The 56,446-nt window shown below is 62.6% G+C and carries 51 protein-coding genes and 1 pseudogene (2 of these 52 only partly in view); 21 read left to right on the forward strand and 31 right to left on the reverse strand.

Features of this window, described 5'->3' with window-relative positions; genetic code table 11:
• From ACUN0E_RS14715 to prpR, 5 genes are all read right to left on the reverse strand, one after another.
• On the reverse strand, positions 1 to 989 hold the 5' portion of the coding sequence (locus ACUN0E_RS14715; protein ID WP_445567054.1) for an alkane 1-monooxygenase. 166 nt of this gene lie to the left of the window's left edge; the window shows 989 of its 1,155 coding nt (coding positions 1–989); it begins with the start codon at positions 987 to 989; the stop codon falls past the left edge of the window.
• 481 nt (positions 990 to 1,470) lie between these two features.
• Positions 1,471 to 2,058 (reverse strand): hypothetical protein, encoded by a 588-nt coding sequence (locus ACUN0E_RS14720; protein ID WP_445567055.1) that lies wholly within the window; start codon positions 2,056 to 2,058, stop codon positions 1,471 to 1,473.
• A gap of 283 nt (positions 2,059 to 2,341) precedes the next feature.
• Complete coding sequence (ahpF, locus tag ACUN0E_RS14725) at positions 2,342 to 3,934, reverse strand: alkyl hydroperoxide reductase subunit F (RefSeq protein ID WP_445567056.1); 1,593 nt, start codon at positions 3,932 to 3,934, stop codon at positions 2,342 to 2,344.
• Between the two features lie 150 nt (positions 3,935 to 4,084).
• A complete protein-coding gene (ahpC, locus tag ACUN0E_RS14730) occupies positions 4,085 to 4,648 on the reverse strand; it encodes an alkyl hydroperoxide reductase subunit C (RefSeq protein WP_408336483.1) in 564 nt (187 codons plus the stop codon).
• A 136-nt stretch (positions 4,649 to 4,784) separates the two neighbouring features.
• Positions 4,785 to 6,779 (reverse strand): propionate catabolism operon regulatory protein PrpR, encoded by a 1,995-nt coding sequence (prpR, locus tag ACUN0E_RS14735; RefSeq protein ID WP_445567057.1) that lies wholly within the window; start codon positions 6,777 to 6,779, stop codon positions 4,785 to 4,787.
• 171 nt (positions 6,780 to 6,950) lie between these two features.
• Here prpR and ACUN0E_RS14740 point away from each other — a divergent pair, with 171 nt between their 5' ends.
• From ACUN0E_RS14740 to ACUN0E_RS14750, 3 genes are all read left to right on the forward strand, one after another.
• Positions 6,951 to 7,832 carry an isocitrate lyase/PEP mutase family protein gene (locus ACUN0E_RS14740; protein WP_445567058.1) on the forward strand — a complete coding sequence of 294 codons (882 nt, stop codon included), beginning with the start codon at positions 6,951 to 6,953 and terminating at the stop codon, positions 7,830 to 7,832.
• A 349-nt stretch (positions 7,833 to 8,181) separates the two neighbouring features.
• The gene (locus ACUN0E_RS14745) at positions 8,182 to 9,618 is read left to right on the forward strand and encodes an MFS transporter (protein ID WP_445567059.1); all 1,437 of its coding nucleotides are present in this window, start codon (positions 8,182 to 8,184) and stop codon (positions 9,616 to 9,618) included.
• Between the two features lie 92 nt (positions 9,619 to 9,710).
• Complete coding sequence (locus ACUN0E_RS14750) at positions 9,711 to 10,145, forward strand: GNAT family N-acetyltransferase (RefSeq protein WP_445567060.1); 435 nt, start codon at positions 9,711 to 9,713, stop codon at positions 10,143 to 10,145.
• A gap of 15 nt (positions 10,146 to 10,160) precedes the next feature.
• Here the strand turns inward: ACUN0E_RS14750 and ACUN0E_RS14755 are convergent, their stop codons facing one another.
• Positions 10,161 to 11,030, reverse strand: a complete 870-nt coding sequence (locus tag ACUN0E_RS14755; RefSeq protein WP_445567061.1) for a 2OG-Fe(II) oxygenase — start codon at positions 11,028 to 11,030, stop codon at positions 10,161 to 10,163.
• Positions 11,031 to 11,398: 368 nt separating this feature from the next.
• Here ACUN0E_RS14755 and ACUN0E_RS14760 point away from each other — a divergent pair, with 368 nt between their 5' ends.
• Entirely contained in the window at positions 11,399 to 12,043 is a 645-nt protein-coding gene (locus tag ACUN0E_RS14760) for a cation diffusion facilitator family transporter (protein WP_445567062.1), read from the forward strand.
• Between the two features lie 8 nt (positions 12,044 to 12,051).
• Here the strand turns inward: ACUN0E_RS14760 and ACUN0E_RS14765 are convergent, their stop codons facing one another.
• The 3 genes from ACUN0E_RS14765 to ACUN0E_RS14775 all read right to left on the reverse strand — a co-directional run bounded on the left by ACUN0E_RS14765 (position 12,052) and on the right by ACUN0E_RS14775 (position 15,361).
• Positions 12,052 to 12,930: a 2OG-Fe(II) oxygenase gene (locus tag ACUN0E_RS14765; RefSeq protein ID WP_445567063.1), complete on the reverse strand. Its 879-nt coding sequence runs from the start codon at positions 12,928 to 12,930 to the stop codon at positions 12,052 to 12,054.
• Between the two features lie 87 nt (positions 12,931 to 13,017).
• Complete coding sequence (locus ACUN0E_RS14770; protein ID WP_445567064.1) at positions 13,018 to 13,497, reverse strand: nuclear transport factor 2 family protein; 480 nt, start codon at positions 13,495 to 13,497, stop codon at positions 13,018 to 13,020.
• A gap of 268 nt (positions 13,498 to 13,765) precedes the next feature.
• The gene (locus ACUN0E_RS14775) at positions 13,766 to 15,361 is read right to left on the reverse strand and encodes an MFS transporter (protein WP_445567065.1); all 1,596 of its coding nucleotides are present in this window, start codon (positions 15,359 to 15,361) and stop codon (positions 13,766 to 13,768) included.
• Between the two features lie 109 nt (positions 15,362 to 15,470).
• Here ACUN0E_RS14775 and ACUN0E_RS14780 point away from each other — a divergent pair, with 109 nt between their 5' ends.
• From ACUN0E_RS14780 to ACUN0E_RS14790, 3 genes are all read left to right on the forward strand, one after another.
• Positions 15,471 to 16,346 (forward strand): LysR family transcriptional regulator, encoded by an 876-nt coding sequence (locus ACUN0E_RS14780; RefSeq protein WP_445567066.1) that lies wholly within the window; start codon positions 15,471 to 15,473, stop codon positions 16,344 to 16,346.
• 134 nt (positions 16,347 to 16,480) lie between these two features.
• A complete protein-coding gene (locus ACUN0E_RS14785) occupies positions 16,481 to 17,080 on the forward strand; it encodes a hypothetical protein (protein WP_445567067.1) in 600 nt (199 codons plus the stop codon).
• A 140-nt stretch (positions 17,081 to 17,220) separates the two neighbouring features.
• Positions 17,221 to 18,570, forward strand: coding sequence for a DUF2325 domain-containing protein (locus tag ACUN0E_RS14790; RefSeq protein ID WP_445567068.1), 1,350 nt, complete (start codon positions 17,221 to 17,223; stop codon positions 18,568 to 18,570).
• Positions 18,571 to 18,611: 41 nt separating this feature from the next.
• Here the strand turns inward: ACUN0E_RS14790 and ACUN0E_RS14795 are convergent, their stop codons facing one another.
• The 3 genes from ACUN0E_RS14795 to ACUN0E_RS14805 are packed head-to-tail and all read right to left on the reverse strand — an operon-like array spanning position 18,612 to position 20,240.
• A complete protein-coding gene (locus tag ACUN0E_RS14795; RefSeq protein WP_408239852.1) occupies positions 18,612 to 19,022 on the reverse strand; it encodes a winged helix-turn-helix domain-containing protein in 411 nt (136 codons plus the stop codon).
• Positions 19,023 to 19,061: 39 nt separating this feature from the next.
• Positions 19,062 to 19,697 carry a nitrogen fixation protein NifQ gene (locus ACUN0E_RS14800; RefSeq protein WP_445567069.1) on the reverse strand — a complete coding sequence of 212 codons (636 nt, stop codon included), beginning with the start codon at positions 19,695 to 19,697 and terminating at the stop codon, positions 19,062 to 19,064.
• 54 nt (positions 19,698 to 19,751) lie between these two features.
• Positions 19,752 to 20,240, reverse strand: coding sequence for a molybdopterin-dependent oxidoreductase (locus ACUN0E_RS14805; protein ID WP_445567070.1), 489 nt, complete (start codon positions 20,238 to 20,240; stop codon positions 19,752 to 19,754).
• Between the two features lie 227 nt (positions 20,241 to 20,467).
• Between ACUN0E_RS14805 and ACUN0E_RS14810 the strand changes: the two genes are divergently transcribed.
• From ACUN0E_RS14810 to ACUN0E_RS14820, 3 genes are all read left to right on the forward strand, one after another.
• Positions 20,468 to 21,406: a hypothetical protein gene (locus ACUN0E_RS14810; RefSeq protein WP_445567071.1), complete on the forward strand. Its 939-nt coding sequence runs from the start codon at positions 20,468 to 20,470 to the stop codon at positions 21,404 to 21,406.
• Between the two features lie 83 nt (positions 21,407 to 21,489).
• A complete protein-coding gene (locus tag ACUN0E_RS14815) occupies positions 21,490 to 22,365 on the forward strand; it encodes an extracellular solute-binding protein (RefSeq protein WP_445567072.1) in 876 nt (291 codons plus the stop codon).
• Positions 22,366 to 22,381: 16 nt separating this feature from the next.
• Positions 22,382 to 24,220 (forward strand): ABC transporter ATP-binding protein/permease, encoded by a 1,839-nt coding sequence (locus ACUN0E_RS14820; protein WP_445567073.1) that lies wholly within the window; start codon positions 22,382 to 22,384, stop codon positions 24,218 to 24,220.
• Positions 24,221 to 24,295: 75 nt separating this feature from the next.
• Here ACUN0E_RS14820 and ACUN0E_RS14825 read toward each other — a convergent pair whose 3' ends face one another.
• Positions 24,296 to 25,738, reverse strand: a complete 1,443-nt coding sequence (locus tag ACUN0E_RS14825) for a nicotinate phosphoribosyltransferase (protein WP_445567074.1) — start codon at positions 25,736 to 25,738, stop codon at positions 24,296 to 24,298.
• 303 nt (positions 25,739 to 26,041) lie between these two features.
• Positions 26,042 to 26,329: a hypothetical protein gene (locus tag ACUN0E_RS14830; protein WP_408239830.1), complete on the reverse strand. Its 288-nt coding sequence runs from the start codon at positions 26,327 to 26,329 to the stop codon at positions 26,042 to 26,044.
• Between the two features lie 1,232 nt (positions 26,330 to 27,561).
• Here ACUN0E_RS14830 and ACUN0E_RS14835 point away from each other — a divergent pair.
• The 3 genes from ACUN0E_RS14835 (at position 27,562) to ACUN0E_RS14845 (ending at position 32,533) form a co-directional block, all read left to right on the forward strand.
• Complete coding sequence (locus tag ACUN0E_RS14835; RefSeq protein WP_408239827.1) at positions 27,562 to 29,001, forward strand: sigma 54-interacting transcriptional regulator; 1,440 nt, start codon at positions 27,562 to 27,564, stop codon at positions 28,999 to 29,001.
• 238 nt (positions 29,002 to 29,239) lie between these two features.
• On the forward strand, positions 29,240 to 29,590 hold the full coding sequence (locus ACUN0E_RS14840) for an NIPSNAP family protein (protein WP_408336434.1): 351 nt from the start codon (positions 29,240 to 29,242) through the stop codon (positions 29,588 to 29,590).
• A 303-nt stretch (positions 29,591 to 29,893) separates the two neighbouring features.
• Positions 29,894 to 32,533 carry a mechanosensitive ion channel family protein gene (locus ACUN0E_RS14845; RefSeq protein ID WP_445567075.1) on the forward strand — a complete coding sequence of 880 codons (2,640 nt, stop codon included), beginning with the start codon at positions 29,894 to 29,896 and terminating at the stop codon, positions 32,531 to 32,533.
• 16 nt (positions 32,534 to 32,549) lie between these two features.
• Here the strand turns inward: ACUN0E_RS14845 and ACUN0E_RS14850 are convergent.
• From ACUN0E_RS14850 to ACUN0E_RS14865, 4 genes and pseudogenes are all read right to left on the reverse strand, one after another.
• A pseudogene (locus ACUN0E_RS14850) lies at positions 32,550 to 32,648 on the reverse strand (alpha/beta fold hydrolase); the annotation flags it as partial.
• 66 nt (positions 32,649 to 32,714) lie between these two features.
• A complete protein-coding gene (locus ACUN0E_RS14855) occupies positions 32,715 to 34,991 on the reverse strand; it encodes an ATP-dependent DNA helicase (RefSeq protein WP_445567076.1) in 2,277 nt (758 codons plus the stop codon).
• Positions 34,988 to 36,952: a VRR-NUC domain-containing protein gene (locus ACUN0E_RS14860; protein ID WP_445567077.1), complete on the reverse strand. Its 1,965-nt coding sequence runs from the start codon at positions 36,950 to 36,952 to the stop codon at positions 34,988 to 34,990. The genes ACUN0E_RS14855 and ACUN0E_RS14860 overlap by 4 nt, the downstream gene beginning before the upstream one ends.
• Positions 36,953 to 36,975: 23 nt before the next feature.
• Positions 36,976 to 37,194, reverse strand: a complete 219-nt coding sequence (locus tag ACUN0E_RS14865; protein ID WP_445567078.1) for a hypothetical protein — start codon at positions 37,192 to 37,194, stop codon at positions 36,976 to 36,978.
• A 228-nt stretch (positions 37,195 to 37,422) separates the two neighbouring features.
• Between ACUN0E_RS14865 and tnpC the strand changes: the two genes are divergently transcribed.
• Positions 37,423 to 38,841 (forward strand): IS66 family transposase, encoded by a 1,419-nt coding sequence (tnpC, locus tag ACUN0E_RS14870; RefSeq protein ID WP_445567079.1) that lies wholly within the window; start codon positions 37,423 to 37,425, stop codon positions 38,839 to 38,841.
• Between the two features lie 135 nt (positions 38,842 to 38,976).
• Here tnpC and ACUN0E_RS14875 read toward each other — a convergent pair whose 3' ends face one another.
• From ACUN0E_RS14875 to ACUN0E_RS14895, 5 genes are all read right to left on the reverse strand, one after another.
• Positions 38,977 to 40,296 carry a c-type cytochrome gene (locus ACUN0E_RS14875; protein WP_445567080.1) on the reverse strand — a complete coding sequence of 440 codons (1,320 nt, stop codon included), beginning with the start codon at positions 40,294 to 40,296 and terminating at the stop codon, positions 38,977 to 38,979.
• Positions 40,297 to 40,298: 2 nt separating this feature from the next.
• Positions 40,299 to 42,071 carry a GMC family oxidoreductase gene (locus ACUN0E_RS14880; RefSeq protein ID WP_445567081.1) on the reverse strand — a complete coding sequence of 591 codons (1,773 nt, stop codon included), beginning with the start codon at positions 42,069 to 42,071 and terminating at the stop codon, positions 40,299 to 40,301.
• Between the two features lie 153 nt (positions 42,072 to 42,224).
• Positions 42,225 to 42,929, reverse strand: a complete 705-nt coding sequence (locus ACUN0E_RS14885) for a gluconate 2-dehydrogenase subunit 3 family protein (protein WP_445567082.1) — start codon at positions 42,927 to 42,929, stop codon at positions 42,225 to 42,227.
• Between the two features lie 311 nt (positions 42,930 to 43,240).
• On the reverse strand, positions 43,241 to 44,440 hold the full coding sequence (locus ACUN0E_RS14890; RefSeq protein ID WP_445567083.1) for a pyridoxal phosphate-dependent aminotransferase: 1,200 nt from the start codon (positions 44,438 to 44,440) through the stop codon (positions 43,241 to 43,243).
• A gap of 137 nt (positions 44,441 to 44,577) precedes the next feature.
• Entirely contained in the window at positions 44,578 to 46,053 is a 1,476-nt protein-coding gene (locus ACUN0E_RS14895; protein ID WP_445567084.1) for an RNA polymerase factor sigma-54, read from the reverse strand.
• A 356-nt stretch (positions 46,054 to 46,409) separates the two neighbouring features.
• Between ACUN0E_RS14895 and ACUN0E_RS14900 the strand changes: the two genes are divergently transcribed.
• Positions 46,410 to 46,748 (forward strand): BON domain-containing protein, encoded by a 339-nt coding sequence (locus tag ACUN0E_RS14900; RefSeq protein WP_408239788.1) that lies wholly within the window; start codon positions 46,410 to 46,412, stop codon positions 46,746 to 46,748.
• Between the two features lie 96 nt (positions 46,749 to 46,844).
• Here the strand turns inward: ACUN0E_RS14900 and ACUN0E_RS14905 are convergent, their stop codons facing one another.
• From ACUN0E_RS14905 to ACUN0E_RS14925, 5 genes are all read right to left on the reverse strand, one after another.
• Positions 46,845 to 47,297, reverse strand: a complete 453-nt coding sequence (locus ACUN0E_RS14905; protein ID WP_445567085.1) for a PA2169 family four-helix-bundle protein — start codon at positions 47,295 to 47,297, stop codon at positions 46,845 to 46,847.
• A gap of 303 nt (positions 47,298 to 47,600) precedes the next feature.
• Positions 47,601 to 48,182, reverse strand: a complete 582-nt coding sequence (locus ACUN0E_RS14910) for a hypothetical protein (protein WP_445567086.1) — start codon at positions 48,180 to 48,182, stop codon at positions 47,601 to 47,603.
• A gap of 96 nt (positions 48,183 to 48,278) precedes the next feature.
• Entirely contained in the window at positions 48,279 to 48,623 is a 345-nt protein-coding gene (locus ACUN0E_RS14915) for a DUF1488 family protein (RefSeq protein ID WP_408219670.1), read from the reverse strand.
• Positions 48,620 to 49,183 (reverse strand): DUF4142 domain-containing protein, encoded by a 564-nt coding sequence (locus ACUN0E_RS14920; protein ID WP_445567087.1) that lies wholly within the window; start codon positions 49,181 to 49,183, stop codon positions 48,620 to 48,622. Before ACUN0E_RS14920 ends, ACUN0E_RS14915 begins: the two co-directional genes overlap by 4 nt.
• 162 nt (positions 49,184 to 49,345) lie before the next feature.
• On the reverse strand, positions 49,346 to 49,687 hold the full coding sequence (locus ACUN0E_RS14925; protein WP_445567088.1) for a chemotaxis protein: 342 nt from the start codon (positions 49,685 to 49,687) through the stop codon (positions 49,346 to 49,348).
• Positions 49,688 to 49,849: 162 nt separating this feature from the next.
• Between ACUN0E_RS14925 and ACUN0E_RS14930 the strand changes: the two genes are divergently transcribed.
• Positions 49,850 to 50,950: a DNA topoisomerase IB gene (locus tag ACUN0E_RS14930; RefSeq protein ID WP_445567089.1), complete on the forward strand. Its 1,101-nt coding sequence runs from the start codon at positions 49,850 to 49,852 to the stop codon at positions 50,948 to 50,950.
• A gap of 100 nt (positions 50,951 to 51,050) precedes the next feature.
• Here the strand turns inward: ACUN0E_RS14930 and ACUN0E_RS14935 are convergent, their stop codons facing one another.
• Positions 51,051 to 51,320, reverse strand: a complete 270-nt coding sequence (locus tag ACUN0E_RS14935; protein ID WP_408519539.1) for a hypothetical protein — start codon at positions 51,318 to 51,320, stop codon at positions 51,051 to 51,053.
• 281 nt (positions 51,321 to 51,601) lie between these two features.
• Here ACUN0E_RS14935 and ACUN0E_RS14940 point away from each other — a divergent pair, with 281 nt between their 5' ends.
• The 4 genes from ACUN0E_RS14940 to ACUN0E_RS14955 all read left to right on the forward strand — a co-directional run bounded on the left by ACUN0E_RS14940 (position 51,602) and on the right by ACUN0E_RS14955 (position 54,601).
• Entirely contained in the window at positions 51,602 to 52,129 is a 528-nt protein-coding gene (locus tag ACUN0E_RS14940; RefSeq protein WP_445567090.1) for a PRC-barrel domain-containing protein, read from the forward strand.
• Positions 52,130 to 52,164: 35 nt separating this feature from the next.
• Positions 52,165 to 52,575, forward strand: a complete 411-nt coding sequence (locus tag ACUN0E_RS14945) for a DUF3175 domain-containing protein (protein ID WP_408239768.1) — start codon at positions 52,165 to 52,167, stop codon at positions 52,573 to 52,575.
• 94 nt (positions 52,576 to 52,669) lie between these two features.
• Positions 52,670 to 53,989, forward strand: a complete 1,320-nt coding sequence (locus ACUN0E_RS14950; protein ID WP_445567091.1) for a cation:proton antiporter — start codon at positions 52,670 to 52,672, stop codon at positions 53,987 to 53,989.
• Positions 53,990 to 54,031: 42 nt separating this feature from the next.
• Positions 54,032 to 54,601 (forward strand): FUSC family protein, encoded by a 570-nt coding sequence (locus ACUN0E_RS14955; protein WP_408336398.1) that lies wholly within the window; start codon positions 54,032 to 54,034, stop codon positions 54,599 to 54,601.
• On the opposite strand, the gene ACUN0E_RS14960 is transcribed toward ACUN0E_RS14955, so the two are convergent.
• A complete protein-coding gene (locus tag ACUN0E_RS14960; protein ID WP_445567092.1) occupies positions 54,598 to 55,539 on the reverse strand; it encodes an AraC family transcriptional regulator in 942 nt (313 codons plus the stop codon). The genes ACUN0E_RS14955 and ACUN0E_RS14960 overlap by 4 nt on opposite strands.
• A 117-nt stretch (positions 55,540 to 55,656) precedes the next feature.
• On the opposite strand from ACUN0E_RS14960, the gene ACUN0E_RS14965 reads away from it, so the two are divergent.
• Positions 55,657 to 56,013, forward strand: coding sequence for a carboxymuconolactone decarboxylase family protein (locus ACUN0E_RS14965; RefSeq protein ID WP_201072666.1), 357 nt, complete (start codon positions 55,657 to 55,659; stop codon positions 56,011 to 56,013).
• Positions 56,014 to 56,160: 147 nt separating this feature from the next.
• Here ACUN0E_RS14965 and ACUN0E_RS14970 read toward each other — a convergent pair whose 3' ends face one another.
• Positions 56,161 to 56,446, reverse strand: partial view of an aldo/keto reductase gene (locus ACUN0E_RS14970; RefSeq protein WP_445567093.1) — the 3' end only. 770 nt of this gene lie beyond the right edge of the window; only the last 286 of its 1,056 coding nucleotides appear in the window; its start codon lies beyond the right edge, outside the window — the gene reads right to left on this strand; it ends in the stop codon at positions 56,161 to 56,163.

Below are 56,446 nucleotides of genomic sequence, written 5' to 3' on the forward strand. Positions count from 1 at the left end.
GGCGCGCCGTCGAAATGACGCAGCGCCTGATAAGAACGCGTCGGATTCGCATGATGATCGGCGTGACGCTGCAACTGGTACAGAAACAGATTCGTCACGATGCGGTTGCTGTTCCATGAGTGCTGCGGCTGACAGCGCTCATAACGGCCGCTCGCGAGTTGCTTGCGGCCAAGTCCGTAGTGCTCTAGATAATTGACCACTTCGAGCAGCGAGGCGCCGTACGCCGCCTGGATCAGCAGAAACGGAATCACCGTTTTGCCGAACAGCGCGATCATCGCGCCCCACAGCACGACGGTCATAGCCCACGAGTGCAGGACTTCATTGCGCCATGTCCAGGGCGATTTGCCAAGACGTTCGAGCCGATGCTTCTCGAGGCGCCACGCCGACGCGATGCTGCCGAACACTGTGCGCGGCAGAAAACGCCAGAACGATTCGCCGTAGCGCGCACTCGCCGGGTCAGGCGGTGTCGCTACGCGCACATGATGTCCACGATTGTGTTCGACGAAGAAATGACCGTAGGCGACCGGCGCCAGCGTGATCTTGGCGAGCCATCGTTCGAAACCATCTGTCTTGTGGCCGAGCTCGTGCGCGGTATTGATCGATACGCCGGTGGCCGCGCCCAGCGAGAGGGCAAAGCCGAGATAGTCGTACCACGTCAGCGAGTGCGTGCCGACGATCCACAGCGCGCCGATGAACGACACGTATTCGATGAAGGTGGCGAGATAGACCACGCGGCGGTAATAGCGCTCTCTTTCGAGCGTGGCGACGACGTCCTCGGGTGGATTGCTCGGGTCGTCGCCGATCAGATAGTCGAGCACGGGAATAATGCCGAACACGAAAATCGGCCCGAACCACCAGAAAATGTGCCAGCCGGTTTGCAAGGCCAGATTGGCCGCATTCAGCGGCAAGGTGATGGTGAGCGCACCGAGTAGCCACAAATAGCGTTTGCCGTCGACCCACCGAGCCGGGGCCGCTTGCGATGTTGCCATTGTCTCCCTCCTTGTTTTATGTCGCCTGGTATCGGCAAGCTGTGCGCTTGCGAGCCAGTACGCATGTCGGCGGGACCGTGCCCGACTCCCAGATTTATATGGCCTGACGGGCGTGATAGCCAAGGAATTGACCCAGGTGGGAGGCTCCAAACAAAGGGGCCGTTGATGTGGCATTCAGGGTGGGCTTCGAGCGGGTGAATGAAACGGGTGTTTGCGGCATGGTAAAACCCATCCGCCGGCTGCGCCCCGCCTGCCGCAGCGCGTCGCGCCGTCGTCCGTTGCCGCCGACCGCTTGACCGCGGCTAGCCAGATTCATATAATCAGGGCTCAAAACTACGTACGAGCGGGTGTGAAAAACGTAGCGCCACCCGGGTTGCCGGGTTCCACCTGGAGTGGAAATTTCACCGCAAGGTGAATAGAGAATCCCGCATGCGACGGCTGCCGAAAGGCAGCCGTTGGTTTTTGTGGCTCGCCATCTCGGCTAGGGACGAATCTTGCGCCCCTCATAGGTTGCCCGCAGCAGGGTTTTGAACGCGACCTTTTTCGCTTGCCGCTGACGTTTCGTCAGTGCTTTTTCGAGAAGATAGGCGGATTGAACTCGCAGAATTAGCCGCTGCCTTCTTGTCCTATCTTTTTCCACTTCAAAAAACACCGCGTATAACGACGTGGTGCCATCGGCATTCGTCTTATGCAGCGTCATAAAATTCGGCTGCTGTTCGTCAGCGACGACAATGGGACGCTCACCAAGCGTCATGACCAAATCCCGCAACAGGTGCTTCGACAGCTCATAGCGGCTCGAATCAAGAACTCGCTGCTCACGACCATCATCGTAGATCTCGGCGTTCGAAATTTCAGTGCGCGCTCGTCCGTCCCGAGCAAAGCTGCGGGAAAAACAATGGCACGAAAACATCACGAGCACGGTCACCACGCTACTTAGACCAAGGTCGCATTTAAAGGCGAATGAATCGAGATGGCTCAAGTCCCACGTTGCACCGTTGTGAACAACGGGTTGAAAGCAGTGAGTTGCAAATTCTGGCGATTCAAAAACTTGTACTTCAAACTTCGGCATAGGCAATCGACGACTTTGGATCGGTCAATATTCTACGTCTGTCGAAGTCGTTCGTTTTCCGAAATAACACTATCGAATGGCATAGGAATTGGGGCTTTTCTCACAACACTCTCAAAACCTCTGAGAATGGCAGTTCCCTCGGAGGTTTGTGTAAGATTTTCCTGACAGACCACCGTTCCTGCTTTCGCTCAGCCAAAACAAAGCCCGCTCAAAATCGGCCCTGGTCTCATCTCAAACAAAAACGGCGGCCCCAAGGCCGCCGTCCACTACTCACACAACCCCATCAAACTGTCGCTTCAGTTTCTGCTTCGGTAACCACTTCTTCGGGATCACTGCTGCGAATCAGGTGATCAAACGCGGAGAGCGATGCCTTCGCTCCCTCACCCACCGCAATCACGATCTGCTTGAACGGGACCGTGGTCACGTCGCCGGCAGCGAACACGCCCGGCACCGAGGTCGCGCCGCGTGCATCGACGACGATCTCGCCGTGCTTCGACAACTCGACCGTGCCCTTCAGCCATTCGGTGTTCGGCACAAGACCGATCTGCACAAACACGCCTTCGAGTTCGATGTTCTTCGTTTCGCCGGAACGCAGGTCCTTGTAGACCAGACCGCTGACCTTCTTGCCGTCGCCGGTGATTTCCGTAGTCTGTGCCTGGGTGACGATCGTCACGTTGGCGAGGCTGCGCAGCTTGCGTTGCAGCACTTCGTCAGCACGCAGTTGCGCACCGAATTCGAACAACGTCACTTCACGCACGATACCCGCGAGATCGATCGCCGCTTCGACGCCCGAGTTGCCGCCGCCGATCACCGCAACGCGCTTGCCCTTGAACAGCGGACCGTCGCAGTGCGGACAGTACGCCACGCCGTGGTTACGGTACTCGCGCTCGCCCGGCACGTTGATTTCGCGCCAACGGGCACCGGTCGCCAGAATGATCGTCTTCGCCTTCAGCACCGCGCCATTTGCCAGACGCACTTCGTTGATCCGGCCCGGGATCAGTGCTTCAGCGCGCTGCACGTCCATGATGTCGACTTCGTAGCTCTTCACGTGCTGTTCGAGCGCAGTGGCGAACTTCGGTCCTTCCGTTTCTGTCACGGAGACGAAGTTCTCGATCGCCAGCGTATCGAGCACCTGGCCGCCGAAGCGTTCCGCCACGACACCCGTTGCAATACCTTTGCGCGCCGAGTAAATCGCCGCAGCCGCGCCTGCAGGGCCGCCGCCGACGATCAGCGTATCGAACACCGGCTTCTTTTCCAGTTCCTTAGCCGCACGCGCGCCGGCGTTGGTATCGAGCTTCGCGAGGATTTCCTTCACGCCGCTGCGGCCCTGGCCGAACACTTCGCCATTCATGAACATGGTCGGTACCGCCATGATCTGGCGCGCTTCGACTTCGTTCTGAAACAGCGCACCGTCGATCGCCACGTGGCGGATGCGCGGGTTGATCAGCGCCATCACATTCAGCGCCTGCACGACTTCCGGGCAGTTCTGGCATGACAGCGAAAAATACGTTTCGAATTGATAGTCGCCGTCGAGACTGCGGATCTGTTCGATCACCGCATCGTCGAGTTTGACCGGATGGCCGCCGACCTGCAAAAGTGCGAGGACGAGCGACGTGAATTCATGCCCCATCGGAATACCGGCGAAACGGATGCCCGTTTCCTTACCCGGCTCGCCAATCGAAAACGACGGCTTGCGCGCTTCGTCGCCGCGACGCTCGATCACGGTAACGCGTTCCGACAACGTCGCGATATCGTTCAGCAATGCCAGCAGCTCTTGCGATTTCGCACTGTCGTCGAGTGATGCGACGATCTCGATAGGCCTGCTAACCTTTTCGAGGTAGGATTTCAACTGAGTCTTGAGATTGGCGTCCAGCATGGCTTTCGATTCCGTGACGAGGGTGTTGGGTCCCAGGTGCCGCACGCATCCGGATAGGACGCGCACAGCCCGGGGGCGTGCGAACCGCGGTAAGAAGCGGTCCGCACAGCGGTGCGCCGTAAGGCGCCTACTGCGAGGGTCTTTTAGACCTTAGATCTTGCCGATCAGGTCGAGCGACGGCGTCAGCGTTTCTGCGCCCGGCGTCCACTTGGCGGGGCAAACTTCACCCGGGTGAGCCGCGACGTATTGCGCAGCCTGCACCTTGCGCAGCAGTTCGCCGGCGTCACGGCCGATGCCGTTGTCGTGCACTTCGCACAGCTTGATCTCGCCTTCCGGGTTGATCACGAACGTGCCACGCAGCGCCAGGCCTTCTTCTTCGATCAGCACGTCGAAATTGCGCGAGATAGCCAGGGTCGGGTCGGCGATCATCGGGTACTTGATCTTCTGGATCGTGTCCGACGTGTCGTGCCATGCCTTGTGCGTGAAGTGCGTATCGGTCGACACGCTGTAGATTTCAACGCCGAGCTTCTGGAATTCGGCGTAACGATCGGCCAGGTCACCCAGTTCGGTCGGGCACACAAACGTGAAGTCAGCCGGGTAGAAAACGAAAACCGACCACTTGCCCTTCAGGCTTTCTTCAGTGACGGTCACGAAATCGCCGTTGTGATATGCCTGTGCTTTGAACGGTTTAACTTGGCTGTTGATGATCGACATTTACTGAGTCCTCTTTCGGAGTGGTTGGAAAGTGGAGTCAGTATGTCAGACGACGCTTAATAGGTAAAGCGGATTGTTTTAATGATAGCGATAGTTATACACTATTTACCGATCTACCGGCGGCTATTGCGCCGGATCAGTCCTTCATGAGCCGCCAAAGGGTGGTGCGGCCGATTCCCAGTGCCCGGCTTGCCGCGGCGCGGTTGCCGCCGGCGTGTTCGAGGGCGCGTATAACGTCCTCGCGGCTGGGTGACGCGCGGGCGGGAACATCGCCGTTGCCGGGGGGCACTGCGGCAGACGCTTTCAAGGCCGCCGCCTGCTGCATCCGGCCGAATTCCGGAAACACCGTCTGCAGATCCTGCCCGCTCTCTCCGGCCGAATCGCCCAGATAAATCGCAGCGCGTGCCAGTAGATTTTCCAGCTCCCGCACATTGCCGGGCCACGCATAGTGCTCGAACAAGGGCGTGAGGAAGGTCAGCACCCGCTCGGGCGCGCCGCCCGACAGCCCATATTGGAGCGCGCTGCGGCCTAACAGGTGCCGCGCCAGTTGCGCGATATCGCCACGTCTTTCGCACAGCGGCGGCAATTCTATCTGAAGCAGGTTGAGACGAAAATACAAATCCGCGCGAAACACGCCCTGCTCGACCAGCGCATGCAAATCGCGATGGGTGGCGGCGATCACCCGCACATCGACGGGCGTCGCGCGCCCGGAGCCGAGCTTCATGACTTCGCGCTCCTGCAACACCCGCAGCAGCCGGCTTTGCAACGCCGCTGGCATCTCGCCGATTTCGTCGAGAAAGATCGTCCCGGTGTGGGCGATTTCGAAGAGGCCCGGCTTGCCGCCGCGGCGCGCGCCGGTGAACGCGCCTTCCTCATGACCGAACAGTTCGCTTTCGATCAGTCCTTCGGGGAGCGCCGCGCAATTGAAGGCGACAAACGGATTGCCGCGCCGCCGGCTGGCATTGTGGATGCCTTGTGCGACCAGTTCCTTGCCGGTGCCGCTTGCGCCGCTCAACAGCACGGTGGCGTCGTGAGCCGCGCCTGCGCGTGCAAGCCGCCGCACCCGCTCGAGCGCCACCGAGTTGCCGACCAGATCCTCCAGATGGTGCCGCGCGACCAGATGTTTCGGCCGCTGGCTGGTACGCAGCGAGCGGTCGATCCGCTGCGCGACCCGCGCATCCTGCACGGTGAGCACCGAGCCCGAACGCAAGCCCTGCTCGACGATCGGCACACAGTTGACAATCAGCGCGCGGCCGCCGATCTGCTCGATACGCTCCTCGACCGGCATGTCATGCTCGAGCGTTTCGCGCAGCAACGGGCCGACGGCGCGCATCAATTGCGCCGGGACGTCCTGTTCGCGATCGAGCCCGAGCAGATCGAGCATCGCCGGATTGACTGCTTCGAGCTGACCGGCGTCGTCGAAGGCGGCCACGCCGTCGCGCAAATGGGCGACGATCGTGTTCAGGCGCACCCGCTTCGACTCCTTCTGGCGGCTCACGCGCGCCAGTTCGACCGAGCGTTCGAACGCCTCTTCGACCGCGCCCAGCGAGTACAGAAAAACGCTCTCCAGACCGCCCTCCTGGGCAAAATCGCAGGCCATGCCGGGGCCGATGATCACGCTGCAACCCTCTGCTGCGAGGCCCGCGACCGCGAGCCGCACTTCGTCGATCGAGCGGTAGGCGCGCTGTTTCAGGTCGACGTTCAGCCATGCGCTCAGGTCCGCGAGTTCGTGCGAGATGGTTTCGTGCAGGACCAGGCCAATCTGCGCGCCGGGCCAGGTCGTCGTGGCGCGGGTGATCGCGCTCAACACGTCGAAGCCGTTCACCTTGACCATCACCACCGGCACGCTCAGGTTGTCGCGCAAGTAGGCGCCGTTCGATCCGGCGGCCAGCACGACATCGACCGAACCCGCGTCCACATAGGCCTGCAAGGCCGTGACGGCGGCGCCGTAACCTTCCCGGACCGAAAAGAACCGGGCCCGCTCGGTGTAACGAGGCGCGACCGTCTCGCAAAGCGATTGCAGGCGGCTGATACTGACCAGTGCGACGCCAGGGCGGCCAGAATCAGGATTGGCAAGGGACGACAAGAAAGTGGACACTGCAACGCTCCGCTCGTGGCTGGAACGTTCCATGAAACGTTTCATGGAACATGCCGGCATTCTGCCATGAACCACGCTGTCACGCCCTTTCTGGCTAAGTTACTGATTGTTCGGCACAACTTCTGGGAACCGGCGAATGGCATGCTTCCTGCACTTTCAGTTCAGCGTTCTATCACCGACTTCCCCAACTGGAGACACATCATCATGAGCACTTCCGCTAACCGCCGCACCGCGTTCCGCGCCAAGGTCAATCAACGCCAGGGCCTGCTCGTGCCGGGCGCCTTCAATGCAATGAGCGCGCGCGTGATTGAAGACGCCGGCTTCGAGGCGATCTACATCACGGGCGCGGGCGTCACCAACATGTCGCTCGGGCTGCCCGATCTCGGCTTCATCGGCCTCGCCGAAGTCGCCGAGCATTGCGCGCGGATTCGCGACGCGGTCGCGCTGCCGCTGATCGTCGACGCCGACACCGGCTTCGGCAACGCACTGAACGTGCGCCAGACCGTGCGCGTGCTCGAACGCAGCGGCGCCGACGTGATCCAGTTCGAAGACCAGGTCATGCCAAAGAAATGCGGCCACTTCGCCGGCAAGGAAGTGGTCAGCGCCAGTGAAATGGTCGGCAAGATCCGCGCGGCCGTCGACGCCCGCGAAGACGGCAACCTGCAGATCATGGCGCGCACCGATTCGGCTGCGGTTCACGGCATCGAGGACGCGATCGAACGCGGCCATCGCTTCATCGAGGCCGGCGCCGACATTCTGTTTATCGAAGCGACCGAATCGCTTGCCGACATAGAGCGTTTGCCGTCGCTGTTCGACAAGCCGCAATTGATCAACATCGTGATCGGCGGCAAGACGCCGGTGCAATCGCGTGAAGCGCTCGCCAAGCTCGGCTACGGCATCGTTCTGTACGCCAACGCGGCGCTGCAAGGCGCGGTGCTCGGCATGCAACGCGCGCTCGGCACGCTGAAAAGCAATGGCCGCCTCGACGAAGACGCCACCCTGGTCGCACCGTTCAGCGAACGCCAGCGCCTTGTGAACAAGCCGCTGTACGACAAACTCGATCGCGAATACGCAGCGAAGGACTGAGCGGCGGGACAAGCTGTGTTTCCGGTACGTCACCTGGCACCGGTGCCGCTGCGTGCCGGCATATGCGGTCGTGCGTAGCTGCGTGTGGCTGCGCCCGATTGCTGTTGCCGCCGTGCTTTGCGGCGTGCCGCCGTAGACCGCTGCATGCCGCCGTGCGTTGGCGCGCGCCGCTGCCTGCCGCGAATTGTTGCGTTACGATGCAGGGTTGGCGGCTGGAGGTGACAGCTTAAACACGCTTTCGAAAAGGTAGTCGCAAGAACATGAAGTCAAAACAATCGCGCGGGATATACCGGCACGCTCAAGGCGTCATTGAATTCACACGCAATGACAAGGTGGCGAGGACGGTGCAATGACCGCTGGCGCACGCAACTCGCATATCGGCTGGCTGCCGTATATCGTCGCAGCCACCTTTTTCATGGAGTATCTCGACACCACGGTGATCGCCACGGCCTTGCCGCAGATGGCGCACTCGTTCGGCGTCGGACCGAACAGTCTGAGCCTCGGCATGACGGCTTATATGCTGGCGCTGGCGATTTTCATCCCGGTGAGCGGCTGGGTCGCCGACCGCTGCGGCTCGCGCACCGTGTTCTTCAGCGCGATCGGTGTGTTCACGGTGGCTTCGGTGTTGTGCGGCCTGTCGCAGAACGTGACCGAATTTACGGCCGCGCGACTGCTGCAAGGCATGGGCGGCGCGATGATGGTGCCGGTGGGCCGGTTGATCGTGGTCCGCAACACGGAGAAGAGCCGCATGATGCAGGCGATCTCGACCATCACATGGCCGGCCATTGCCGCGCCGGTGGTCGGGCCGCCGGTGGGCGGCTTCATCACCACCTATGCGTCCTGGCGCTGGATCTTTCTGCTGAACGTGCCGTTCGGTCTGGCTGCGATGGCCGTTGCGCTCGCGCTGGTGCCGAACCTGCGCGGTACCGAACGCAAGCCGCTCGACGTCGTCGGCCTCCTGCTGAGCGCTACGACGTTGACGGCGATCCTGTACGGCGCGGAACTGGCGAGCCAGCCCGGTGAGAATCCCTGGGTGGCTGGTGCGTTCATCGCCGGCGGATTGCTGATGGGCGTAGTGGCGTTCCAGCATGCGAAGCGTCACCCGCATCCGCTGATCGACGTCTCCACGCTGAAAATCCCGACTTTTTCGGTGACGGTGGTAACCGGCTCGTTCACCCGCATCGGCATCGGCGCGGTGCCGTATCTGATGCCGCTGCTGTTCCAGGTCGGCTTCGGGTTATCGGCGTTCAAGTCGGGGCTTTTGTTACTGGCGAGCGCGCTGGGCAATCTCGGCATGAAGGCGCTGACCACACGCATCCTGCAACGCTACGGCTTCCGGATGGTGTCGATTGTCGACGTGGCGGTCGCCGGCGTATTCATCATTGCCTGCGGGCTGTTGACACCGAATGTACCGCTCGTGCTGGTTCTGTTCGTCGTGTTCATTTACGGCGTAGCGCGTTCGATGCAATTCTCGACGCTTGCCACCCTCGCCTACGCCGACGTCGCACAGCCGCAGATGAGCGCGGCGAGCACGCTATGGAGCGCTGCCGCCCAGATGACGATCGGTTTGGGCATTGCCTTTGGCGCCGTCTCGCTGCGCGCGGCAGCGGTCTTCAATGGCGAGACGACCGGGCGTGTTTTCACGCTGGACGATTTCCGCCTGGCGTTTCTGTTTGCCGGTGTGCTGACGCTGGTGTCCGTGATCGGCTACCTGGGTCTCGCGCACGACGCCGGACAGAGCATCGGCGGCGGTTCGCGCAGCGTCGAGGACCCAGCGAAGAGCTGAGCGCAAAGCGGGCGTGATGGAAGAGTTTGACGCCGGCGCCGAACCGGCGCCGCATCCCTTGATTGCCTGACCAGAACAGGTGGAGACACGCGGTGCAAGCCAACGAGCTGACGATTTCGAGCAACAAGACCGACCTCGACATAGAGATGATCTACGCGTTCCTGTCGCAGGAGACGGCATGGGCGAAGGGCATGCCACGCGAGACGTTCGACCGGGCGATAGCAGGGTCGCTATGTTTCGGCGCCTACATCGACGGCAAACAGATCGCATTTGCTCGCCTGATAACGGACCAGGCGACATTTGCCTACCTGTGCGATGTGTTCGTGCTGCCGGCGTATCGCGGCAAGAGATATGCGTCGGCGTTGATGGCACACGTATTCGCCAGCCCATTGCTGACCGGCTTGCGCAGAATCGTGCTGGTAACGACTGACGCCCACCACGTCTACAAACCGCACGGCTTCAAGGAACTGACGACGCCGGAGCGCTATATGGAACTGCACAACCCGGACGTTTACAAGACGGCTTGAGCGATGGCTTGAGCACTAAGCAAACACCCCTTCCCTGACCCACTTGGTCATAATCCATTTCTCGCCTTCCAGAACAGGCGCGCCGCCATGCAAGCTCAAAGGATCGAGTTGCCGCGCACCGTTCATATAGCGGAAATAGACAGCGCCACCCCGCTGAGGGGCAACAGACACGCCAGCGTCGGGGAAAAAAGTCTCCCCTCCGGTGGCCACGTCGTTGAGATACAGAACCAGCGTGGCGACCCGCTGCCCGCCGTGCGCTATATGCACGCCACTCCCCGTGTACGACGGCGGGAAATAATCGAAGTGCGCCCGATATTCGGCGCCAATCCCGTACCTCAGCACCTGTAAGCCTTCGCCATTCTCAACCGGCCAGTTCATCAAACTGGCAAAGCGCTTTTCGAGCCGTTCCAGGAAAGCGTCCGCACCGCGATGATACCAGGCGCCTTCGCTAGTGCGATTAGGAATCACGTCTCTCGAGCCGTTCTCAGGGTTGACGGTGGTGGACCGCTTAAGCAACGGCCTCGACCGTTCGATCATCTCGTCGCACTCTTCGTCTGACATCACGTCGGCGAATACGACGATCTGCGGCCGCTCGCAGCGCATCAGTACCTTGACGTCACGATCGCAGGCACGAATCACGTTGCCCGCGGCGACCGGCGCCGGATCGTAGCGGTATTGGCCCGCGGCCGCCTCGATACCGCATGGCGTGGCAGCGGCGGCCGCGCGTGCCGCCTCGGCAGCATCGAACGAAGCGTTCACCGTGGCTCGCGCGAGTTCCGATTCAAAGCCGGCACCCACCATCGCATCCACCAACGCCGCAGGGCTGAAGCCGCGGTCGATGTGACTGTTCAACCAGGTTTTCACGGCATCATTTACGACAGGCATACGTTTCATCCCACATCCGAAGTTCGCTCGCTCAGCACGCGCAGACCGGGCGTGCGGCCATTCGAGCGATGCTGACGAAAGCACAGGATGATAGGTGGCCATCCCGTCGCAATTCACGCGACGATTCGGAAACGGGCCTTGGTTGAAACGCATTCAGCGTCGGATGCGACGCATTGGCAGCTACGAAATTTCCGGCTCGCAGGCTCTTGAGCGGACCAGGTGCATCTGATTGCCGGCAGCCGTTACCGCACTGTCATCGGCGCGCCACGTTGGACGGGTACTTTCCTGCGACAACTCAACCCGTCCCGACCCAATGCCACAGCCTTCCGAGCGCGAAAGCCGCAGCTGCACCATCAAGGGCGGCCGCCTTGCTTAAAGCCGCCTCCGCCAGCGCGCTGCTCAACGCCTTCCTCATGGCGATGCAGATCGCCATCGGCTTAACCGCGCATTCGGACGGCCTGTTCGCGGACGGCGTTCACACCTTGAGTGACCTGGCGGCCGACAGCATCGTGCTTATCGTGCTGTTCCTCAGCACGAAACACCCGAACGCAACGCCGCCTGACGGGGACAGCAACGTCCCGCAAGCCGTGGCATCCCTCTTCATCGCCGCACTGTTAATCATCACAGCAGCCGAAATGCTCTGGCACAGCATCGCGCAAACCGCCACGTTGAGCGGCAACACGACGATGCAAGTCAGCGCACTCGCCGTCAGCGGATTCGTCACGATCACCAAGGAAACGCTGTTCCGCTATATGCACGCTGAAGGCCAGCGCACCGGCTCGGCGATTCTGCTGGCAAGTGCATGGCATGCACGCATGGATGCGGTGTCCGCGCTGGTCGCGACGCTGGGTTTGGCCGGCAGCATGGCGGGGATGCCGATGCTCGACCGCGTGGCAGGCGCGGCGATCGGCCTGATGATCATGCGCATGGGGGGTGTCAGCGCGCGCAGCGCATTGCAGCAACTGTCAGCCGGCACGGCAGGAAAAACCGCCGCAGGTCACACGGCCGAATAGCGTGCGTCTTAGCCGTAGGCCCGCTCGCGCATCCACTTCGTCATGATCCATTTTTCGCCGCCGAGCACCGGTGCGCCGCCGTGCAAGGTCAGCGGATCGAGTTGACGCTGGCCGTTCATATAGCGGAAATACACCGCACCACCTTGCCTCGCCGCGACTGACATGCCCGCTTCCGGGAAAATCGTTTCGCCGCCTTCGAGTACGTCGTTCAGATAGATCACCAGGGTCGCCACCCGTTGGCCGCCCTGGGCGGTATGCACCGCGCTGCCGGTCTGATCGGGCGGGAAGTAATCGAAATGCGGGCGATATTCGCCGGTCGTGCCGTAGTGCAGAATCTGCAACCCTTCGCCGTTTTCAACCGGCCAGTTCATCAGGCCAGAGATGCGGCGGTCCATCTGCTCGATGAACGCGTCTTCGCCGCGCTGGTACCAGATACCTTCGCTGGTGCGGTTGCGAATCACGTCTTCCTTGCCGGTGAGGGGATTGACCGTGGTGGAGCGTTTCAGCCGATGGCGCGAGCGTTCGATCATCTCGTTGCACTCGTCAGGCGAGAGCACATCCGCGAACACAATCACTTGCGGCCGCTCGCAACGCATCAGCACGCGGACGTCGCGATCGTAGGCACGGATCACATTGCCGCGGGCAACGGGCGGCTCGTCGTACTGGTATGTTTGCGGTGCGGTTTGTGCCAGCGCCGCCTCGGTCGCTGCAGGCGGCGAACCCGCTGCATCGGCCGGGTTCTTACCGAACGCCTTGTGCACTTCCGCGCGCGCGGTTTCTGTGGCGAAACCGGCTTGCACCATCGCGTCGATCATCGAATCGATGCTGCAACCGCGCGCTACGTTGCTGCTCAGCCATGCTTCCCATGACGCATCCACTACCGGCATACAGCTCCCCGCTTGTCCATGTCACGAAATACTGCATCAACTGGCCGGCTGATAGCAAGACTGGGTGTATTGCGCCGGGTTGTCCTGTCAGGCGCGGCGCTGCCTGCGTCGATAGAGGTCGAGCCCTTTTCTCGCCTGCGCCCTGATTGCGCGCTGCACGAAGGGTGTCCAGCCGAGCAGCGCGCCCTTGATCCCCAACGCCTGACGGGCCCAGCGCCAGAGGTCGAAGGTATCGCGATGTTCGGCGATGCGGCCTTCACGAAACACGAAACGCGCATCGATGCGGTTGACCACCGTACGGCCCGTCTGACTGAATGTGTAACGGGCCACCCAGTGGGCGCGGCCGTTCAGGTCGTCCGCTTCGACGCTGTCGAAGGTCAGAGAAAAGTCCTGCGCGCGCGCCACCAGCATGCGCCACATGTCGCGCGCCTCGTCGCCGTGCAACTCGCCAAATGCCGGATCGCTGAAGACCACATCGTCGGCATAGCAGGCGGCCATTGTGTCGGCGTCGCGCTGCTGGAACGCGGTGTAGAAATGCTCGATCAGTTCGGTGTTGGGATGGCTCATGTTCTTGTGCTGTGCGTTGCCTGGTCGTGGAAACGGCCTGGAAAGGAGCGTGCGCCGAAGTTTGATCGCACACGAAGCACGATATCGGAAAACGGGGCGGCCGGGGCGGTGAAGGCCGGACGGACGGCAAGGCCGCGGTCCGGGCGGCGGGCCCAGCCGAGTGGCAAGGCAACTGTCCGGGGCGACGAGGCGCAGCCGGGTGGCAACGTAACTGTCGGGACAGCAAGGCCCGGCCCAACGGCAAAGCCACTGTCGGGACGGCAGTCGCCTATCCGTTCGCCGCAACCCCGGACACGCCTACAGCGTCGCCCTTGCGACCCAGCAGCCAGATTCCCGCCGCAATCGTCACAGCAGCCGCGCCAGCCAGATAAAGCGCCGCGGCAAAGCCGCTGGCAAAACTCGCGTGCGCGGCCGACACCACCGTGACCCGCAGCGCGGGCGGCAGATGCGCGGTGGCCTGCGCCATATCGCCAGCCAGCAAGCGCGACATGAAACCCGCGTCGAGCGCGGCGCGGATATCAGGCGTCATTTGCATGCCGGCCACGAATGCAGCGTGGGTGCGGGCGGCGAGTACCGCGCCGAGCACGCCCACCGAGGTGACGATGGCCGTGAAGCGTGTCGTCGTGCTGATACCGGACGCCATACCGGTTCGGTTTGATGGCACGCACGCCATGATGGCCTTCTGCGTGTCGCCATTCATGATCCCCGCGCCCAACCCGGTCACGACCATGCCGAGCGCCACCAGCGCATAACACGCGTCGCCGGCGACCAACGCCGTCAGCAGATTGCCGGCCGCAATCAGCAACAAGCCTGTCGACAGCAACGCCATGCCCGACATCCGCCTCGCGAGCCCCGCGCCGACATAAGGCCCAACCACCATCGCCAGCGCGAACGGCAGCATGCCGACGCCCGCCGCCACCGCCGACAGACCGAACGCGTTCTGCAGATAGAGCGGCAAAAACGTCATCATCACCTGCGCGCAAGCGGCGTAGCCGAACATCGCGAGCACGGCGGCGACAAAGCGCGGCTGGCGGAACAGAGCAAGGTCGACCATCGCGTGTGCCCACGAGCGTTGCACCTGGACGAACGCGCCGAACAGCAGCGCGCATGCCGCGAGCCTCGCGCCGGTTGCCCAGCTCGCGAGGCCGTCGGTCGGCACCTCGATCAGCGCCCAGATGCCGAGCGCGAGCGCAAGGCCGAAGAGGATGCTGCCGGCGGCATCGAGCGGGCCAGGTTCGGGATTGCGCGACTCGCGAATCGCGCGTGACGCGTACCACGCGAGTACCGCACACACGGGCAGATTGAGCAGGAAGATCCAGCGCCAGCCGAGCCATTGGGTAATCACGCCGCCGACGAGTGGCGCGACTGTCGTCGCGAGGCCCATGCAGGTGCCCCACACGGCCCACGCGCGCACGCGCGCCGGACCTTCGTGAAAGGTATTCGCGATCACGGCGAGCGCCGCGGTGAGCAGCATGGCGGCGCCGACGCCTTTAACAGCGCGCGCCACATTCAGAATGGCCGCCGATGGCGCCGCCCCGCAACCCAGCGATGCCAGAAAGAACACCGCGAGGCCAAGCAGCAGCATCCGCTTGCGGCCGACGCGATCGGCGAGACCGCCCGCGGGCAGCAGACATGACGCGAAAGCGACCATATACGCACTGACCACCCATTCGACATCGGCGAAACTCGCGTGAAACGAGCGCGCAATCGACGGCAAAGAGACGGCCACGACGTTGGTATCGAGGACGATCAGCGCGCAGGTCGCCGACGCGGTGGCCAGCACGAACGCGGGGTTGACGGGTTTTGCACCTTTCGAGCCGGGCAACTGTGCGGGCAGCGTGGGACGCACGGACGTGGATGACATGCAGGCAGGTGGAATCGAATCGAAGTCACTCGATGGTAACGAAGCGCCTATTGCCTGTCATTGGCATAAAATCACAAAATAATTAGCTTCAGCGGAAATACCGAAAACCATGCGAAAGCTCGAACTTCGCCATATCCACGCATTCGTTTGCGTCGCGAAGCATCTGCACTTCTCCCGCGCCGCGGATGAATTAGGCATCGCGGCGCCAACGCTAACCAAGCTGATCCAGGAAGCGGAGCGGCTGCTCAGCGTGCGGCTGTTTCACCGCACCAAGCGGTCGGTCGCGTTGAGCGCGGCAGGGAGCGCCTACCTCGCCGAAGCGCACAGTGCGCTCGAGCACCTCGCGCGCGGCGAAGAGCGCGCGATTCTCGCCGAGCGCGGCGAGTTGGGAAAGATCGAAGTCGGCTACGTGGCTTCGGCCCTCTATGCAGGCGTATTACAGCGGGCGGTCGGCGGCTTTCGTGCTCAATATCCGGGCGTCGACATTTCGATTCGCGAGGTACCGATGGACAGCGCGGCCGAGATGCTGCGTGACGGTCTGCTCGATGCAGCCTACGTGCGCCCGCCCATGCCGCTTGTCGAAGGGATTCAGGCAACCACCGTGCACCGGGATACTTTTGTCCTTGCGCTGCCGGAAAGTTGCGCACTGGCTCGCTCGCCAGGCATCAAACCGTCGCAACTGCGCGACCAGTATTTCGTGCTGCCCGAACAGGAAGCCGGCACCTTCGAAGTCGCACGGCGGGGGCGTTTTTCGCCGCAGCTCGGGTCGCGTCCCGGCACGCTCGCGGCGGTGCTGGCCTGTGTATCGCTAGGCGGCAATGTGGCGGTCGTGCCGCATACGCTGGCCGATTGCATCGCCCTGCCGGGGGTTGTCTACCGAAGCATTGCCGGCAAACCCATTGCTTCGGAAATCGCCATTGCTTACCGGAAGTTCGAGCGGGCGCCCGCCGTGCAAGCGTTTCTCGAGTTCGCACGAAGCAGGTAAAGCAGGCCTCCGCTACCCTCGCGGCGGCTTTCGTTATATCCTGTCGAATATCACGGTATGCTCTCGTGGAGCGCGTCGGGCCACCCGCCGATCGCGCACGACGAAGCGAAACAAGCAAGCAGGAGCCAGTAGCGGTGCGTAGTCGACCCACATTGCGAGCCACATTGTCCGACCCGGCGGGACGCGCCCCGAAAGGGCTTTCGTCGACTATCGTTGCGGTGAAGTCGGTGTCCGAACGCGGCCGCGCCGAGCTGATCCGCGATGTCGTCGATGCCTACCGACGCCTTTACGGCAGCGTGCAGCGCTTTGTGCTGATGCTAACAGACGACCAGTTGAACTTCGCATCGGTGGGCACTTCGGGCTCACACTCACTGAATCAGTTGCTGTCGATCCTGGCCGAACAGGCCAAAGCGGCGGCTTTCGCCCGTCTGCGTGATCTGAAAGCTTCGATCGAGGAAGCGCGCTCGGCCGAGCAACTTCGCGACGCGATTTTCTCGGATGCGTTCAGCAACGACCTGGCCGCGTTACGCAAGGTGGTGGCGGAACTCGAACGGCTCGACACGGCATTTATCGGCCTGAGCGTCGGGCACGTTCTGGAGCAGCATGCGCGGGCAGCCGGCGATATAGCGCCTGCCGTCGTCTGGCACGCCACCGGTCGCACTATCGCTGCAGCACCCGCTGCCAGTCAGCGCAAATCACGCGCGGAGCCCGTTCTCGTCCGCCCAAACGACTGATCCGTCATTGCCGCACATGAACGTTTTATTCTGCTTATCGCTATATCCTTTCGAATATACCGCTGGTAGCGCGTGCGCGGCGAACGTGTCCAGCACGCACATTCAATCAGCCTGACGCCAGAACCGGATTCGAGGTCCTCATGCACACGCCGCCGTTTCGTCTCGCGCAGCCCCACCGCCTCAAACTGTCTGGCGACGAAGTCGCCGGCACCGGTTTGCGCGCAGCCGACCCCTGTTGCACGCCCGCCCAGGCGTCGTTCTCGAATACCAAACGGCGCGCGCGCCTCGCGGAGCTTGACGGCCAACTGCACTGTTCAATCATCGGCACCTGCCTCAGCACGCATGAACTGCGTAAGTTAGTGCCCAGATTCACTGGTCTCGATCGCCGGGACGCGAGCGATGTCGAGATTCATCACTCGGCCGTCGAACTCGCGATCGATGGCGGCGCGGGCGCCAAAGCCCTGCACAAATTGCTCGACGAGCACTATGCGATGGCGATCCGTCGCTTCGACAAAGCCGCCGACGACGTCGAGTTGCTCAAGCTCTGGGACGAAGCGGTGAAAAGTGGCGACATCCCGCCCGCTTACTGGGCCTTGATGACGCATCCGTACGCGACCTTGCACGTGCGCCAGAAAGCGTTTGGCGAATTGCACATGCTGTCGCATCTGGTCGGTGCGGCGAATCGCGCGGACATCCGCAGGCTGGTTGCGCTCGAAGCGGAAAACGCCGAGTTGAAAGAGAAAGTCGAGCGGCAGCAAACCCGCCTGCAGGAGCTCAGCACGCAGCGCGACACATCGATCGCCGCGCTCAACGAGCAGATCGCGCAGCTCGCCGCCGTGGCTACGCGCCAGACGCCAGCGAATCCCTCCGATCTCGAAGCCGAGGCAGCGAGGCTGCGTGATAAGCTGGCCGACACCGACCAGCGGGTGGCGCTGCATACGAGTCGCCGTGAGGCCGCGGAACAACGCGTACTGCAGGAACAAGGCGCGGCTCTCACGTTACGCAGGAGCCACGATCAGGCGCTGGCGCTTCTCAAGCTGGTGCAAGGCGAATGCGATGCGCTGGAACGCGCGACGGTGGATGCAGCGGACAGCCATGGCGCGGGCACGCGGCAAGCCAGCCTCGACGGGGTGCGCGGCAAACGGATTGTGTATGTGGGCGGGCGACCCGGCTCGAATGCCGCGCTCAAGCGACTGGTGGAAGCCGCCGGCGGAGATTTCGTGGTGCACGACGGCGGCGTGGAAGATCGCAAAGGTCTGCTTGTCGCTGCGTTGCCAGGCGCGGATATCGTCGTGTTTCCGGTCGACTGCGTCGATCACGATTCAATGAATACGCTCAAGCGGGTTTGCGAACGCCATCAGATCGACTACCACCCGTTGCGCACAGCGAGCGTGGCCAGCTTTGTCGAATTGATGGATCGCCTGCGCCCCGAGCATCTTGCCCAGTTGGGCAATCCGCCGCCGTCAGCGTTTTGCCTGCGCCACGGTTGAAACTTGAGACCTGAGCTCTGAACCGGACAAGCCTCAACCGCTCAGGAGCGAATCATCCTGGTCAGCTCGGCGAGCTGTTTCGCGCAGCTTCGTTGCGCCTCGACTTCGACATCGCGGTACAGACGAATGATGTTTTCGCCGACCGGCGTCAGCGTACAGCCGCCGCCGCTTTGGCCGCCTTGCTCCGAGTGCGTGGCGGGCGCTTTGAGCGAGCGGTTCAGCTCGTCGATCAGCAGCCAGGCGCGCCGGTACGACATGCCGAGGCTGCGCGCCGCAGCGGAGATCGAGCCGTATTCGCGCACGGCTTCGAGCAGTTCGACTTTGCCCGGCCCAAGCGCGACCGCGTCACCGCTACGGATGCGCATTCTGAAGCGCACTTCGGGGCGCGGTTTCGCGGATTTTGTCACGGGTGCTGGTTTGGTTTTCGCGGTATCAGCCATGCGCGAAAGCATACACGAACCGCCTCGCCCTGCCACCCTGGCTGAATGCCTTCAGCGGTGGTCCGGGAAGCAATGCCCGTAGTCTTCGCAGCCTAGGCAACCAGGAGCCGGGCCAGGCTGAAGTCCCAATGAAAGCGCGCGTTGCTGGGCGAGGAATTTCTTCCAGCGCAGATTGCCAACATTCAGCACGACGAGCGAGGGGAAGTACCGCGTCAGCATCCAGGTGACTTCTTCGCGACCCGCGAGGCCGAGGTCGCGCCACAGGTGATCCGGCCGCAAGCATGCGTGAGCGATGATCGAGGCGAGGCAGCGAGCGTCGTTCGCGTCGACAACCGTGCTGGAATACGTCAGCAGCAGCGCGCGTAAGGTTTCGACGAATTCCGCATGTTCGCCGGTGTCGACGGGCGGCAATGAAGACAATGGTGCGGGCACGGCCGCGTGCACAAAGTGCCGCTCCAGTAGCGCGCGCCATGCCTGCTGCGACAAACCAGACAGCGCAAGTTCGTGGCGCACGTCGCGCGCGGCAATCAGTTTGGCGAACAGTTGAGTATCGGGCGACGCGGCGTCTGTGGCCGCGGCCAGCCACTTTGCCATGCACTCGGCAACCTGCGCGTCGAGCGACGCAAACAACGGTTCGGGGCTGCGCGCGGCAACATCCGCAACAGGCGAAAGCGGTTCGTCAGGCATGGCGGCAACACGTTGATGAACAGCCAACCATGTTACGCCTGTCGCACGAATCGCTTACGCCAAAGGCTTCAGAACATGCGCCTCGATACGCGCGAGACGTTTGACGTGGCGTGGTGCGGGCAGGATGTCCGAACCGGAAAACAGAATCGGCGCACCGTCCTCGGCATCGAGCGCGCGGCCTCCGCATTCGTATGCGACCAGCACGTTCTCGCCGACCGGCGTGTTGAACAGCTCATGCCACGAGAACGTGACGACGTAGCCATCGTGCCCCACCGCCACGAATACCGTGCGCTTGAACTCACCCGGCACCTCGTTCGGCAGGCCCGCTTCCGAAATCAGGGTCGTCAAACGCACGCCGCGATACGGTTCGACGCTGCGGATAAAACGATTCGTCGTGTAGCAACGCAGATCAAACGGCGTGGCCAGCACGCTTTCGTAACCGTTGAGCCGCGCGAGGTCAAAAGACAGCGGGCGTTGGAACCGTCCGCTCAGGACGAGCGCGCCGACGACTGCAGGCGCGGCAATCACATTCACACTATCCATCTGCACTTATCTCCAGCATTGATGCATGAGCGGCTTGTTCACTCGCTATGTCCGTGTGTATATTACGCTGCGATGGCCGCCGCAGCACGAAAATGCATCGATACGCACTATATCGCCAGGCATATCGAACACTCCGCCGGCATCATCCACACCTATAAAAATTCACGGCCCGTGTCGACAGGCCGGCTTCGCGGCCGGCCTTCAATCCGGCCGGCTCAGGAGATCACATGCGCTTTTCACCCGCTCTCTCGCCCGCTTTGCTCCGCACCACCCGCCTCGCGCTCGTCAGTTGTGGTTTGATCGCCTTGCTGGCGGGTTGCGGTGGCGATGACGTCACGGCAGTGCCACAACGTATCGCCGTCAGCGCTTCGCCGAATGGCATTGCGGTGCGTGCGGCGGACGGCGCCGTCTTCATCACCGACGATCAAACCAACGGCGTGCTTTCCTCACCCGACGGTCACACCTTCTCGCATTACACCACCGTACCGGTCGTGGCCGGCCAGGCGAACAGCCTGAGCCAGTTGAGCTTCGCGGATGCCGGCACGCTGATGATCGAACGCTTCGGCTTCGGCACCGCGAGCGCGGTGTTCGGCATCACGGGCGTGGACGCGATTACGCCGCTGAGCGGCCCCGATCCGGCACGACGCCGCCTTGGGCTCATCTCGATCGGCTCGAATCGCTTGCTGTCCACGTGGTTTGTCAAAAGCGGCAGCACGCCGCCACAAGGCGGCCTCAGTCTCATTACCTACGATCCGAACGCCCATACGGCTGTCGAGCGCGATCTGTTGTCGGGTCTCGGCAAACCGGTCGGCGTTGCCGTGTCGGGCGACACCGTGTACGTCTCCGATCAGGCGAACAACACCATCGTCAAATCGAGTCTGAGCGCGCTGCTCGGTGGATCGCAGGCGGTAGCGCCGAGCGCGACGCTCGCGCAGATCAACAGCCCCGACCTCATGGCCGTCGACGCAAGCGGCACCCTCTATACCAAGTGCAACACCACCGGCCTCTGCCGGATCGCGCCGGACGGCACGATCAGTGTGCTTGCAAATGACTTTCAGGACGCTCGCGGCGTAGCTGTGGACGCGCGGCGGCACCAGTTGTACGCCATCGACCGCGCCGGCAGCACGAGCGGCACCAGCTACGTGCGGATTTTCCCGCTCAATTGACCACATCGCGCGCGCAGCGACGCACAACGCAATGCGATGACGTCGTAATATAGCGCTCTTAATAACGTATCGGGATTAATCGCATGATTCGCAAGCTCCTTGCCTCTTTCGTGGTCGTCGCCGGCGTGGTGACGGCCGCACCCGCCTTCGCGCAGGACAACACGGTCAACGTGCTGTACGCCGGCTCGCTCGTCAATCTGATGGAGCGCAGCGTGGGGCCGGCTTTTGAAAAGGCCACCGGCCAGCAGTTCCGCGGCTATGCGGCAGGCTCGAACAAGATCGCCAACGAGATCAAAGGCAAGCTGCGCCGCGGCGACGTGTTCATCAGTGCGAGTCCGAAGGTGAACACCAGCCTGATGGGCGAGGCGAACGGCGACCATGTCACGTGGTATGTGAGCTTCGCCGAATCGCCGTTGATGATCGGCTACAACCCGCAAAGCAAGTTCGCGGCGGACTTCAAAAACAAGCGCTGGGATCAGGTGCTGCAGGAGCCGGGCATCCGTATCGGCCGTACCGATCCGAAGCTCGATCCGAAGGGCGCATTCACCGTCGAGATGGTGACGAAGGCCGCGGCGCTCTACCATCAGCCGGACCTCGTCGAGAAGACGCTGGGCGACGCGGAAAATCCCGCCCAGGTTTTGCCTGAAGAAACGCTGGTGGGCCGCCTGCAATCCGGCCAGCTCGACGGCGGCTTTTTCTATTCGACCGAAACGTCCGACCTGAAGATTCCGGCGATCCGCCCGGCCCCCGAATTGCAGGCCAAGGCGAGCTACACGCTGACGATTCTCAACGATGCACCGAACCGTACGGGCGCGAGCAGCTTCGTCGACTTCCTGCTGAGCGCACAAGGGCGTGCGCTCCTCAAGCAACACGGCGTGGACGTGATCAAACCCACCGTGACCGGCAACGTGCAGGCGATGCCGCCTTCGGTACAAGCCGTGATCGACGCCGCGCAATAAGGTGGTGAAACAGGCGGTGAAACGGTCCACCGCGCGACCGCTGCTGTGGCTGGCGGCGCTGCTTGCCGTCTATCTGTGCGCCCCGTTTATCGCGAGCGTGCCGCAACTCGGCGCGGCCGACTGGCCGAATGTCGATTGGCGCGCGACGTGGTCGGCGGTCGGTGTGTCGGCAGCAAGCGCCAGCGTGGCCTCACTGGTGATTCTGCTGGGCGGCGTGCCGCTCGGCTATTTTCTGGCGCGCTCGAACTCGCGCAAGATGGCACTGCTCGGCTTCGTCGTGCAGTTGCCGCTTGCCTTGCCACCGCTCACGAGCGGCGTGTTGTTATTGTTTCTGCTCGGCCCGTATAGCTGGGTCGGCCGATTCACTAACGGGGCATTGACGGATTCGTTTGCCGGCATCGTGCTCGCGGAAGTTTTCGTGGCCTCGCCCTTCCTGATCATCGCCGCGAAATCGGCGTTCGCCGCCGTGGACCCCGTGCTCGACGACGTGGCCGCGACGCTCGGTCATCATGCGGGCAGCCGCTTTTTCCGCGTCATGCTGCCGGTTGCATGGCCGGCAATTCGCGCGGGACTCGCGCTCGCGTGGTTGCGTGCGTTCGGCGAATTCGGCGCGACCGTGATGGTGGCCTATCACCCGTATTCGCTGCCGGTGTACACGTACGTCGTCTTCGGCGGCCAGGGCTTACCGGCGATGATGCCCCTGCTTCTGCCCACGCTCGCGATTGCGATTGTGTGCGCAGCGCTGTCGATTTACAGCCTTCGGCAGAAAGCCTCGCTCGAACAAACCGAAAACGGCGACGACGCGCTGGAACCCGGCCCGGATCTAACGGCGAGCCGGGGCGAGATTTCCGATCTTCGTCTCGCCTTTCATTTGCAGCGCCGCCTGGGCGCGTTCGAACTCGATATAGCGTGGACGCCCGCGACGCGGCGGCTTGCGATCATCGGGCCATCGGGCTCCGGCAAATCGCTGGCATTGCGTCTGATCGCAGGGCTCGAATCCAACGCATCCTGTTCCGTTCGGCTTGGCGCCACCGACTTGAGCACACTGCCGCCCGAGCGCCGTCAGATCGGCTATATGCCGCAAGACTACGGCCTGTTTCCACACATGACGGTCGCGCAGCAACTCGCGTTTCCCGTCGACGCCGACACGGCCAGTGCACGTTACTGGCTCGATCATCTCGGCCTCGCGCAACTGGTTGCACGCTTGCCGCATCAATTGTCGTTCGGTCAGCGGCAACGCGTGGCCTTGGCGCGGGCGCTCACGCGTCATAGCGAATTGTTGCTGTTCGACGAACCGTTCGCGGCACTCGATACGCCGCGGCGACGTCGTTTGCAGCAGTCGCTGCGGGCACTGCAGCGCGAGATTGCGGCGGTGACGATTATCGTCACGCACGATCCCGACGAAGCGGCGCTGCTTGCCGACGAGGTGCTGGTTGTCGAACAAGGGCGCGTGCTGCAGGCCGGTTTCATCGATGCCGTGTTCGAACGGCCGGCTTCGATGCGGGTTGCCGAGTTGCTCGGCTTGCACAACGTCGGCGAAGGTTTGATGAGGGCGCCTGGGCGCGTTGAAATTGGCAACGGCCTGGCGATCGCAACGGGCGATAGCGGTTCTGCGATTCCCGTCGGGCAACGGGTGATGTGGCGCATTTCGTCTCACGCCGTGGTTATTTCACCTGATGGCGCGCATGCCGGCGTGGTCGACGCGGTCGAGTTACGGCGCGGTGAGCGGTATGTCCGTCTGAATATCGCGGGGGTGCGCTTCGATATCGCAAACGAAGATGCCCGGCTGCGGGAAGGAAGTGCCTGCCGGATCGATGTGGATGCCTTCGGCGTTTCGGTCTGGAACGTGAGCTAACACGTCTGTTTTGGTGCCAGCAGCAGCGGTGGTTCAACTGCCATGCCGCCGCCGCTGCCAGCACCGAACACCCGGCTAACGCTCACCCGCGTGAGCCCACTTCCTGACTTCAGAAAACGCAACATCGACCAGCAGTTTGCCGGAATCGAAAACAGTGATGAGCGCTTCGTCCCAATCCTCTTCGGCGGTACGGTCATCCCACACCACCGGCAGCGTCACCGTCCGATACTCGCCTGTGTGACGGTTAACCAGCAACGTCAGTCGCCCTTTCATCGACCGCTTGCCGGCATCCGTGACCGGATCCTTGTGTACGTCGTGCCAATCATCGCCAAGCCGGATGGCAGAGCACTTCATGGCAAACCGCTGCGTATCGCGGTTGATCTGCTGCAGCAACGCACCGCCCATGCCGAACACGATGTTGTCCGCTGCGAAGCCGGCCTCATCCATGCCCGCCAGGATCGCCTCGATCGAATCCGGATTCACGCCGTCGCCCTGAATCACGCGGACGTGATTGAGCACGCGCCGCCCCTTGCCGTTCACTGTCGAACCGAACGATGCCTCGAGCGCCCGCATGGTCTGCAGGACAATCGTCAGCGGATCCCCTGAATCAGGGCGGATCACCAGCGTGCCGCCGGAATCGAGCACCGCCTGCTTCAGCTCCGTGCCCCATACCTGGAGCGCGGCGAACAGGTCGTAGGAATCGGACACCACCGAAACGATCGCCCCCGGCTTGCCGAACTTCGCGATCATGTTGCGGAAGGCATCCGTTTCACGCTCGCGCCCCCATGACGTGATCGTGCTGTGTTCAGCTGCCGGCACCGAAAACGCGGCCATCGGTTCGTTGTAGAAATGATTCGCGGCAACGACGCCGAGCACCGTATCCGAACCCATGAAACTGACGAGATGCGCCGCGCCGCCAATCGCCGCCGACTCCGCACTCGACACGCCGCGCGCGCCGAAATCGTGCAGCTTGAACGGCAGTTGCGTGAGGTCGTCGCTGCTTTTCTGCAGATAGGCACGAATGGTCTTGCGCAGATGCCAGCTTTGCGTTGCGACCGTAATCGGATACCACACGCGTAGCAGCATGGTTTCCAGATACGAGGCCAGCCAGAACACCTGAGGATCGTCGCATTCGACGGTGACCAGAACGTTGCGCGTGGGCACCACCGAGCCTTCCGGCACGGCGCGAATCCGCACGGGCAGATAGCCGTTATGGTGCTCGACAATGTAGCGCCAGCCGGCTTCGTTGAATGGCTCGCCATGCGTCGTGAAGAACGCCTTTGCCTGCCCGATCATCTCCGCGGTGATGGGGCGGCACAGATACTCCTTGAGCAGCATCTGAAGTCCGAAGAACAGCGTGCGGTCATAGCGTCCGCCACGCGACTCGATGTATGAAAACATCGCCGTCGCTTCGGGTGGATATTGCAGGTAGTGCGATGCCTTATACGAATCCGTGTTGAGGATCGGATTGGACAGGATCGACGCCATGTCGTTGAACGGGTTTATATCGTTTTGCATGGATGATGCTGGGCTCGTGCGGCTCTCTTAAGGGTAATCGGGTGGGCTGGGGTCTTGCCGCCTGCGCCGCTGGCAAAACTACACCATACACCGGCAAAACATGCCCGGCATGACCCGAAACCGCACCTTACCCCGCCAGGCACGATACTGCTCGACACCGGACAGGTGTCGAGCCTCCCGCGCAATGCGCCCAACCTGCAACGCAAACGGGTATCCGCAAACAACCAGGTTCTGAATCCCGACGTTTACCGGCATTCGGCCGCGCTGCGAACAGGCCGCCGTGTCCCTCTCAACGGTCGACGTTCAGGAATATTCGTCAGGATCGGATGAGTAGATGTCCATACCACGATCGTGCTCCGGTTCAGGCGAAACCGGGATTTCAAACACGGCGTCGCGCAACACCTCGCGCTGAATCTCGGGCTGAGCCTTACGTTTCATCGCTTCGGCGATCACCAGCGTGAGCAGATCGGCTGACGGCGCAGCGAACAATGTACGCTGCCGTGCAAAGTGACGCCGATAGCAGAGACCGGCGCCGTGCGCCGTGGTGTCGTAGTCGAGCCGCGCTGCGGCCGGCTTGCTGATCGTTTTCATGACAACCCCCGAATGATCGGTCATTTCAAGGCCGTATCCAGGTAAGCCATGCCCGCGCTAATACACGGGCACAGCACCCGGTTCACCTCGTAGCGTGTGCCTCTCTATGGAGACTAAGGCCGTTTCCCCGCTTCTTCGCGCCGGCCGGTCCTGACCGTACGCTGCCCTTCCCTGTTCTGTGCGTCGCGCGCTCGCGAATTGCTCGAGTGCGGTACCTGTCGCTATTGGCCATCAATGACGGCCATCTACTTCGAGTCCGTTCAGTTCGACGGAAAAAGTGGCGTGGTCAGCGCTTCACGTTGTCCGGTGACGAATGACCGATACGTCGTATCGATCATTCACCCCGTTTTTTTTGACATCCGTTTTTCATTGGCCCCGCCGCACCCTCGTAAGACACATTGGCTTCCCCGGCCGCGCTTACGAAGACTATGTTTGCCACCGGGTTCCGGCTGCTGTTTCCCCGGCTTTCAGGAACCAGGCGGCAATGCATTCGCTTGTGAGTCTCCTATTGCAATGGCTGTGCCATGCGCCTTCAATCCCATGCCGCAGCGTGATTTTTGCCGCAAAACACCGCGCCGGACCCTGCCTGATGGCACACGTTGATTCGAATTCGAGACGCGGTTGGTTCACCTTCCAACGCGTCAAGGAAGGATCTACCTGCTTGCATACCCGGCTGCACCCTTCAGCGGGCCACGTCCGGCCGTGCTTTGCGGCATGCCCCGGTCAAATGTGCCGATGCGTCGGGCCACGAAACAGCGCTGGAGACCGGGTGCCAAAGATGTCGCAAGCTTGAGACACGTCGACTCGATGGCACGATATCCGTCGCACACCTACAGCAATGTGATTTGCGACGTTGTGTGGCACACCGCGCATAGCCGGGCTTGACCGGCTATTTTTGAACCGCAAGCCAACACGTGGTGACGCGAAAAACGTTTCTGAATCCATATTTGTTTGTATGGCGCTCGAAAGCACTTTCGCTTATGGTTAAGCCATGCGCCACGTAGAGCGCTGGTGTCAGGCCACCAAGGCAAGAAACGGTTTTTATGATGCGGGGATGAAATAGTCCGGCGGTTTCAGCGTTGAGCGCTGTTCTGCCGCCGGTCCGATGTGTAATACCTCGCGGCTCACGCCGCCACTCCATGCCCCCGCCACTGCAGTTACCGTGAGTTTGTCCTTACCGGTTTGTCCAGTTCGAAAAGCAGTTCTGAGAGCAGCAACGATCCGGGGGTTACATGAATACGACTTGCACGCCTGTCGACACCGAACGCACGGTTCTGTACGTATCGAACTCGCCCGATCAGGATCTCGCCAGCTTTCTCGCAGCATCGGGCTGGCAAGCGGTGCACGCCCGAAGCACGGCAATTGCCGAACGCATGATCGAGCGTGACAATATCAAGGTCGGCCTCGTCGAATTGCCCGGTGACTGCACGTCCCAACATCTGTCCGTCCTCGCCTCCTGCATGCGGCGCGTCGAAACCAATTGGGTCGCGCAGATCGCGCCAGGCCAGGCGGAAAACGAACTGGTCAGCCGTTTTATCCTCGACTATTGCTTCGATTTCGTTACCCGGCCGTGGCTGAACGAGCGGCTCGTGTTCGCGCTCGGCCACGCGCACGGGCTGTCGAGCCTGCGGCACGCGCCGGTCGCCCCGGCGCCGTCGCTCGGCCGGCACGGTATGGTCGGGCAATGCGAGGCGATGCAGCAGTTGTACCGTCGCATCGACAAATGCAGCGTGACCGATGCCCCCGTGTTCGTCGCCGGCGAATCGGGCACCGGCAAGGAACTGACCGCCCGTGCGATTCACGAGCGCTCGCCGCGCGCAGGCCTGGCGTTCGTCGCGATCAATTGCGCGGCTATTCCACCCAGCCTGCTGCAAGCCGAATTGTTCGGCCACGAGCGCGGCGCCTTTACCGGCGCATTGCAGCGCAAGATCGGCCGGATCGAAAGCGCGAACGAGGGCACCCTGTTCCTGGATGAAATCGGCGATATGCCGCATGAATGCCAGGCGGTCCTGTTGCGCTTTCTGCAGGAAGGCACCATTGAACGGCTCGGTGGCAATGGGTCGATCAAGGTCGACGCACGGGTGATTTCGGCGACCCACGTCGACCTGGACAAAGCCGTCGAAGATGGCCGCTTCCGCTCCGACCTGTATCACCGCCTGTGCGTGCTGCGGCTCGTCGAGCCGCCGTTGCGCGAGCGCGGCGGCGACATCAAGCTGCTCGCCAACTACGCGCTCAGCATGTACCGGCAGGACGGTGCGCGTAAATTGCGCGGGCTGTCGAGCGATGCGATCGTCGCCATGTCGAACTATCCGTGGCCGGGCAACGTGCGCGAGCTGATCAACTGCGTACGCCGTGCCGTGGTCATGAGCGAAGGTCGTTTTATCACGGCAAGCGACCTCGGCTTGCCGGAAACCGACAACGGGCCGGCCGTGACCCTGGCGGAGATCCGCAGCAAGGCCGAGAAGGACGCGATCGAACACGCGTTGCAGCGGCACGGCTACAAATTGTCCGAGGCCGCGGCCGAACTCGGCATTTCGCGGGCAACGCTGTATCGCCTGATGCATACGAACCGGCTGCATCAGGAGCCGGCGGCCGGGCGCGCCTCGAACACGAACGGCGGCGGCGCAGATGCGGACGACGAGGCGGAGCGGCACGCGCCATCGCTGGTTTGATCGCCCAAGCCACCTAGGCGGGTAAACCTCCGCGAAGCCGCACCGATTGCCGCGCTCCGGAGGGCCGGCCGTCGTAACCGCTGATCGAATCCCTTTGACGATCCGCTCGCAATGCTCGCCATGGCGCAGTCACGCTGTCTCATCCATAGTTCATCAAGCACTGAAACGTCGCGATCAACCTGCCGCCATACTGGTGCTCAGGTCCTCGGACCATCCTTATCCGACTGGGAGCTCGCACATGACGATTACCTGCTTTATCCGTTACCAGATCGACCCCTTCCAACGCGAGGCCTTTGACGACTACGCCCGCAACTGGGGCCGCATTATTCCCCGCTGCGGCGGTCATCTGATTGGCTACTTTCTGCCCCACGAAGGGACCAACGACATCGCGTGGGGCTTGATCGCGTTCGACAGCCTCGCCGCGTATGAAACATACCGGGCACGGCTGCGAACCGATCCCGAAGCGCGGGAAAATTTCAGTTTCGCGCAGACCAGGCGCTTCATTCTGCGCGAGGAGCGGACCTTCACCGAGGTCGTCGAAGGCACATTTGGATTGCCCGCGATGGGCGGGATGGAAGCGACGGAATAGGCATCATCGGACTGGGTGTCCTGGTGGCCGGCGTCCCCGCACTTTCGCTTTTGACGACGCAGCCCCTGTGGCTGCGCCGGCGTCGCGGCTGAAGTACGACGGGGCGGTGCCGCCTGTCAGGCGAGCTTTCTGCTGCCTGACGTTACAATTCAAACCGGCTGGCCAAACCCTCGCGCGACCACCGCAAGCCGCCGCCGATGGAACTTGTACGACCCAACCCGTGTCGGTTCAGGGTCACGTCGCCGAAGCGATCCACGCGTCCCGGCACCGTCGTCCGCACCTGGTACCCCCGCCTTACACCCTATGCGCAAAATATTTCACGCCTGGTTTGTCATTTTTCTCCTGCTAGGCGCCTCGCCGGCCTTTGCCGCCGCGGCGCAACCCGCCGCGGCATCCGGCGCCGCGCTCACCCTGACGCCCGAGCAGGCCCGCCAGGCCCTCAGCGTCCTCAATGATCCCAAGCGCCGCGCGCAAGTCAGCGACACGCTCCAGGCGATTGCCACAGCGGGCGCACTCAGCGCACCGCCTGTCCCGGCGGCTGCAGCCGCTTCGGCGCCCTCCGCGGCCAGCAGCGCCGCCGCGCTCGTTCCGGCGGCGTTCAAGTCCAATGGCCTCGCCTCGCAACTGGCGCGTCAGGGCGCGCATTGGGCCGTGCACCTTGGCTCGTCATTGCGCAGTTCGGCCGCCGCGCTGCTCGACGTAGCGTCGGTGCGCGCCTGGTGGCATTGGCAATCGACCAACCCGCAAGCGCGCAGCGTGCTCGGCCAGGTCGTCTGGTCGCTGCTGGCGGCGCTGCTGCCCGCGCTGGGGCTCGAATGGCTCGCGCGCCGTCTGTTGCGCCGCGCGTACACGGCCCTCGCCGCGCGCCGCGAACGTGGCGATGAAGACAGCGCGCCGCGAGCCGACCTGCCCGTCGACGTCCTGCCGCAACAGGCCGATGCGCCGAATGCCGCACCGCCGCTGCCCGTTGCTCCCGATGCGTCGGTGCAGACAGCGAAGCCGCCTGGCACCTCATCGCCCACGCCCGCCACCGGCCAGGCCACCGAAGCCAAGGGCAAGCAGAAAGCCGTGCATCACTGGACGCTCCTGCAGCGTCTGCCGCGCGCGCTGCTAACGATGGTGCTGCGCCTGTTGCCGCTCGTCGTGTTCGTCGGCGCGGCGAGCGCGCTGATGTCGATCTTCACTGAAGATGGCACGCCGCAGGACCGTGCGCTCGATTCACTGATCGATATCTACGTGCTGTGCCGCGTGATCGTGATCGTCAGCGGCTTCTTTCTGCAGCCCACCGCACCGCGCCTGCGCCTGCTGCGCATGAGCGATGCATGGGCCGTTTTCGTGCAGCGCTGGATTGTGCGGATCGTCGCCGTGGTCGGCGCCGGCTCGGCGATCGCGGAAATCGCGCAGTCGCTCGGTTTGAACGACGCGGCGCATCTCGCGCTGATGAAGGTGGTCGCGCTCGCGGGCCACATCATGATCTCGATCCTGATCCTGCGATGCGCGAAACCGGTCGGCGAATTGATCCGCACGCGCTTCGCCGCGCGCGAGTCGCTGCAAATGTTCGGCAATGCACTCGCCGACGCATGGGCATGGTTCGCGGCGTTCATCGTGATGGCGCTATGGTTCATCTGGGCACTCGACGTGCAGAACGGCTATCACACCCTGCTGCATCTCGGCGGCATTACGCTGGCGATCCTGGTGGGCGCGCGGGTCGTCTCGATCGTGATTTTCGGTGCGCTGGCGCGGCTTTTCCACGTACAGGGCGACGCGGAGAAGTCGCTCGTGCACCAGCATGCCTACCGCTACTACCCGCTGCTGCGGCGGGTCATCTCGTGGATCATCGGCATTGTCACCGCTCTGGCGCTGCTGCAGGTATGGGGCGTCGACGTGGGCGAGTTGTTCAGGGCCGGTTCGATCGGCCATCGGCTGGCTTCGGCGATGATCACGATCGGCGTCGCTGCCGTGATCGCGCTGCTGGTGTGGGAAAGCGTCAACGTGGCGGTCGAACGGCGGCTGGACCGCTGGACCACCAGCGGCGACCTGGTGCGCGCCGCACGTCTGCGTACCCTCCTGCCGATGCTGCGCAGCGCGCTCTTCTGCGTAATTGCACTGGTGGTGGTGCTTACCGGCCTGAGCGAACTCGGCGTGAACATCGGGCCGCTGCTGGCGGGCGCGAGTATCTTCGGCGTGGCGCTCGGCTTCGGCTCGCAAAAGCTCGTGCAGGATTTCATCACCGGCATGTTCCTGTTGATGGAAAACGCCATGCAGGTCGGCGACTGGGTCACGCTCGCGGGCGTATCCGGCACGGTTGAATATCTGTCGATCCGCACCGTGCGCTTGCGCGGCAGCGACGGCTCGCTGTACACCGTGCCGTTCAGTTCGGTCTCGACCGTGAACAACACCAATCGCGGACTCGGCAATGCGGCGGTGAAGGTGAATATCGTGTTCGGCGCGGATGTCGATCTGGCCATCGCCACGCTGAAGGAAATTGGCGCCGCGCTGCGCGAGGACGAGAAGTTCAAGGACGGCATTCTGTCCGACTTCAGCTTCTGGGGCGTGGATGGCGTGGATGGCTCGGCGGTGACGCTGGCCGGCCAGATCCAATGCCGCGACACCGCGCGCTGGGGGGTGCAGCGCGAATTCAACCGGCGCATCCTCAACCAGTTCAGCGCGCGCGGCATCGACATCGCGAACCCGCAGCGGCATGTGCTGACGTGGGACCCGGAGAGCGTACCGGCCAAAGTCGAATCGAACGGCACACCGAATGATGGCCCCGAGGCCACACCGGGAGACAACCCGCCTTCACCGCCGCCCGCCGATGCCTCGCTGAAGGCGGCCGCCGGCAAAGCCGACGCGCCGGTTGAAGATCAACTGCCCGTCGACTCCAAGCCGACCGGTGGCCCAGGAACGCCAGCAAATCCTGGTTCAACTTCTCCGCATGAGTGAGGTACAGGCCGTGGCCGGCGCCTTCGTAGACGTTCAATGAAGCGCCTTCGATCAGCGCCGCAGTCGGGCGCCCAGTGAGCTCGAGTGGTGCAGAGACGTCGCGGTCGCCCTGCACGATCAGCGACGGCGCCCGGACGCGGGCCAGCTCCGCGCCGCTTACCTCACCTGTTTATTGCCTCTGTTATTGCACCTGCCACCAGCGCGGCAACAACCGCTGCACTTCCGGGCGCCGGTAGCGGTCGTCGATCAGATGCACCACACCCTGGTCCTGCTCCGTGCGAATGACCCGTCCCGCAGCCTGCACGACCTTCTGCAAGCCCGGATACAGATACATGTAGTCGTAGCCGCTGCCGAACTTCGCGTCCATGGTGCGGCGCATCTGCTCGTTGACGTCGTTCATCTGCGGCAGGCCGAGCGTCGCGATGAAGGCGCCGATCAGTTGCTGACCGACCAGATCGATGCCCTCGGAGAACGCGCCGCCTAACACCGCGAAACCCACGCCCTGGTTCATGGTGCGAAAGCGTGCGAGGAACGCATCCCGCGCCGCCTCGTCCATGCCCTGTTCCTGCACCCACACCGGCAGCGCCGGATGACGCTCTCGGATCAACGTCACGACCTGCTGCAGATACTCGAAGCTGCTCAGGAACCCGAGATAATTGCCCGGCTGCGCGGCGTACTGCCTCGCGATCAGATCGGCGATGGGCACGAGCGAACGTTCGCGGTCACGCCAGCGCGTCGATACATTGCCCGCCACACGCACCTGCAACTGCTCGGCGCGGAACGGCCCTTCGACATCGAGCCAGGTCGTCTGCTCGGGCAGACCCAGCGTGTCGCGATAGAAATGATGCGGATTGAGCGTGCCGGAAAACATCACCGTGGTGCGCGCGGCAGCGTAGCGGCCCGCGAGGAACGGCGCCGGAATCACATTGCGCACGCACAGCGTGGCGTTGCGCTTGTCGCGCGGCGCGTAACGGTCTGCGCTGAGCGTGATGTCGAAAATCGAATGCTCGCCGAATTGCTCCGCCAGCGCGACAAAATGCATGGCGTCGAAGAAAAACCGCAGCGACGCTTCGTCGATTGAAAGCGGTGCTTCGGCGAGTTGATCCGTCACCGCGCCGATCAGATTCTGTGCGGCCGAAAGCAGTTTGCCGGGCACGTCGGCATAGACCTGATACGAGTCGGTCTGTGCGCGCTTGACGGCGTTCCACTCGCGTTGAAGCCGTTCAAGCGGCTTCTTCAACGTCGCCGGCGCGGTTTTTCGGGCGAGCCGGAACGTCGACTGATCGAGCGACGCGCTGTACATGCGCCGAGCCCGGTCGAGCAGGTTATGCGCCTCGTCAACCAGCACGCCGACGCGCCATTGATTGATCTGCGTGAGCGCGTACAGCATCGCGCTGCTGTCGTAGTAGTAGTTGTAATCGCCAACCACCACGTCGGACCAGCGCACCAGTTCCTGCGCGAGGTAATACGGGCAGACGTCGTGTTCGAGGGCCGCTTCGCGCACCGACGCCCGGTCGAGCCTCGGCCCGGCCAACGCCGCGCTGCGGGCCGCGTCGAGCCGGTCGTAGAAACCGCGCGCGAGCGGACAGGACTCACCGTTGCAGGCCTTGTCGGGATGCTCGCAGGCCTTGTCGCGCGCGACCAGTTCCAGCGTTCTGAGCGGCAATCGCTCAACGGACGGCGCGGCGCTTTGATGAAGTGTTTCGATTGCATCGAGGGCAAGCGCGCGGCCCGGCGTTTTCGCGGTGAGGAAGAACACGCGATCGATCTGATCCGACGCGCACGCCTTGAGCAGCGGAAAAATCGTCGCCAGCGTCTTGCCAATTCCGGTGGGCGCCTGCGCCATCAACGGCTTGCCGTCACGCGCCGCGCGATACACCGACACGGCCAGTTCGCGCTGCCCACTGCGGAACTGGCCGTGCGGAAACTGCAAGGCGCTGAGCGCGGCATTGCGCGCGGCGCGATGTGCCTCTTCCTGCACGGCCCAATCGAGAAAGCACTCGCATTGCTCGACGAAGAAAATCTCCAGCTCACGCGCGGTGTGCGTCTCGGTCAACAACGTTTCCTTCTGCGTGCCGATATCGAAATACACCAACGCAACGGTCAATTCGGCGAGCCCGCGGGCGCGACACAGCAGATGGCCGTACACCAGCGCCTGCGCCCAATGCAGGGTGCGGTGATTGGCGGGCATCCGTTCGAGCGCGCCACGATGGGTTTTGACTTCTTCCAGCCGGTTCGCCGCCCGGTCGTAGCCATCGGCCCGGCCACGCACGGTCAAACCGCGATGCGTGCTGGTCAGCGTGATCTCAGTCTCGTAACCGCCCGTGCGCCGCCCGGCGACCGTCACGTGGCCGGCCATGCCCTCCAGCGAGGTGGGCGCGGGCGTAAAGCGCAGATCCAGATCGCCGCGCCGCGCGGTGAATTCACACATCGCCCGCACGGCGACCACGTAGGTCACGGGGTGGCCTCTTTTACAGCCGCTGCGGTGACTTTTTCGGCGGTCTCTTTCGGAGCCGTTGTCGTGTCCGCTGTCGTGCCCGCTTTCGCGACCGCTGCCATCACCTCAGTTTCGATTTCTGTTGCCACTTCGGACACGCAGGCATCTTCATCCGCCCATCGCACATCGAGCACACGCACCGGCATGCCGTGCTGCGCGCAGTATGCGAGCCAACGGATCTGGTTGTCCTGCAAACGGTCGCCGGGGCCTTTTACTTCGATCAATTCATAACGGCGCTCGGCCGGCCAGAAACGGATCAGATCCGGCAGGCCTGAACGGTTGCCGCGGATGTCGCGCAGCAGACGCTCGAACCAAAGTTTCAGATGCGCGGCAGGCAGGCAATCGAGTGCCAGGACGATGAGTTCCGGGGTCAGCACGCCCCAGAACACGAACGGCGATTGCAGACCGTCCTTGCTTTGCAAATGCCGCAGAATCGTCTCGCGATAGGCGCCGCTGTCGAGTTGCGCAAGACATGCGGCGAATTGTTCGGCACGCCGCGCATGAAAATCTGGCGCATGCAGATCGGCCGGCCCGCGCTGGAACGGATGGAAAAACGCGCCGGGCAGCGCCGCGAACACCGGCTCCCAGCACAGCAAGCCGAACAGCGAGTTGATCAGCGCGTTTTCGACGTAGTGAACCGGCGCTGAGTCGCAAGTCAAATGGTCGCGGGCGACGTATTCGACTGAGTGCGGCGCCTCAGGCCGCGGCAACACCAGTGTGCTGCGCGCGACCGGCCGTGCGGCGGGCACACGTGCCACCGGCTCGCCACGCTTGCGCTGCAAACGCGGCAACATGCGTGCAATTCGCTGCGCTTCTTCCTCACTTTCAGGCGTGGCAGCGGCTTGCGAAGCGAGGGCGAAAGCTTCGTCGAATCGTTCGCTGCGCTCCAGCACACGCAAGCGCCGATGGCGCGCGCCGGGCCACGCGCAACGCTCGTAGACGGCGAGCGCAGCCGGCCAGTTCTGTTGACGCTCGCCATGCTGACCAATACGAAACAGCAGTTTCGCGCGACGCGTTTCGAGCCAGGGGTTCGAGATTTCGATCGCAGCGATCACGGCGACGAGCGCTTCGATCGCCTCAGCTTCCGCTTCTGTGTCTCCTGTGGGCAACCCGTCGAGCGCGTCGCGGCACGCATGCAACGCAAGGTAGACATCGACGTCCACGCGCTGCTGAAACGCGCGCGACGACGGAGCGAATGCGACCTTCTCGTACTGGAACACGCCGAGATCGGCAAGCACGAACTCTGACCAGTCCTGCTGCAGATTGCCGAAGAACATCAGCCGCAGACGCTCGCAAAGCGGCGCAATGGCGACGTGAAAGACGCGGTCGGTGGTTTGGCTGTGCCATGTGGACAACGGATGCGCAAGGGGACCTTGTTCGTCACCCTCACCCTCACCCTCACCCTCACCCTCACCCTCACCCTCACCCTCACCCTCACCTTCCCGTTCACCTTCCCGTTCACGTTCACGTTCACGTTCACGTTCACGTTCGTAAAACGGCCGCAGCGTTTCCAGCAGATCCGGTTTGCGCAAGCTTTTCGCGCCGGGGATCAAAGCGACGGCGTCCGCAAAAATCAGCAGCAACTCGGAACGCGTGGTGAGCGTGAACAGATCGTCAAGCGTCAGAGCCGGCTCGGCATCGACCCAGCCGAGTGCCGCAAGAGGCGCAACTGCCACAAAGGGGCAACCGATCTCGTCATAAGAAAGACGGCTGGCACGGAACAGCGTGCCCTTGCGCATCAGCATGCGAACCAGCAAGGCGCGCGACGGCTGCGGCAAAGCGGCGAAATCGCGCAGGAAGCCGTGCTCGTGCGCGTCCAGCAGATCGTCGTAACGCTCGGCGAGCCACGCCAGCGCACGCTCGAAGTTCAGCAGGTAATAGGGAGCATCAGAGCGGAGGTCTGACGGAGCATCTGTCGCCACGGGTTATCACGAAACCTGTATGTTTATACAGTGATGATATCAAAGTTCGTGGCTAAGTCGGCCGGCGATGTGGCGGTTGCCGTGCTGGCGGAGGCAGCGGATGAGTCATCCAGTTCGGCCGCCGCGCACATCTGGCTGAACGTGGCGACGATGGCGAGGAGCAAGGCCATCGCCAACATAGCGGCCGCCATGGATCCTGCCACCAGTGATTGGCGCAACGAGAGGTAGAAGCGAAGGCCCATGTGCGTGGTTCCCGGCTGCGAGTCGATTTACGTCGATATCCGATTGTCCAGATTAAGACGAACTCGGCGAACGATTCTTGACGCAAGCATCGACTACGTCAACCGAAAACTGGCTGCAACGCGCGCCTCTCCCACGCCGCATCGTTTCATTGGGGGAAACGAAAACAAACCGAAATGGTAACTATTCAGCGGTTGTAAACTGGAACCAGGCCATGCATAGTGAAGGACATGACGAAGATGCCCGACATCAAGGATCTGACGCCTGAACAGAAGGACGCACTGATCGTCGATCTTGTGAGGCGTCTGAACGAGCTTGAGGCGAAGCTTGAGAAGGACAGTCATAACTCCAGCAAGCCACCATCAAGCGACGGCCCGAAGCGCAAACCGAAGTCGTTGCGCGGCGTAAGCGGTGCACGCCCGGGAGCGCAGCCCGGTCATAAAGGCAAGACGCTAAAACGCGTGGCGCAACCCGATTACATTGAGATTCACCCGGTGGCGCGGGTGTGCGATGCATGCGGGGCACGGCTTGATTCCACACGGATCACCGTGGTGACTGAAGGACGTCAGGTGATCGATTTGCCGCCCACGCGTTTTGAGGTGACCGAACATCGCGTGCAGATCGCACAGTGTCGCTGCGGCAAACGTCATTCGGGCGTGTTTCCCGAAGGCGTAAGCCAGGCGGTGCAGTACGGTGCCCAGGTGCGCGCCGCGGCAGTCTATCTGACGCAGTACCAGCAACTGCCAGTGGGACGCACCGCTCAGGCGCTGACGGATCTGTTCGGTCTGCGTGTGAGTACCGGCACCGTGCAGCACAGCATTGATCAGGCAGCACATCTGCTGGCGCCCGCAGTTGAACAGATCAGCCAGGCACTGCATAAGCAGCCGGTCGTGCATTTCGATGAGAGCAGCATGCGCGTGGGACGTACGCCCCACTGGCTGCATACCGCGTCAACGCGCACGCTGAGCTGGTACGGTGCGCACCACAAGCGCGGTCGCGAGGCACTCGACAGTTTCGGCATTCTGCCTGGCTTCACGGGCATCGCGGTACATGACGGCTGGCGACCGTATGCCTACTATGACTGCGACCATGCGCTATGCAATGCCCACCATCTGCGCGAGTTGGTGTTTGTGCTGGAGTCCACCGGGCAGGCGTGGGCCCAGCAGATGATTGATCTGCTGTGTCAGGCCAAACGCGAGAGTGAGCTCAGTCTGGCCTGCGGCAACACGGCACTGAGTCGATCGCGCCAGCGCTATTACGCCAGGCGAAGTCGGGCGCTGATTGCTCTGGGAGACAGGCTTAATCCCCAGCAGGCGCGCGAGTCCAGGCGCAAGGAGCGGCGCGGCAAGATCAGGCAGAGCTTTGCCTACAATCTGCTGCGCCGCCTGCACACACAGACGCGCCAGGTATGGCGTTTTATTGCAGATCACCGTGTGCCGTTCGACAACAATCTGGCCGAGCGCGATATCCGCATGCCCAAACTCAAGCAGAAAATATCAGGGTGTTTCCGCTCTGTCTGCGGCATGGAGGCGTTCTGCACAATCCGCTCCTATCTCGCCACTTTGCGTAAGCAGAACCGCTCGCTGATCGATGCGCTGGCCTTGAGCTTTGCCGGTTTGGTCGTTTCGCCCCTGCCGGCCGCTGAATAGTTACCCGAAATGTTAAAGAAAGCCGGCGCCGGTCAAGGACCCATTTGAAGGCGCCGCATCACAACCTGAGCGCACGGTTTCGCGAAGTACGCTCCCAACCCTTACTACCTTGTCGTATAACCCGCGTTGGAAAAATTAGTGAGCCGACGCAGTAGCGGTCATCGTCACAACCGGCCGGGCACCGAGCGACGCTCGCGCCTTGCCGGCCTGTTCGGCCGTAACAGCGTCCGCCGCATTGCCCCAGCTATTGCGCACATAAGTCGCCACTGCCGCGACCTCGGCATCGGACAGCTTCCAGCTGAAGTTGGGCATCGCCGCCCCAGTCGGGTTGCTTTCGGTCACCGCCCCACGGCTGCCGATCAGGATCGTCCGCAACAGGTTCGCAGGGTTAGGCTGCTGTACGCCCGCGCTTGCACTCAGCGACGACACCATCGCCGGCACGCCCGTGCCGTTCGATCGATGGCAAGCCGCACAGTTGTTCAGGAACACTTGATGCCCCAGACGCATCGACTCACCGCCGGCGTCGAGCGCTGCAGGCGCAGCCTTATCCGAGCCCGGGAAGCTCTTCAGATACACGCCGATCGCCCGCAAATCCGCCTGCGTCAAATACTGCGTCGAATTGGTAACGGCCTCGGCCATCGGCCCCGACGCCACCGAGCGATCATTGCCGCCGTTCTTCAGATAGGCCGCGATATCGTCAACCGACCAGCCACCCAGCCCCATATGCGCATTGCTGGTGATCTCCGGGGCATACCAGCCTTGCAATTCACCGCCCTGCAACGCAGCACCGTCGCCGCCCAGGAAGTTCTTCGGCGTATGGCAGGACGCGCAATGCCCGAGCCCTTGCACCAGATACGCACCGCGATTCCACTCGACCGATTGCTTCGGATCGGCCTTGAACGGGGTTTTGTCGAAGAACAGCAGATTCCAGCCAAACATCAGCAAACGGATGTTGAACGGAAACGGCAACTGGTTGGCGTCGACCTTGTTGCTCACCGCGGGCACCGTGTCCAGATAGGCCTTGATGTCACGCAGATCCTGATCGCTCACCTTCGCGTACGCGGTGTATGGCATCGCCGGATAGAGATATTCGCCGTGCTTGCCGACACCCTGCTTCACCGCGCGGATGAACTCGGCCTCGCTCCAGTCGCCGATACCGGTTTGCTTGTCCGGCGTGATATTGCTGGCGACGATCTTGCCGAACGGTGTGTCGATCGCGAGGCCACCTGCGAACGGCTGGCCGCCCTGGGCTGTGTGACACGCAATACAGTCGCCGGTACGCGCCAGATAGCGGCCGCGCTCGACCGCCTCGGCAGCCGGGCCAGCGGCCGCCGCAACGCCATGCACCGCCTGCGCCGGCGCATCCTGGGCCGCCGCGCGATGCTGCACGCCGATCCACGCGGCCGCGCTCGCACAGGCAAGCGCCACGATCCCCAACAAAGATTTGGTGCGCATGCTCAGGTCCTCACCAGCGGGCCAGGTGACTTCAGGTACTGCGTTCTGATCGCCTCGGCGGCCCACAGCGTGAGCGCGGCGACGGTGCCGGTCGGGTTGTAGCCGCCGTTGTTGGCGAATGCCGATGCGCCGACCACGAAGGTGTTGTGCACGTCCCAGCTCTGCAAGTAGCGGTTCAACGCGCTCGTCTTCGGATCGTCGCCCATCACGGCGCCGCCGGTGGTGTGCGAGGACAGATTGTCCATCGGTGAAAACGGCTTCGCGGTGGGCTCGGAGCGCACCACGGTTTTCGCGCCCATCGCATGACCGATTTCCTCGGAGCGATCAGCCATGAATTTCGCCGAGCGCTTGTCGTTCTCGTTCCAGTCGAAGGTCACGCGCAGCAGCGGCCGGCCGAAGCGGTCCTTGTAGGTCGGATCGAGATCGAGGAAGACGTCGCGATGTGGGTAGCTGTTACCCATGCAATAAATCGAGTTGTAGTTCTGATAACTCTCTTTGTAGGCCTTCTTCCAGGCGCTGCCCCAGCGCGGCGTGCCGGGCGGCACGCCATTGGCGAGACCGATCGGGTGGCCGTTGGTGGAATGCACGAGCGCTACGCCACCGCCGATGAAATCGTGGTTGCTGTGATCGAAGTTGTCGCCGTTGAAGTCATCCACGGCTTGCGCGAGCGCGCCCGCGCCGATGAACGGATTCAGCCGCTGACCTTCGAAGAAAATCGATGCGCCCGCAATCGTCTGATACGCGTAATTGCGCCCCACCACCCCTTCGCCGCGCGCATGATCGTAGGGCTGGCCGATGCCCGAAAGCAGCATCAGGCGTACGTTGTCCATCTGATACGCGGCGATCACGACGATGTCCGCCGGCTGCTCCCACTCGTTGTTGTTCTCGTCGACGAAGGTCACACCCGTGGCGGTTTTCCTGTCGTCGGCCAGATTCACGCGCAGCACTTCCGCCTGCGGGATGACGCTGAAGTTCTTACGCTGCATCAGCGCCGGCATGATGCACGCCTGCGGACTGCTCTTCGACCAGTTGCCACAGCCGAAGAACTCGCAATATCCACAGTACGTGCACGGCGCCATATGCACGCCGAGCGGATTCACGTACGCACCCGAGGTGTTGCCCGCGGGCACCGCGAACGGATGCAGGCCGAGATCGCGGGTGGCCTTGTCGAACATCATGGCGACTTGCGTGCGTTCTAGCGGCGGCAGCGGATAGTCGCGCGAACGCGGACCCTCAAATGGATTGCCGCCCGGCTGGAGCTTGCCCTGAATGTTGCCCGCGCGGCCCGAGGTGCCGGCGAGCCGTTCGAACTTGTCGTAATACGCCTCCAGGTCGCCATAGGTCACCCCCCAGTCCTGCACGGTCAAACCGTCGAGCAGTTTGTTCGCGCCATAGCGTTCGATCGTATGGCTCTTCGTGATGAAGTCGGTGGGCAGAAAGCGCCACGTCATGCCGTTCCAGTGCGTGCCCGCGCCGCCCACGCCAATACCGAACTGGTAGGTGTTCCAGTCGCGCAGCGGCAGCGCGGTTTGCTCGACGGTATTGCGAAACGTGAGCGTTTCGATTGCCGGCGGCTGCATCAGCGAGCGGCGTGTCGCGAAACGCAGTTCATCGGTGTCGATGGTGGTCGGGAAGTCGCTCGACGTGTCGCGCCACGCGCCACGTTCGATCGCCACAACGTTCAGGCCCGCCTGGGTCAATTCGTTGGCCATCAGCGAACCTGACCAACCGAGTCCGACGATGACCGCGTCCACTTTGGCGCGTTTCTGTGCCATCCAGATTCTCCAGGTTTCAATGATCAATGCGCGGGCGCGCGGTCTTGCCGTTCGCGCTCGCAAGGCACGGCGTGCGCCGTGCTGTGGGAACCACGCCGCCTGTTTGCGACGCGCTTGAGTATTGCCTTCTCGTGGGCGTTCTTCTGCCGCGAATCAGCTCTTGCTGCCTATCAGGCTGATTGGAATCACCTTGAGGTCTTCACCGCGCCGGCCGATCACGTCGCGAAAGTCGTACTGCGCGCCGGGAAAGCCGAGCATTTTCCAGCCCGCCATCTCCTTGTTGCCGCCGTAGACCGGATCGGCAAAGAAGCCTTCGCGGACGTTCTGCAGCATCATGTTGAAGAAGGCTGCGCCGTCGACGTTGTCGAACTTGAGCTGGCCGGCTTCGATCTGCTGAAGCAACGTGTCCTGCTGTGCGGCGTCAAGCGCGTGAAACGGCTTGCCTTGCGCGCTCTGACAATGCTGCGCGAGCGAGTTCAGGCCGGCGCGATAGCGCTCGGCCGGGGTCCGGCTGAACTGCGGCCCTTGCTGCGGGGTGCCGGGCGTGACCGGGCCGCTGCGGTATTGCGTCGTCGCGCGACCGAAGTCGCCGCTCAATTGCCGGTCGATAAACACGGCGCAACCGGCTTCACGTCCACCGATGCTCAGTTCATCAGCGGGAATCAGACGATCGGCAATCGCCTCGACAGTTGACGCCTCTTCCGCGGTGAAGAAGGTCCAACCGCCTGCCACGACCGGCTGCGGCAAGACCGCGGGGTCTTTGCTCCATGGCATGCCGCCAAAAATCACCTTCACTTTCGCGACTGCCACACCGGCGACCAGCATCAGCACCGACGAAAGGAATTTCCGTCTCGACATATCGAACTCCTTGGACAAACTCCGTTACGAACAACGGCGCGCCGTATTTTAACTAAATAGTTAGTATACTGCGAGCCCACACGCATTCTCATACGTGAAATTCGCTCTTGCAATGGATGTGACAATGCCGCGGAAGCCGTGTGGCAAGGGCCTGACGGAGTCCGGATGTTCTGAGTAAATCAGACGCGCAGGTGAATTACAACCCTGATTTCAGGTGCCCATGCGTAATTGGACACCCGGGAGTGGGCACCTCGCGCCGGCTCGAAGCCGGGCGCGGGGAATGCGTAAAGGCTCTGTTTGAGGCCGAAGCGCTAGCCCGCCGGCAATGCCTGATCACGTACCGGCAATCCGCCGACGAACGCGGCAATCCGTTCGCACGCATCGATCAGGCTCGCTTCGTCGACCACGAAGCCCAGCCGCACGAAGCCATTCGCCGTCTCGCCGAATGCGCTGGCATCGAGCAGCGATACGCCTTGCGCGCGAAACAGCTGCCAGGTGAAATCAACGGTATCGAGGCCCGTTCCGCTGACGTCGACCATCATGAACATGCCGGCTTCCGGCAACAGGCAACGCAAACCCGGCACGCGGTGCAAGCGCTCGAACACGACGTCGCGGCGACGCCGGTATATCTCGCGCATCTCAGCGACGATCGGTGCCTTGTTCTGCAAGGCCGTTAATGCGGCCTGCTGGATGAAGCCCGGCAAGCCATAGAGCATGGCTAGCGCGAGCCGACCCATATGCTCAATGAGTAGGGCGGGTCCAATCGCCCAGCCCACACGCCAACCCGCCATTGCATGCGATTTCGACAGACTGCCGAGCGTCACCGTGCGCTCCGCCATGCCGGGCAACGTCGCGATGCTCACGTGCTCGCGCTCGAATGTGAGATCCGCATAGACCTCGTCGGACAGCACCCATAGGTCGTGCTCGTTGGCAAGCCGCGCGATGCGCTCGAGGTCCGCACGTGGCATCACCACACCGGTCGGATTGCAGGGTGTGGCAAAGAAAATAGCCTGGGTGCGCGGCGTGACAGCCGCTTCGAGCGCGTCGCAGTCGAGGTGAAACGCTCGTTCGGGATCGACCGGCACGGGCACGAGCGTGGCGCCCGCAGCGCGCACGCAGGCCTCGTACGTGAGATACATCGGCTCAGGGACGATCACTTCGTCGCCCGCTTCCAGCAAGCACAGCGACGTGGCGAACACGCCGTTCTGCGCACCCGCCGTCAGGATCACGTTAGCCGCGCTCGCGGCGCAGCCGGTGGTGCGCGTGTGCTCTTCGGCAATCGCCGCACGCAGCGGCTCACGCCCGGACACGGCGCTGTAATGCGTATCGCCGCTGCGCAACGCCTCGATGGCGCGCTCGACGATCGGCGTGGGCGTCCCGAAGTCCGGGTCGCCGACGCTCAGCACGATCACATCTTCGCCATTGGCGAGCGCCTGTTGCGCGACACGATGGATTTCCCACGCCGACGTGCGCTTGCCTTGCAAACGATCGACCAGATTCGAGTACTTCATTGACTCACCCCGTTTCGACTTGAGCCGCCAATGTAATGGGGCGCGCGCGAAACGTCCAGATACGAAAAAGGGTCATGCGAGCACCCGGTCTCGCATGACCCTTCGATAAAGCCTCGTTCAGAGCGCGGGAAGCACGCTTAAACCTGGCGACGCAGCTCCGCCGGCGGCACTTTCATCAGATGGCGGTATTTCGCTACCGTGCGCCGTGCCACGAGCACGCCCTGATCCGCGAGCATCTTCGCGAGCGTGACATCAGACAGCGGATCGCGTGTGTTCTCCGCGGCGATCATTTCCTTGAGCAGTGCGCGCACGGCCGCAGCCGAACAGGTGCCGCCGCTTTCCGTGCCGAGTTCACGCGGGAAGAAATGCTTGAATTCGAAGATGCCGCGCGGCGTAGCCATATATTTGTTGCCGGTGGCTCGCGAAATGGTCGACTCATGCAGACCGAGCTCTTCAGCCACATCGCGCAGCACCATCGGCTTGAGCGCGATTTCACCGTACTGGAAGAAGGCCTTCTGATGCGTGACGATGCATTCGGCCACGCGTTGAATCGTATCGAAGCGCTGCTGCGCATTGCGGATCAGCCAGCGCGCTTCCTGCAATTGTTGCGCGAGCGGCGAACGGCTTGTACCGGCGGACTGCGCGAACAACTCCGCATACATGCGATGGATGCGCGCGCGCGGCTGCACGGCCGGATTGATCGTCACGACCCATTTGTTGCGCGCCTGGCGCACGATCACGTCCGGCACCACGTAGTTGTCTTCGGTACGGCCGTAGCTGTTGCCCGGCTTCGGGTCGAGCTTGCGCACCAGCGCGCAGGCCACCCGCAGCTCCTCGGCGCTGCAGCCGATCTGCTTTTGCAGTTCGGCCTGTTCGCGGCGCGCGAGGCGTTCGAGATGATGGTCGACGATTTGCCGCGCCACCTCGCGTCCCGGCGTGTCAGCAGGCAAAACGTTGACTTGTAGCAACAGGCACTCGGACAGCGTGCGCGCACCGAGACCCGGACGATCGAGCGATTGCACGAGGCGCAGCGCCACCAGCAATTCTTCTTCGGTCAGCTCAGGTTCGAGGTCGACGCTATCTGCAAGCTCGGAGAGCTCCTGACGCAGATAGCCATCGTCATCGAGGGCCTCGACGATGAAGCGGGCCACTGCGCGGTCACGGTCATCGAGTCGATACAAGCGCAGCGAGTCATGCAACTGCTCGCGCAACGTGGGTTGGGAGCGCGCCCATTCAGCGGGATCGCTGCCATCGGAGTCGCCGTTCTGGCGCGTCGAACTGCGAGTGCTGTAATCGCCCGAGAAGTCGCCGGGAATGTCGTCCTGCTCCGCGCTCTCCGTCGTGCCGCTGGCTTCAACCGGCACCGGTTCAGCTTCGGCTGCGGCAACCGTGTCCGTGGCAGGCGCCGCACCGGCGTCATCGCCCGGTGAGGCGGTGGCGAGCGCGACGTCTTCCGTATCCGACGAGTCGTACTCGAGGAACGGATTGGTGTCGAGCGCGGTTCGCAACTCCTGCTGGAACTCCAGAGACGACAACTGCAACAGACGCACTGATTGCTGCAGACGTGGCGTGAGTGCGAGAGACTGCCTTGTGCGTAGTTCAATTGAAGGCATTGTAGTGAGGTCCCGTTAATCGCTGAGAAATGGTTCGTGACCTCTACAGAGCAACTGTCATACCAGCTCGCTCAATGCACTGTTTTTTCTAAGTTTTGCTCTTTCAGGCCCGCCGATTGCGCAGCGGGCGAGCCCCATTTTTACAAGGACCCGGCAATTTCCGGTCGCACACCTTTCAGCCCGCCAGACAGCGCGCCGCACGTACCCACCTTTCTATTCTTCAGCCTGAATGCCTGGGCCGTAAGAGCTTTTCCGGTGTCGGGGACACCCGTACGGTGAGCCGGGCACACGACTTGCGGACAGATCGTCTTCAGGTAACAAGGCGGTATTTTTCATTAACACCCAAAGGAGAAACCATGAAGACCATCCAACTTTTGAAGACCGCGGGCGGCATCGCTTGTGTCGCATTCGCATTGAACGCTACGGCACAAACCAGCGCGTCGGCCCCGTCGGCAGCGTCCGAAACCATCGGCCAGCACGTCGACGACGGCACCATTACCACCAAGGCCAAGGCCGAGTTGCTTAGCGCGAAGAACGTCAAGTCAACCCATATCCACGTGAAGACCCGCAAGGGCGTGGTGTGGCTCACGGGTTCGGTACCGTCGGCTGACGACAAGGCCGCCGCCGGAGAAGTCGTGAAGGGTGTCGATGGCGTGTCGAGCGTCAAAAACCATCTGAAGGTCGCAGCGGAATAAGACCGGGCGATCCAAACCGGCGCTCCGGAGAGCGCCGTTTCACCGGAACGCCGGCCGCCGGAACGCCGGCCGCCGGTTCGTTACGTTTGCCGCCAATTAACGTTTGGTCGCAGCGTACTGATCGCGCAGGTCACGCACGCGGTCATGGTTTTGCAGCACGCCTTGATACTGACGCTCAACGATAGCGCGCACATCCGCCGGTAATTCCTTTTCGAGCGCGTCGTGATAGCGCTTCTTCGCAACGTCCTCGCCCTTTTCGCATTCGGCCAGGATCTCGTGGTCGCTACGATCCGTCACAGCCGATTTCACGTCGACCCAACCACGATGCAGCGCACCGCTCACGCTGCCGCCCGTTTCGGGCTTGCCGCCCAAAGCTTGAACCGCGTCCTGCAATTCACGCGCACCACGCGTGCAGTCTTCGGCGCGCGTCAGAAACAAGGTTTTCAGTTGCGCGTCATGCGCGTCTTCTGCTGCTTTGCGAAAGCCCTTTTCGCCATCCTTCGACGTTTCGACCAGATCGTTCAGCACGGAAACAGCGTTCGTAGCCATTCAATACCTCCAGGGGTTTTGTTAATTGCGGAATCCGCTGCTACTTACTTCCACGTAGCAACGGGATTCCTCTGCCTATGCGCATGAGCCATGCCTGGCGCGCTGGCCGTCGACACCCTGTGTGACGGCGGTGGCAAGCATGGACAAGCGATCGCAAGCATTGCCAATGCGCGTAAAACTTGCCCGCCTCAGCGACGATCTTTTCACCGGATTCTCGACCGGATGAATGCAAAACGGCCCGACATTTGCCGGGCCGTTCTGTCATTTACCGCGCCTAAGCTCAAACGAAAGCGCTCACCTTACTCAAGCATGTTTCTCGCTGAATTCATTGAGCGGCTCAGGCGTTTTGAGCGGATCAAAGTCGGCCCAGCGTCCCTGCTGCCAGCGCCCGCTTGCGCGTTCGATCGCGAGGCCCCCAGCTTCGCGCAGTACGCGAGCCGCGTCGAACTGATTGTCGGGCGACACATGCACGGCAACCAGCACGCCGGAATCACGCATTTCCTGATGAAATGGCAAATGGTGGCCGCTTTTGCCAGTTTCGCGGGTACGCGCCATCGCGCCGACCAGCGAGCCGACGTACGCGCCGACGCCGGCCGCGATCAGCGAGACGATAATCGGCGCCGAGAACGCCGCGAATATCGCGACGCCAACCACCGCACCCACGACCGCACCGATGGTGACGCCCATTCCTGCGCCTTTCGGCGCGTCCCTCGCGCCTGGGTCGGTGCCGGTGTCGCCGCCGATCGGATAACGCGCGTGCTGGCCGCGCGGATTGACAAAGAACAGCGTGACGTCTTCTTCGACGAAACCTGCGTTGAAGAGCTTTTGCGCCGCGTCTTCCGCGGTGGGGAAAGTCGTAAACCGTGCTGCGACGATGAGTGACATGAGGCCTCCTTGCATCGTTGAATCGCGTTTTGCGGATCATGCCGCCGGACAGCGCCGCGCTAAAACTTGCGCGCAGGCGGCAGGCATGTGCCCGGACTACGCGGTCGTGCCGCGATCGGGCTCCATGCCTTCCACTCTGAACAGTCCACTATGCAACACTACGCCATCGCCACCGTTCTGGTCGAGTGCTTCCGCGCAAACCGAGCGGATGCGGTTGCGCCCCTTGTCGAAGGCAGCCATCAGGGTGGATTCGAGCGCGGAATCGGCGCCGAAATGATCTTCCAGCGCCTCAGCCGTGATCGCGCACTCAACCGCTTCGCCATCGACACGCGCCATGAAGCGCACGGTCAGATTCGCTCCGTCGAAGGCAGGTTGGTCGTCGGAAAAAGTGATGTGCATAAGAGAATCCTCATAGGCCGGCCGCGGCAGGATCGCGTTCATGACGAACCCTTCATTGAGCCGGCGAGTTGCTGCGCCATCGCGAGGTGATGTTTGATGGTCGGCAATGCATGCGTGGCCGCCGCCTTCAGCTGCGAATCGGTGCCGCTCTGACTCTCCTGCTGGAACAGGTCGACCGCGCGCTGATGCGCTTCCACGCCGATCTGCTCGACATAGGCCTGATCGAATTCACGACCCTTGAGCGTCTGCAGTTTGCCGACCAGCGCGGAATCAGCGGACGGCGCCGTGGCAAGCCCCTTCTTCGCGGCGAGTGCGGCCATGCCGCGCGAGAGTTTCGTATGGTCAGTGATCATTTGCTGCGCGAATTTCTTCACGTGCGGATCGCTCGAATTCTTGAGCGCAACTTTGCTTGCCGCGATTTCGGTGGCATCGGACTGTGAGGCATCCTGCACGAATTGCTGATCCGCCGGCGAAAGCCTGGTGCCGCTCACCGGCGCATCGCTCGCGGGGGCGTCACTGGCTTGCGCGTAGACAGTGCCGATCGACACTGCACCGAGCCCCAACGCAACAGTCATCACTTGTAGGGAATACCGGAATTTCATACATTTTCTCCCTGGTGAACCTATCCATCGAAGCAAGCTGAACAACGAGGCACAGCGTTTCGGAACAACGCCTGCGCGCCTCGGCAATTACGCTTCGCTGAGGCAGCCTTGCGCTTGCCATGTCCTTTAACAGCAAAAGGCGTGCCTATGCCTGACCACCGCCTAGCGACCCTCCGGATCTTCGTCGAGGCCATCGTCATTGGCAGCCAGCGGATCGACGACGCGGTCAGGTTCGATATCACCGCTCTCAACGAGCGTCGAATCGCCGTCGGCGGCGGCCCGCTCGCCCGTACCAGCGCGGCCGGTATCGCTGCCGAGTTCGGAATCGCCCGTTTCGAGCGCGTGGTTGTCCAGTTCGGAATCGACATCGAATTCGTGACGCTTCGCACCAGCGACGTCGCTGCCACTATCGGACGAATCGCTCGGGCCGAGCGCACCCGTCGTGCCTGAGGTCTGCTTGACGATCTGTTGCGGCTCTTCATCGGGGTTCAGCGTGCTACTCATGGCGTCCTCCTTGGTTTATCCAGTACCCACCATGAGCGTTCGCAAGGACTGTTCCGCTCACGTCTCAAGCAGTACGCCACGCCCGGCGCCAGGCATCACCTTTGCTTGCGGACAGACACTGGCGCAAACCGCGCGGTCTGCTCGAAACTTCTACCTGCGACGATGGCTGCAACAACCCACCTGAATCAACGCGGTACACAGCGCACCGAACGCGCCGGCAACAAAACCGCGCAACCAGCCGCGCCTGCCGCCATGCCACCGGGCTTGCGCCATGCCGACGACAGCAAACCCGGCTACACCCGCAAGCGTGAAAAAAACGGCTTCATGTATATCGACCAGACCGGCAAGCGCATCGACGACGAAGAAGAAATCAAACGCATCAATGCACTCGCCATTCCGCCCGCTTACGAAGACGTCTGGATCTGTCCCGACGCGCGTGGCCATCTCCAGGCGACGGGCCGCGACGCACGCGGCCGCAAGCAATACCGATATCACTCACGTTGGCGCGAGACACGCGACGCCGACAAATACGAGCGCATGGCCGAGTTCGGCCGTGCGTTGCCGAAGATTCGCGCCCGCGTCGCACGCGATCTGAAACTGCCTGGCATGCCATACGATAAAGTCCTCGCCGCGATCGTGCGGTTGCTCGACACCACGCTGATTCGCATCGGCAGTGCGGAATATGCACGCGATAACCAGTCGTACGGTTTGACAACGCTGCGCAAGAAGCATGTGAAGCTCGAAGCCGGCCAATTGCGCTTCCGGTTTCGCGGCAAGAGCGGCATCGAACACGACGTGACCGTGGATGATCCGCGCGTCAAACGTATCGTGCGCCGCTGCGCCGAACTGCCGGGCCACGACCTTTTCCAGTATCTCGACGACGACGGCACGCGCCGCACGATCGGTTCGGCCGACATCAACGATTACCTGCGCCGTGCGAGTGATGCCGATTTCACCGCGAAGGACTATCGAACCTGGGCCGGCAGCGTCTATGCGCTGGCCGCACTAAGACGGTTGATGTGCAGCAGCGCGGCGGAAGCGCGCCGCCATATCGTAGCGACCGTCAAGGATGTGGCGGCATTGCTGCGCAATACACCCGCGGTTTGCCGGCGCTGCTACATCCATCCTGCAATAATCAGTGCGTTCGAAGCGGATGAGTTGCAGCGCTTGCGGATCGGCCAGGCACGCCGCGGATTGAAAGTGGACGAAGTGGCATTGGCCGCGTTGCTCGCGCATGCGGAGAAACGTGCGGCGATGGGCTGAAGTCACCGCACCGGGATTCACCTGTTAGTGGAATCCCGGTGAGGCGATCCTGTCTTCTGCAATGTCAATGCATGCGCTATTACTGGGTCGACGACCTGGTTTACTGGCTAGCGCCGGAGGCTGCTGAGGCCGCATCAGGCGTACTCGTCGCATCGGCAGCGGCAGCGGCGCCACTGCTCGTATCTGCAGTGCTGCCGGTGGCGGCGTTACCGTTCATCACGCCACTGCTGGCCAGTGCGGAACTGGCGGCCGTGGACGTATCGGTGCTGCCGTTATCGGCGCGTTTGCAGCCGGCGGCCGCGGTCAATAACACCATCGCTGCCACGATCAGCGCCTGCTTGCCCGCGCTTTGTCTGGATAGTTGGTTCATCACGCCCTCCTTCATCGGTTCGCGCATCGGTCCGCGAAGTCCCTCTCCGCTTTCGGTGTGCGCTGTCCAGATACTACGTAGCAATGGTCATGCCTCGCGGGGCAGTTCTCGATACAGACGAAATAGTTTCAAAGGGCCAGCAGCCTTTACGTGCCGCGCCGGCGAACAGCCAGAACAAAGCACTGCTGTTCAGCGCCTCCACTTCTGTTGCGAGTCCACGAGATCTGAGGAACGCCAGTTGCTCAGTTCTCCCTACCTCGAACCGGTAAGGGAGAAACATCATGCTCAACCAGCAACAGACCCCAGGCAGAATGCGCCAGGACCAGGGCGCGCGTATCGTCGGCAAGGACAACCCAAGCGTAAACGGCCCCGGCCCGGACGTGATGGCCGCAGCCACGCTCGACGGCAACAAGGTCATCAGCAGCGACGGCGAGGACATCGGCAAGGTGAAGGACATCATGCTCGACGTCGGCTCGGGTCGCATCGCCTATGTGGTGTTGTCGAGTGGCGGCTTTCTCGGCATCGGCGACAAACTGCTGGCGATTCCGTGGAGTGCACTGACACTCGATACCAAGCAGAAGTGCTTCGTCCTCGATATGACAGCCGGGCGCGTGAAAAACGCACCGGGATTCGATAAGGATCACTGGCCGGCGATGGCCGACCAGACCTGGGCCACGTCCGTGCATCAGTACTACGGCAGCGAGCCCTATTGGGGACGTGACCGGTACGATCGACGCGACGACCTGGGCGTCGGCGACATTCCCCCAGGTTCATCGGATGCGCCGGAAGCTGGGGGAGTGAAGTTGTGATCCGCATGAGAACGATTCGATAAGGAGGCGACACGATGGCCACCCGAAAAACCGCCGGCAAATCGAAACGCCCGGCCGTGGGCGGCAAGTCAGGGCGTCCGCCGCGTCAGCGGCATGCACAGGCGCATGCCGCGCATCGCGCGAAAACTGCCGGCGCAAGCAGCGCAAAGCATCCGAAGAAATGGTCGCATCACGTGATGGAAACTAGCGACGCGATGGATATCGAACATGATATTTTCAGAACGGGCAGTGCGGAATCGATCGCGAAATCGCTGAAACAGTCTTCGACGCATAGCCGCCGTCGCAAAGGATCGCCGTTCCAGTCTGCCATGTCGATGCTGAACTTCTATATCAATCGCGCCGGCAGGAATCTGCCGAAAACGCGTCGCGACACCTTGCAACAGGCCAAACGCAAGTTGCGTGAAGCGTTCGGCCGTGCGCCCTGACGTAAAACGGGGTGACGCAGGGGAAGCGTTCGGACGTGTGCCCCTCAACCAGCCGCGCATGCATTGTGCGCATGCCGGCCCCAACCGGATGCTCATGCACGAAACTCTCTGGTTTCTCATCGTCGGCGCCGTGCTCGTTTTCATGGGCGTGGCGGCGACAACATTCCGGCGCTTGCCCGTCAGCGCCGCCATGTTCTACCTTGCCATCGGCTACGCGCTCGGACCACCTGGCATGGATCTGCTGCGCCTCGACATGGTCACCGATGCGCATCTGCTGCGAATCATCACCGAAATCGCACTACTGGTCTCGCTATTCGCGATCGGCCTGCGTTTGCGGCTGGGCGTACTCGAGACGCTCTGGACCGTGCCGCTGCGTCTCGGCTTCCTCGCCATGCTGGCGACCATTCCGCTGCTCACGCTATTCGGCGTGCATGTATTACATCTTGGCTGGGGGCCCTCCCTGCTGCTCGCGGCGATCCTCGCGCCGACCGATCCGGTACTGGCGCACGACGTCCAGGTGCACAATCCCGGCGATCACGACCTGCTGCGCTTCGCGCTCTCCGGCGAAGGCGGCCTGAACGACGGCATCGCGCTTCCCTTCGCGATGCTCGGCCTCGCGATATGCGCGGTGCCCGCCACTCAAGCCGGCGACGTACTGACTTTCAAGCTCGCCGGCGGCATGGTATGGGGCGTGGTCGGCGCGATCGCGATCGGCGGTCTGTTCGGCTGGGTCACCACGCATGCGGTCGCCTGGTTGCGCACGCGTCATGCACAGGCGCTCGGTCTCGAAGGTTTCTTCGCGTTGGGACTGATCGAACTCTCGTTCGGCGCCGCGCAACTCGCGCATACCTATGGCTTTCTGGCAGTATTCGCCGCGGGCGTTGCGATGCGCCGCGTCGAACATCGTGCGAGTGGCGGCGTTTCAGCGCGCAAAGCAATCGGCACGGTCGATTCCGAAGACGTCGAGGCGACCGCGGCGAACCCGAGCAAAGCGCATGCATATATGACGGAGTCGGTGATGGGCTTCACGATCGAGCTCGAACGTATCGCCGAAGTTGCGGTAATGGCGATGGTCGGCAATGTGCTCGCCACGCTGCACGTGCCGCTTTTTACGTGGCAGACGGTGGCGCTCGCGGTGGCGCTGTTCGTCGTCGTGCGGCCGGTGTCGGTGGAGTTGTCGCTATTGGGGTCGAGCGCAACGCCGGCGCAGCGACGTTTGATGAGCTGGTTCGGCATCCGCGGCATCGGCTCGTTTTACTACCTGGCGTACGCGCTCGAACATGGCGCGCCAGCCGACGTCGTGCCACTGGTGCCGCTCGCGCTGGCGGTGGTCGCGGCTTCGGTCGTCATTCACGGCGTCTCGGCTACGCCTCTGATGAACTGGTATCACAGGCTGCGCAGCAGCGAACGCTAGAATACGAGTCTTTCATGCTGCAACAGGGCTCTTCCCCATTCGATGACCGCTCCCAACGATTCAAGACGCGCAGCGCGGACAAGCGCCGCCGACTCGCTGTTTGCGTTTCTCAAGTCTCTGCCGCTGGGCGACCGGCTGATCGAAGGCGGCGTGATGGCGGCGCAGGCGGTGGCCGGCGCCAGCCTCGCCTTCGCGATCGGCCGCTGGCTGCATACCGAACAGGCCTTCTGGGCCGCGATTACGGCGATTGCGGTCAGCCAGCATAGCTATATCGACACCCGCAAGCTCTCACGCGATCAGTTCATCGGCGCGATGGTGGGCGGCGTGTGCGGTCTCGTCGGCGCAACGCTCGGCGGCGGCAATCTCGCGGCCTATGCCGCCACGGTTGCCGTGGCCATCGTGACCTGCTGGATCGTGAACGTGGGCAGCGCGGCGCGTCTGGGCGGCATCACCGCGACCATCATGCTGTTGGTGCCCGGCGTCGGTTCGCCGTGGGACAAAGCCCTGCTGCGCCTCGGCGAAGTCACGCTGGGCACGGTCTGCGCACTGCTGGTGACCTGGATCATGTCGTGGATCGAGCGGCGCTGGCTCGGCAAAACCGAGAAGGCCTAGCCGGCTTTCTGATCATTGTCTTGCGGTTGACGCCGGTAACGTCCCGGCGTCACACCGATGCTCTGCTGGAACGCCTTACCGAAAGCGGCTTCCGATTGATACCCCACTGCCTCACCGATCTCCGCTGCGCTACCCCGCGTGCGCAGCAGCAGATCGCATGCGATCGTCATGCGGATCTGCGTGAGAAAATCCATCACCGTCATGCCCGCGCGCTCGTTGAAGTGACGCGCGTAGGTCGCGCGGGACATGGCTGCGAGCTCACCTAGCTCGGCGATCGTCCATGCCCGCTCCGGGGCGCTCAGCATGCCTTGTATCGAAGCGCCGAGACGCGCATCGGCCAGCAGCGCCAACACGCCGCAGGCCGATGCGTTCTGTTCGCCATGCACGCGCAAGGCCATTGCGAACAGCGCGTGGCTCAATGCGGTGACGATCGCGAGCGCGCCGGGCTGACGTTGCTCGGCTTCGGTGCGCATCAACGCAATCACCGTCTGCAACACACCGAGCGTTTGCACGCCCGCGAGCGACACATGAAATGGATCGGGCAGCGCGTTGAGCAGCAACGCGGAGGAACCCGGTGCATAGACAAACCGGCCGCATAGCAGATCGAGATCGGCGCCTGCGTCGTTGCCGTCGTTGCGGCGCAATGGCAGCATGCCGTCATGACTCAACGTCAGCGGCGCGGCAACAGCCGCCCGCCCGACATCGCGCACCCGATGCGCGGCCCCACGCGGGAACAACATGAAATCCCCAGCGTGCAGTGCAACCTGCGCGCCATCCTCAGTCTCGACGACACAAGCGCCGTCCAGCACCAGATGAAAAGGCGCAATACCCGCCTCCATCGGCGCATGATCAATGTTGAAGCCGCCCGTGAGCAGACAGCGCAAATCGAGGCTGGCCTGCGGCCGGGCAAGGTCGATCAGTCGGCTGAGCGTATCCATGAGACGATCGCGCTAAAAGTTGAGCGAATCGAGTATTCAGGATGTCGCGGCACAGCGCAATACTTTGTCTCACGACACCGGCACCCGCCGGCTCGCTGCAAACAAAGGAGCACTGTCATGTTGAACTGGATCGATTACCGCAAGGAACTGTTCGGCCGCATCGGCGAGATCGCCAAACTGTCGCCGGATACGGTGAAGGCCTATCAAACGATGTCGAGCGCCGGCCAGAAGGCCGACCTGCTCGGCGCGAAAACGCGTGAGCTGATTTCGCTTGCGGTGGCCGTGACCGTGCGATGCGACGGCTGTATCACCGTGCACACCGCCGAAGCGCTGAAACACGGTGCGACACGTGAAGAGATCGCCGAAGCGCTGGGCGTGGCCGTCGCCGTGAACGCGGGCGCCGCCATGGTGTACTCGGCACGCACGATGGACGCCGTCGCCGCTTATCAAGCGGACAGCAAGCCGGCGGCGTGAGGCACCCGGTGTAGTGGTGTGGCGGCGCGCCAGGTCGGTGGCCCGGAGAAAAACGCGCTGCCCACTATCTGGCCCGGCACGCCGCTACACCGTTCCGCCACGACCTATCCGCCGTGCAATGGAAGCACCGGACCCCGCAGCTTCCACTTAGCCTTGCACCGGATAACGCGCCTCTTCAAGCTGCTTGCGGCGCGGCTCACCCTGGCGCTCCAGCATCCAGCCCGGGTACTCCGGCGGCAGCGTGCTGACCTGATCGAGCTTCGCTAGCTCGTCGGCGGTCAGTGTGACGCCGGTGGCGGCGATGTTGTCGTCGAGTTGCTCGATTTTCTTCGCACCGACGATCACCGAGGTCACCACGCGCTGATGCAGCAGCCACGCGAGCGCGATCTGCGCCACCGACACCTGCTTCGCCTCGGCGAGGTGACGCATCACG

The organism is Paraburkholderia sp. D1E (genome assembly GCF_052682275.1).

What these genes read in the sequence shown, in the direction of transcription:
- ACUN0E_RS14960 (WP_445567092.1), bottom strand. Translation starts at nt 55,539, where the DNA reads ATGGATACGCTCAGCCGACTGATCGACCTTGCCCGGCCGCAGGCCAGC.
- ACUN0E_RS14900 (WP_408239788.1), top strand. Translation starts at nt 46,410, where the DNA reads ATGAAGACCATCCAACTTTTGAAGACCGCGGGCGGCATCGCTTGTGTC.
- ACUN0E_RS14925 (WP_445567088.1), bottom strand. Translation starts at nt 49,687, where the DNA reads ATGAGTAGCACGCTGAACCCCGATGAAGAGCCGCAACAGATCGTCAAG.
- ACUN0E_RS14965 (WP_201072666.1), top strand. Translation starts at nt 55,657, where the DNA reads ATGTTGAACTGGATCGATTACCGCAAGGAACTGTTCGGCCGCATCGGC.
- ACUN0E_RS14920 (WP_445567087.1), bottom strand. Translation starts at nt 49,183, where the DNA reads ATGAAATTCCGGTATTCCCTACAAGTGATGACTGTTGCGTTGGGGCTC.
- ACUN0E_RS14950 (WP_445567091.1), top strand. Translation starts at nt 52,670, where the DNA reads ATGCACGAAACTCTCTGGTTTCTCATCGTCGGCGCCGTGCTCGTTTTC.
- ACUN0E_RS14790 (WP_445567068.1), top strand. Translation starts at nt 17,221, where the DNA reads ATGCACACGCCGCCGTTTCGTCTCGCGCAGCCCCACCGCCTCAAACTG.
- ahpC (WP_408336483.1), bottom strand. Translation starts at nt 4,648, where the DNA reads ATGTCGATCATCAACAGCCAAGTTAAACCGTTCAAAGCACAGGCATAT.
- ACUN0E_RS14865 (WP_445567078.1), bottom strand. Translation starts at nt 37,194, where the DNA reads ATGGGCCTTCGCTTCTACCTCTCGTTGCGCCAATCACTGGTGGCAGGA.
- ACUN0E_RS14810 (WP_445567071.1), top strand. Translation starts at nt 20,468, where the DNA reads ATGCGCTTTTCACCCGCTCTCTCGCCCGCTTTGCTCCGCACCACCCGC.
- ACUN0E_RS14770 (WP_445567064.1), bottom strand. Translation starts at nt 13,497, where the DNA reads ATGAGCCATCCCAACACCGAACTGATCGAGCATTTCTACACCGCGTTC.
- ACUN0E_RS14765 (WP_445567063.1), bottom strand. Translation starts at nt 12,930, where the DNA reads ATGCCGGTAGTGGATGCGTCATGGGAAGCATGGCTGAGCAGCAACGTA.
- ACUN0E_RS14890 (WP_445567083.1), bottom strand. Translation starts at nt 44,440, where the DNA reads ATGAAGTACTCGAATCTGGTCGATCGTTTGCAAGGCAAGCGCACGTCG.
- prpR (WP_445567057.1), bottom strand. Translation starts at nt 6,779, where the DNA reads ATGGAACGTTCCAGCCACGAGCGGAGCGTTGCAGTGTCCACTTTCTTG.
- ACUN0E_RS14755 (WP_445567061.1), bottom strand. Translation starts at nt 11,030, where the DNA reads ATGCCTGTCGTAAATGATGCCGTGAAAACCTGGTTGAACAGTCACATC.
- ACUN0E_RS14805 (WP_445567070.1), bottom strand. Translation starts at nt 20,240, where the DNA reads ATGGATAGTGTGAATGTGATTGCCGCGCCTGCAGTCGTCGGCGCGCTC.
- ACUN0E_RS14840 (WP_408336434.1), top strand. Translation starts at nt 29,240, where the DNA reads ATGACGATTACCTGCTTTATCCGTTACCAGATCGACCCCTTCCAACGC.
- ACUN0E_RS14800 (WP_445567069.1), bottom strand. Translation starts at nt 19,697, where the DNA reads ATGCCTGACGAACCGCTTTCGCCTGTTGCGGATGTTGCCGCGCGCAGC.
- ACUN0E_RS14945 (WP_408239768.1), top strand. Translation starts at nt 52,165, where the DNA reads ATGGCCACCCGAAAAACCGCCGGCAAATCGAAACGCCCGGCCGTGGGC.
- ACUN0E_RS14880 (WP_445567081.1), bottom strand. Translation starts at nt 42,071, where the DNA reads ATGGCACAGAAACGCGCCAAAGTGGACGCGGTCATCGTCGGACTCGGT.
- ACUN0E_RS14935 (WP_408519539.1), bottom strand. Translation starts at nt 51,320, where the DNA reads ATGAACCAACTATCCAGACAAAGCGCGGGCAAGCAGGCGCTGATCGTG.
- ACUN0E_RS14895 (WP_445567084.1), bottom strand. Translation starts at nt 46,053, where the DNA reads ATGCCTTCAATTGAACTACGCACAAGGCAGTCTCTCGCACTCACGCCA.
- ACUN0E_RS14835 (WP_408239827.1), top strand. Translation starts at nt 27,562, where the DNA reads ATGAATACGACTTGCACGCCTGTCGACACCGAACGCACGGTTCTGTAC.
- ACUN0E_RS14915 (WP_408219670.1), bottom strand. Translation starts at nt 48,623, where the DNA reads ATGAACGCGATCCTGCCGCGGCCGGCCTATGAGGATTCTCTTATGCAC.
- ACUN0E_RS14910 (WP_445567086.1), bottom strand. Translation starts at nt 48,182, where the DNA reads ATGTCACTCATCGTCGCAGCACGGTTTACGACTTTCCCCACCGCGGAA.
- ACUN0E_RS14815 (WP_445567072.1), top strand. Translation starts at nt 21,490, where the DNA reads ATGATTCGCAAGCTCCTTGCCTCTTTCGTGGTCGTCGCCGGCGTGGTG.
- ACUN0E_RS14775 (WP_445567065.1), bottom strand. Translation starts at nt 15,361, where the DNA reads ATGTCATCCACGTCCGTGCGTCCCACGCTGCCCGCACAGTTGCCCGGC.
- ACUN0E_RS14905 (WP_445567085.1), bottom strand. Translation starts at nt 47,297, where the DNA reads ATGGCTACGAACGCTGTTTCCGTGCTGAACGATCTGGTCGAAACGTCG.
- ACUN0E_RS14875 (WP_445567080.1), bottom strand. Translation starts at nt 40,296, where the DNA reads ATGCGCACCAAATCTTTGTTGGGGATCGTGGCGCTTGCCTGTGCGAGC.
- ACUN0E_RS14885 (WP_445567082.1), bottom strand. Translation starts at nt 42,929, where the DNA reads ATGTCGAGACGGAAATTCCTTTCGTCGGTGCTGATGCTGGTCGCCGGT.
- ACUN0E_RS14930 (WP_445567089.1), top strand. Translation starts at nt 49,850, where the DNA reads ATGGCTGCAACAACCCACCTGAATCAACGCGGTACACAGCGCACCGAA.
- ACUN0E_RS14740 (WP_445567058.1), top strand. Translation starts at nt 6,951, where the DNA reads ATGAGCACTTCCGCTAACCGCCGCACCGCGTTCCGCGCCAAGGTCAAT.
- ahpF (WP_445567056.1), bottom strand. Translation starts at nt 3,934, where the DNA reads ATGCTGGACGCCAATCTCAAGACTCAGTTGAAATCCTACCTCGAAAAG.
- ACUN0E_RS14720 (WP_445567055.1), bottom strand. Translation starts at nt 2,058, where the DNA reads ATGCCGAAGTTTGAAGTACAAGTTTTTGAATCGCCAGAATTTGCAACT.
- ACUN0E_RS14780 (WP_445567066.1), top strand. Translation starts at nt 15,471, where the DNA reads ATGCGAAAGCTCGAACTTCGCCATATCCACGCATTCGTTTGCGTCGCG.
- ACUN0E_RS14795 (WP_408239852.1), bottom strand. Translation starts at nt 19,022, where the DNA reads ATGCTTTCGCGCATGGCTGATACCGCGAAAACCAAACCAGCACCCGTG.
- ACUN0E_RS14955 (WP_408336398.1), top strand. Translation starts at nt 54,032, where the DNA reads ATGACCGCTCCCAACGATTCAAGACGCGCAGCGCGGACAAGCGCCGCC.
- ACUN0E_RS14825 (WP_445567074.1), bottom strand. Translation starts at nt 25,738, where the DNA reads ATGCAAAACGATATAAACCCGTTCAACGACATGGCGTCGATCCTGTCC.
- ACUN0E_RS14745 (WP_445567059.1), top strand. Translation starts at nt 8,182, where the DNA reads ATGACCGCTGGCGCACGCAACTCGCATATCGGCTGGCTGCCGTATATC.
- ACUN0E_RS14845 (WP_445567075.1), top strand. Translation starts at nt 29,894, where the DNA reads ATGCGCAAAATATTTCACGCCTGGTTTGTCATTTTTCTCCTGCTAGGC.
- ACUN0E_RS14830 (WP_408239830.1), bottom strand. Translation starts at nt 26,329, where the DNA reads ATGAAAACGATCAGCAAGCCGGCCGCAGCGCGGCTCGACTACGACACC.
- ACUN0E_RS14940 (WP_445567090.1), top strand. Translation starts at nt 51,602, where the DNA reads ATGCTCAACCAGCAACAGACCCCAGGCAGAATGCGCCAGGACCAGGGC.
- tnpC (WP_445567079.1), top strand. Translation starts at nt 37,423, where the DNA reads ATGACGAAGATGCCCGACATCAAGGATCTGACGCCTGAACAGAAGGAC.